The 55,090-nt window shown below is 74.0% G+C and carries 53 protein-coding genes and 3 pseudogenes (1 of these 56 cut by a window edge); 36 read left to right on the top strand and 20 right to left on the bottom strand.

Features of this window, described 5'->3' with window-relative positions; all coding sequences use genetic code 11:
• Positions 1-193: 193 nt before the first annotated feature.
• Positions 194-397, top strand: a complete 204-nt coding sequence (locus M1O15_RS27220; RefSeq protein ID WP_248636847.1) for a cold-shock protein — start codon at positions 194-196, stop codon at positions 395-397.
• On the opposite strand, the gene M1O15_RS27225 is transcribed toward M1O15_RS27220, so the two are convergent.
• Positions 348-1,667: a cation:proton antiporter gene (locus tag M1O15_RS27225; protein WP_248636848.1), complete on the bottom strand. Its 1,320-nt coding sequence runs from the start codon at positions 1,665-1,667 to the stop codon at positions 348-350. The two genes, M1O15_RS27220 and M1O15_RS27225, sit on opposite strands and share 50 nt — an antisense overlap.
• Positions 1,668-1,927: 260 nt before the next feature.
• Here M1O15_RS27225 and M1O15_RS27230 point away from each other — a divergent pair, with 260 nt between their 5' ends.
• Positions 1,928-2,380: a VOC family protein gene (locus M1O15_RS27230; RefSeq protein ID WP_248636849.1), complete on the top strand. Its 453-nt coding sequence runs from the start codon at positions 1,928-1,930 to the stop codon at positions 2,378-2,380.
• A 113-nt stretch (positions 2,381-2,493) separates the two neighbouring features.
• On the opposite strand, the gene M1O15_RS27235 is transcribed toward M1O15_RS27230, so the two are convergent.
• Both M1O15_RS27235 and M1O15_RS27240 read right to left on the bottom strand, forming a co-directional pair.
• Positions 2,494-3,192 (bottom strand): helix-turn-helix domain-containing protein, encoded by a 699-nt coding sequence (locus tag M1O15_RS27235; RefSeq protein ID WP_248636906.1) that lies wholly within the window; start codon positions 3,190-3,192, stop codon positions 2,494-2,496.
• A 177-nt stretch (positions 3,193-3,369) separates the two neighbouring features.
• Positions 3,370-4,548, bottom strand: a complete 1,179-nt coding sequence (locus M1O15_RS27240; RefSeq protein WP_248636850.1) for a YihY/virulence factor BrkB family protein — start codon at positions 4,546-4,548, stop codon at positions 3,370-3,372.
• 17 nt (positions 4,549-4,565) lie between these two features.
• Between M1O15_RS27240 and M1O15_RS27245 the strand changes: the two genes are divergently transcribed.
• The 16 genes from M1O15_RS27245 (at position 4,566) to M1O15_RS27315 (ending at position 20,112) form a co-directional block, all read left to right on the top strand.
• Positions 4,566-6,209 (top strand): acyl-CoA dehydrogenase family protein, encoded by a 1,644-nt coding sequence (locus M1O15_RS27245; protein WP_248636851.1) that lies wholly within the window; start codon positions 4,566-4,568, stop codon positions 6,207-6,209.
• Between the two features lie 321 nt (positions 6,210-6,530).
• Positions 6,531-7,877 carry a GAF domain-containing protein gene (locus M1O15_RS27250; RefSeq protein WP_248636907.1) on the top strand — a complete coding sequence of 449 codons (1,347 nt, stop codon included), beginning with the start codon at positions 6,531-6,533 and terminating at the stop codon, positions 7,875-7,877.
• Between the two features lie 22 nt (positions 7,878-7,899).
• Positions 7,900-8,460, top strand: a complete 561-nt coding sequence (locus M1O15_RS27255) for a GNAT family N-acetyltransferase (protein WP_248636852.1) — start codon at positions 7,900-7,902, stop codon at positions 8,458-8,460.
• 156 nt (positions 8,461-8,616) lie between these two features.
• The gene (locus M1O15_RS31935) at positions 8,617-8,700 is read left to right on the top strand and encodes a putative leader peptide (RefSeq protein WP_361274330.1); all 84 of its coding nucleotides are present in this window, start codon (positions 8,617-8,619) and stop codon (positions 8,698-8,700) included.
• A 127-nt stretch (positions 8,701-8,827) separates the two neighbouring features.
• On the top strand, positions 8,828-10,525 hold the full coding sequence (locus M1O15_RS27260; RefSeq protein WP_248636853.1) for a nitrite/sulfite reductase: 1,698 nt from the start codon (positions 8,828-8,830) through the stop codon (positions 10,523-10,525).
• Positions 10,526-10,556: 31 nt separating this feature from the next.
• The gene (locus M1O15_RS27265; RefSeq protein WP_248636854.1) at positions 10,557-10,778 is read left to right on the top strand and encodes a hypothetical protein; all 222 of its coding nucleotides are present in this window, start codon (positions 10,557-10,559) and stop codon (positions 10,776-10,778) included.
• Entirely contained in the window at positions 10,775-11,476 is a 702-nt protein-coding gene (locus M1O15_RS27270) for a phosphoadenylyl-sulfate reductase (RefSeq protein WP_248636855.1), read from the top strand. Before M1O15_RS27265 ends, M1O15_RS27270 begins: the two co-directional genes overlap by 4 nt.
• A gap of 65 nt (positions 11,477-11,541) precedes the next feature.
• Complete coding sequence (gene cysC / locus M1O15_RS27275) at positions 11,542-12,075, top strand: adenylyl-sulfate kinase (RefSeq protein ID WP_308282410.1); 534 nt, start codon at positions 11,542-11,544, stop codon at positions 12,073-12,075.
• Positions 12,072-13,016: a sulfate adenylyltransferase subunit CysD gene (gene cysD, locus M1O15_RS27280; protein ID WP_248636856.1), complete on the top strand. Its 945-nt coding sequence runs from the start codon at positions 12,072-12,074 to the stop codon at positions 13,014-13,016. The genes cysC and cysD overlap by 4 nt, the downstream gene beginning before the upstream one ends.
• Before the next feature lie 2 nt (positions 13,017-13,018).
• A complete protein-coding gene (locus tag M1O15_RS27285) occupies positions 13,019-14,380 on the top strand; it encodes a sulfate adenylyltransferase subunit 1 (RefSeq protein ID WP_248636857.1) in 1,362 nt (453 codons plus the stop codon).
• Positions 14,381-14,659: 279 nt separating this feature from the next.
• Positions 14,660-15,772 (top strand): ABC transporter substrate-binding protein, encoded by a 1,113-nt coding sequence (locus tag M1O15_RS27290; protein WP_248636858.1) that lies wholly within the window; start codon positions 14,660-14,662, stop codon positions 15,770-15,772.
• Positions 15,773-15,814: 42 nt separating this feature from the next.
• Positions 15,815-16,609: an ABC transporter ATP-binding protein gene (locus M1O15_RS27295; protein ID WP_248636859.1), complete on the top strand. Its 795-nt coding sequence runs from the start codon at positions 15,815-15,817 to the stop codon at positions 16,607-16,609.
• Complete coding sequence (locus tag M1O15_RS27300; protein ID WP_248636860.1) at positions 16,596-17,513, top strand: ABC transporter permease; 918 nt, start codon at positions 16,596-16,598, stop codon at positions 17,511-17,513. Before M1O15_RS27295 ends, M1O15_RS27300 begins: the two co-directional genes overlap by 14 nt.
• A gap of 9 nt (positions 17,514-17,522) precedes the next feature.
• Positions 17,523-18,272, top strand: coding sequence for a sirohydrochlorin chelatase (locus M1O15_RS27305; RefSeq protein ID WP_248636861.1), 750 nt, complete (start codon positions 17,523-17,525; stop codon positions 18,270-18,272).
• 67 nt (positions 18,273-18,339) lie between these two features.
• Entirely contained in the window at positions 18,340-19,011 is a 672-nt protein-coding gene (locus M1O15_RS27310; RefSeq protein WP_248636862.1) for a HEAT repeat domain-containing protein, read from the top strand.
• Between the two features lie 3 nt (positions 19,012-19,014).
• Positions 19,015-20,112, top strand: coding sequence for a HEAT repeat domain-containing protein (locus M1O15_RS27315; protein WP_248636863.1), 1,098 nt, complete (start codon positions 19,015-19,017; stop codon positions 20,110-20,112).
• Here the strand turns inward: M1O15_RS27315 and M1O15_RS27320 are convergent.
• The 3 genes and pseudogenes from M1O15_RS27320 to mgt form a co-directional block, all read right to left on the bottom strand.
• Positions 20,057-20,929, bottom strand: a complete 873-nt coding sequence (locus tag M1O15_RS27320; RefSeq protein WP_372499596.1) for an alpha/beta fold hydrolase — start codon at positions 20,927-20,929, stop codon at positions 20,057-20,059. The genes M1O15_RS27315 and M1O15_RS27320 overlap by 56 nt on opposite strands.
• Before the next feature lie 48 nt (positions 20,930-20,977).
• The gene (locus tag M1O15_RS27325; protein ID WP_248636865.1) at positions 20,978-21,532 is read right to left on the bottom strand and encodes a DUF1697 domain-containing protein; all 555 of its coding nucleotides are present in this window, start codon (positions 21,530-21,532) and stop codon (positions 20,978-20,980) included.
• A gap of 143 nt (positions 21,533-21,675) precedes the next feature.
• Positions 21,676-22,912: pseudogene (gene mgt / locus M1O15_RS27330) on the bottom strand (macrolide-inactivating glycosyltransferase).
• 76 nt (positions 22,913-22,988) lie between these two features.
• On the opposite strand from mgt, the gene M1O15_RS27335 reads away from it, so the two are divergent.
• Entirely contained in the window at positions 22,989-23,858 is an 870-nt protein-coding gene (locus M1O15_RS27335) for an aminoglycoside phosphotransferase family protein (protein WP_248636867.1), read from the top strand.
• A gap of 77 nt (positions 23,859-23,935) precedes the next feature.
• Positions 23,936-24,775, top strand: a complete 840-nt coding sequence (locus M1O15_RS27340; RefSeq protein WP_248636868.1) for an alpha/beta fold hydrolase — start codon at positions 23,936-23,938, stop codon at positions 24,773-24,775.
• Positions 24,776-24,824: 49 nt separating this feature from the next.
• On the opposite strand, the gene M1O15_RS27345 is transcribed toward M1O15_RS27340, so the two are convergent.
• Together M1O15_RS27345 and M1O15_RS27350 are read right to left on the bottom strand one after the other, a co-directional pair.
• Entirely contained in the window at positions 24,825-25,547 is a 723-nt protein-coding gene (locus tag M1O15_RS27345; RefSeq protein ID WP_248636869.1) for a 3'-5' exonuclease, read from the bottom strand.
• 240 nt (positions 25,548-25,787) lie between these two features.
• Positions 25,788-27,056, bottom strand: coding sequence for a DUF5919 domain-containing protein (locus M1O15_RS27350; RefSeq protein ID WP_248636870.1), 1,269 nt, complete (start codon positions 27,054-27,056; stop codon positions 25,788-25,790).
• 548 nt (positions 27,057-27,604) lie between these two features.
• Between M1O15_RS27350 and glgX the strand changes: the two genes are divergently transcribed.
• Together glgX and treY are read left to right on the top strand one after the other, a co-directional pair.
• Positions 27,605-29,806, top strand: a complete 2,202-nt coding sequence (glgX, locus tag M1O15_RS27355; protein ID WP_248636871.1) for a glycogen debranching protein GlgX — start codon at positions 27,605-27,607, stop codon at positions 29,804-29,806.
• Positions 29,807-29,973: 167 nt separating this feature from the next.
• Positions 29,974-32,310 (top strand): malto-oligosyltrehalose synthase, encoded by a 2,337-nt coding sequence (gene treY, locus M1O15_RS27360; protein ID WP_248636872.1) that lies wholly within the window; start codon positions 29,974-29,976, stop codon positions 32,308-32,310.
• Positions 32,311-32,325: 15 nt separating this feature from the next.
• Here the strand turns inward: treY and M1O15_RS27365 are convergent, their stop codons facing one another.
• Positions 32,326-32,874 carry a DUF1707 and FHA domain-containing protein gene (locus M1O15_RS27365; RefSeq protein ID WP_248636873.1) on the bottom strand — a complete coding sequence of 183 codons (549 nt, stop codon included), beginning with the start codon at positions 32,872-32,874 and terminating at the stop codon, positions 32,326-32,328.
• Between the two features lie 191 nt (positions 32,875-33,065).
• On the opposite strand from M1O15_RS27365, the gene treZ reads away from it, so the two are divergent.
• The gene (treZ, locus tag M1O15_RS27370) at positions 33,066-34,817 is read left to right on the top strand and encodes a malto-oligosyltrehalose trehalohydrolase (RefSeq protein WP_248636909.1); all 1,752 of its coding nucleotides are present in this window, start codon (positions 33,066-33,068) and stop codon (positions 34,815-34,817) included.
• Between the two features lie 113 nt (positions 34,818-34,930).
• Here the strand turns inward: treZ and M1O15_RS27375 are convergent, their stop codons facing one another.
• Positions 34,931-35,578, bottom strand: coding sequence for a nucleoside/nucleotide kinase family protein (locus tag M1O15_RS27375; RefSeq protein ID WP_248636874.1), 648 nt, complete (start codon positions 35,576-35,578; stop codon positions 34,931-34,933).
• 64 nt (positions 35,579-35,642) lie between these two features.
• Between M1O15_RS27375 and M1O15_RS27380 the strand changes: the two genes are divergently transcribed.
• Positions 35,643-36,041 (top strand): VOC family protein, encoded by a 399-nt coding sequence (locus tag M1O15_RS27380; RefSeq protein WP_248636875.1) that lies wholly within the window; start codon positions 35,643-35,645, stop codon positions 36,039-36,041.
• Positions 36,042-36,052: 11 nt separating this feature from the next.
• On the opposite strand, the gene M1O15_RS27385 is transcribed toward M1O15_RS27380, so the two are convergent.
• Complete coding sequence (locus M1O15_RS27385; RefSeq protein ID WP_248636876.1) at positions 36,053-36,751, bottom strand: SDR family NAD(P)-dependent oxidoreductase; 699 nt, start codon at positions 36,749-36,751, stop codon at positions 36,053-36,055.
• 196 nt (positions 36,752-36,947) lie between these two features.
• Between M1O15_RS27385 and M1O15_RS27390 the strand changes: the two genes are divergently transcribed.
• Complete coding sequence (locus M1O15_RS27390; RefSeq protein ID WP_248636877.1) at positions 36,948-37,757, top strand: LysR family transcriptional regulator; 810 nt, start codon at positions 36,948-36,950, stop codon at positions 37,755-37,757.
• Between the two features lie 31 nt (positions 37,758-37,788).
• Here M1O15_RS27390 and M1O15_RS27395 read toward each other — a convergent pair whose 3' ends face one another.
• From M1O15_RS27395 to M1O15_RS27420, 6 genes and pseudogenes are all read right to left on the bottom strand, one after another.
• Positions 37,789-38,271, bottom strand: a complete 483-nt coding sequence (locus M1O15_RS27395) for a PIN domain-containing protein (protein ID WP_248636878.1) — start codon at positions 38,269-38,271, stop codon at positions 37,789-37,791.
• Positions 38,268-38,594, bottom strand: coding sequence for a hypothetical protein (locus tag M1O15_RS27400; RefSeq protein ID WP_248636879.1), 327 nt, complete (start codon positions 38,592-38,594; stop codon positions 38,268-38,270). Before M1O15_RS27400 ends, M1O15_RS27395 begins: the two co-directional genes overlap by 4 nt.
• A gap of 134 nt (positions 38,595-38,728) precedes the next feature.
• On the bottom strand, positions 38,729-39,136 hold the full coding sequence (gene msrB, locus M1O15_RS27405) for a peptide-methionine (R)-S-oxide reductase MsrB (protein ID WP_248636880.1): 408 nt from the start codon (positions 39,134-39,136) through the stop codon (positions 38,729-38,731).
• 52 nt (positions 39,137-39,188) lie between these two features.
• Positions 39,189-40,589: a UDP-N-acetylmuramate--L-alanine ligase gene (gene murC, locus M1O15_RS27410; RefSeq protein WP_248636881.1), complete on the bottom strand. Its 1,401-nt coding sequence runs from the start codon at positions 40,587-40,589 to the stop codon at positions 39,189-39,191.
• A 174-nt stretch (positions 40,590-40,763) separates the two neighbouring features.
• Positions 40,764-41,231 (bottom strand): annotated as a pseudogene (locus M1O15_RS27415) (indole-3-glycerol phosphate synthase); the annotation flags it as partial.
• A 225-nt stretch (positions 41,232-41,456) separates the two neighbouring features.
• Positions 41,457-42,272: a pyrimidine reductase family protein gene (locus M1O15_RS27420; RefSeq protein WP_248636883.1), complete on the bottom strand. Its 816-nt coding sequence runs from the start codon at positions 42,270-42,272 to the stop codon at positions 41,457-41,459.
• A 236-nt stretch (positions 42,273-42,508) separates the two neighbouring features.
• Here M1O15_RS27420 and zapE point away from each other — a divergent pair, with 236 nt between their 5' ends.
• The 6 genes from zapE (at position 42,509) to M1O15_RS27450 (ending at position 48,333) form a co-directional block, all read left to right on the top strand.
• Positions 42,509-43,576 (top strand): cell division protein ZapE, encoded by a 1,068-nt coding sequence (zapE, locus tag M1O15_RS27425; RefSeq protein WP_248636884.1) that lies wholly within the window; start codon positions 42,509-42,511, stop codon positions 43,574-43,576.
• Positions 43,577-43,612: 36 nt separating this feature from the next.
• Entirely contained in the window at positions 43,613-44,038 is a 426-nt protein-coding gene (locus M1O15_RS27430; protein WP_248636885.1) for an OsmC family protein, read from the top strand.
• Between the two features lie 150 nt (positions 44,039-44,188).
• A complete protein-coding gene (locus tag M1O15_RS27435; RefSeq protein ID WP_248636886.1) occupies positions 44,189-45,622 on the top strand; it encodes an alkaline phosphatase PhoX in 1,434 nt (477 codons plus the stop codon).
• Positions 45,623-45,810: 188 nt separating this feature from the next.
• A complete protein-coding gene (locus M1O15_RS27440) occupies positions 45,811-46,095 on the top strand; it encodes a polyprenyl synthetase (RefSeq protein ID WP_248636910.1) in 285 nt (94 codons plus the stop codon).
• On the top strand, positions 46,085-47,140 hold the full coding sequence (locus tag M1O15_RS27445) for a polyprenyl synthetase family protein (protein ID WP_248636887.1): 1,056 nt from the start codon (positions 46,085-46,087) through the stop codon (positions 47,138-47,140). Before M1O15_RS27440 ends, M1O15_RS27445 begins: the two co-directional genes overlap by 11 nt.
• Before the next feature lie 35 nt (positions 47,141-47,175).
• Positions 47,176-48,333 (top strand): oxygenase MpaB family protein, encoded by a 1,158-nt coding sequence (locus M1O15_RS27450; RefSeq protein WP_248636888.1) that lies wholly within the window; start codon positions 47,176-47,178, stop codon positions 48,331-48,333.
• Between the two features lie 22 nt (positions 48,334-48,355).
• Here M1O15_RS27450 and M1O15_RS27455 read toward each other — a convergent pair whose 3' ends face one another.
• Positions 48,356-49,576, bottom strand: a complete 1,221-nt coding sequence (locus M1O15_RS27455; protein WP_248636889.1) for a cytochrome P450 — start codon at positions 49,574-49,576, stop codon at positions 48,356-48,358.
• Between the two features lie 175 nt (positions 49,577-49,751).
• Here M1O15_RS27455 and M1O15_RS27460 point away from each other — a divergent pair, with 175 nt between their 5' ends.
• Positions 49,752-50,618, top strand: coding sequence for a polysaccharide deacetylase family protein (locus tag M1O15_RS27460; protein WP_248636890.1), 867 nt, complete (start codon positions 49,752-49,754; stop codon positions 50,616-50,618).
• A gap of 25 nt (positions 50,619-50,643) precedes the next feature.
• On the opposite strand, the gene M1O15_RS27465 is transcribed toward M1O15_RS27460, so the two are convergent.
• Positions 50,644-51,312, bottom strand: a complete 669-nt coding sequence (locus M1O15_RS27465; RefSeq protein WP_248636891.1) for an AIM24 family protein — start codon at positions 51,310-51,312, stop codon at positions 50,644-50,646.
• Between the two features lie 70 nt (positions 51,313-51,382).
• On the opposite strand from M1O15_RS27465, the gene M1O15_RS27470 reads away from it, so the two are divergent.
• On the top strand, positions 51,383-52,069 hold the full coding sequence (locus tag M1O15_RS27470; RefSeq protein ID WP_248636892.1) for a peptidyl-tRNA hydrolase: 687 nt from the start codon (positions 51,383-51,385) through the stop codon (positions 52,067-52,069).
• Between the two features lie 6 nt (positions 52,070-52,075).
• Here the strand turns inward: M1O15_RS27470 and M1O15_RS27475 are convergent.
• Positions 52,076-52,285: pseudogene (locus M1O15_RS27475) on the bottom strand (hypothetical protein); the annotation flags it as partial.
• A 203-nt stretch (positions 52,286-52,488) separates the two neighbouring features.
• Here M1O15_RS27475 and M1O15_RS27480 point away from each other — a divergent pair.
• From M1O15_RS27480 to M1O15_RS27490, 3 genes are all read left to right on the top strand, one after another.
• Positions 52,489-53,262, top strand: coding sequence for a DUF4142 domain-containing protein (locus M1O15_RS27480; protein ID WP_248636893.1), 774 nt, complete (start codon positions 52,489-52,491; stop codon positions 53,260-53,262).
• Positions 53,263-53,423: 161 nt separating this feature from the next.
• A complete protein-coding gene (locus M1O15_RS27485; RefSeq protein ID WP_248636894.1) occupies positions 53,424-54,761 on the top strand; it encodes an MbnB/TglH/ChrH family RiPP precursor modification enzyme in 1,338 nt (445 codons plus the stop codon).
• Positions 54,758-55,090 carry the beginning of a TIGR04222 domain-containing membrane protein gene (locus M1O15_RS27490; protein WP_248636895.1) on the top strand. It continues 675 nt past the right edge of the window, so only the first 333 of its 1,008 coding nucleotides appear in the window; the start codon lies at positions 54,758-54,760; its stop codon lies beyond the right edge, outside the window. The genes M1O15_RS27485 and M1O15_RS27490 overlap by 4 nt, the downstream gene beginning before the upstream one ends.

Below are 55,090 nucleotides of genomic sequence, written 5' to 3' on the forward strand. Positions count from 1 at the left end.
CCGCCGCGGTTTTTCGTGCCGGGAACCCTCCGCCGGCCGGGTCCCACGGCGACCTCACAGCACCGGATGCGTCCCGGCAGCGTGTCGAAGGCGGGCGGCAGGGTAGCGTGATGACCAGCCTCCGACCTTGTCGGAGCGCTCACTGTCTCATTCCGCCGAGTCCGTGTACTCGGCGCTAGCGAAGGAACATCGCATGGCCAGCGGCACCGTCAAGTGGTTCAACGCGGAGAAGGGCTTCGGATTCATCGAGCAGGCGGGCGGCGGCCCGGACGTCTTCGCCCACTACAGCAACATCTCCGGCAACGGATACCGCGAGCTGCAGGAGGGTGAGACCGTCACGTTCGACATCACCCAGGGGCAGAAGGGCCCGCAGGCGGAGAACATCGTCCGCGGCTGAACCACGGGTCGTATCGAGGGCCTCGACCGTTTCGGTCGGGGCCCTCGGTGTGTCCCCGCCCGCGGACCCGGAACCGGCGGCCACGCACCCCGCCGCCGAAGCCGCCACGCAACCGGCCGCGCCACCGGCCGTGGCGTGCCGTCCCACTGCCGGCCCAGCGGGCGGTCAGCGGGCCGAGGAGGACGAGCAGCAGGACATAGGCGGTGGCCAGCGGGCCGATCCGGGGTTCGGTGGCGGCGGCCAGACCGGCGATGACCACGGAGAACTCGCCCCGGGCGACCAGAGCCCCGCCCGCGCGCAGCCGGCCGCGCCGTCCGATGCCCGCCCGCCGTGCCGCGTACCAGCCGGTGGCGATCTTGGTGGCGGTGGTGACAGCGGCCAGCAGCAGCGCGGGCAGCAGCACCGGCGGGATGGCCGCCGGGTCGGTGGACAGCCCGAAGAAGACGAAGAACACCGCGGCGAACAGGTCCCGGAGCGGGCTGAGCAGCCGCCGCACCCCTTCGGCGACCTCCCCGGAGAGCGCGATGCCGACGAGGAACGCGCCGACCGCGGCCGACACCTGGAGCCGCTGGGCGATCCCGGCGACCAGCACGGTCAGACCGACCACCACGAGCAGCAGCATCTCCGGGTCGTCGGAGGAGACGGCCCGGCTGATGAGGCGGCTGTGGCGGAGTGCCGCGTACAGCACGGCGCCGACCGTGCCGAGGGCGATGGCGAGCGCCACCCCGCCGCCGGCCAGCCCGACCCCGGCGAGCAGCGCGGTGAGCAGCGGCAGATAGAGGGCCATCGAGAGGTCCTCGATGACCAGCACGCCGAGGATGACGGGCGTCTCCCGGTTGCCGAGGCGCCCGAGGTCGGTGAGGACCTTGGCGATCACGCCGGAGGACGAGATCCAGGTGACGCCGGCCAGGGCGACCGCGCCGACCGGCCCCCAGCCCAGCAGCAGCGCGGCGACGGCGCCGGGGGTGGCGTTGAGGACCAGGTCGACCAGGCCGGAGGGGTACTGGGTGCGCAGACTGGTGACCAGGTCGGAGGCGCTGTACTCCAGGCCGAGCATGAGCAGCAGCAGGATCACGCCGATCTCGGCCCCGGCGGCGACGAAGCCCTCACTGGCGTAGAGCGGCATCAGCCCGCCCTGTCCGAAGGCCAGTCCGGCGAGCAGGTAGAGCGGGATCGGGGAGAGCCCGACCCGGCCGGCGAGCCGGCCGATGAGGCCGAGGGTGAGGATGACCGCGCCGAGTTCCACCAGCAGGGCGGTGGTGTCGTGCACCTCAGCCACCCCCTGGTACGGCGGGGCGTGCGGGGGTGGGCCGGGGCGCGGGCGGTGGGGTGCGGCGCGTCGCCATGGTCGGCCCTCCGCGTACGGCCCGGGCAGACGGGGCGCACGGCCCCCGGGCGGTGGGGGTGGTCGTCCTCCCATTACACCGTGGTCCGCGCGGGGCCGCCCGCCCATGCCCGCCGGCGGGGCCGGGGCCGCCCGCGTCCGATTCGTTCAAGACCCGTGCCCGGGGCGGCTCCTACGGTGGGGCCATGACCAGTTCAGCGATGACCGGAAATCCTCGTACGACCGCACCGGTGCTCGACGCCGTCGGGATCGTCACCTCCGACATGGCGGCCTCCCTGGCCTTCTACCGTCGGCTGGGGCTGGACATCCCGGCCGGGGCGGAGGAGGCGCCGCATGTCGAGGTGGTGCTGCCCGGCGGGATACGGGTGCTGTGGGACACCGAGGAGGTGATCGGCTCCTTCGACCCGGGCCGGCAGCGCCCCCGGGGCGGCGACCGGATCGGCCTCGCCTTCCGCTGCGCGACACCGGCGGCGGTGGACGCGGTGTACGAGGAGCTGCTGGCCGCCGGCAGCGGCGGCCACCTCGCCCCCTGGGACGCCGTCTGGGGCCAGCGCTACGCGGTGGTGCTCGACCCGGACGGGATGGGCGTGTCCCTCTTCGCCGACCGCGACCCCGCCGCCGGGGAACCGGGAAGCTGAACGGGCGTACGGGCAGGGACGGGACGGGGGCGGGAGCCGGAGGGCGTACGCGACGGGAGACGGAAGCCGGGTCGTACGGCCCGCTCGCTTCCCCGCCCCACACGGGCGGACCGTCACCCTCCGGTCGCGGTCGCCGTGTACGCGGTGAGGGTCGTCCCGGCCAGGGCACGGACCTCGCGGGCCAGATGGGCCTGGTCGGCGCAGCCGGCGGTGAGGGCGGCCTCGGCGTAGGGGGTGCCGGCGCGGACCAGGGCGAGGGCGCGTTGCAGCCGGAGCACCCGGGCGAGGGTCTTGGGGCCGTAGCCGAAGGCGTCCAGGCAGCGGCGGTGCAGCCGGCGGGCGCCGAGCCCGGCGGTGGCGGCGGTGTCCGCGACGGTACGGCCCTGGGCGAGGGCCCGGGCGACGGCGCGGGTCAGCGGGTCGGGGCGGGGCGCGTCCGCGGCGAGCCCCAGGGCCAGCGCCTCCAGGGCGGTGGACGGGTCGGGGGCGTCGGCGATCCGCTCGGCGAGCCGCCGGACCCGGCCGCCGGGCCAGAGGGCGGCCAGCTCCACCCGCTGGTCGCGCAGGGTGTGCGCGGGGACGCCGAGCAGGGCCGGTGCGTCGCCCGGGGCGAAGCGGACGCCGGTCCAGGCGCCGCCATCGGCCTCCCCGGCGGCGTGGGGGCCGGTGTCGGGGCCGGCCACCAGCAGCCGTCCGTCGTGGAACAGCAGGTCCATGCAGCCGTCGGGCAGCACCGCGCCACCGGACGGACCGGCCGGGGTGTGCGCCCAGACGACGGCGCCGTCCAGACGAGCGGGACGCTCCTCGTACACCACGCGATCCAGGCTACGGCGTACGCCGGGGCCGCCCCGTGGCAGCGGTACGGGCCCGGCCGCCGCCTGTCGCCACCGCGTACGCCCGCGCCGCCCGCGCCGGGCCGCGGCGGCCGGGTACGGCCCCGGCCGCCGCACACGGCCCGTCGCCGGAAGCAGGCGGATGCCCCCGTACCGCTACGGCGTGTCGCCGTGTTCGCCGCGGCGGGGGCCGCCCTCCTCGTCGGCCTCGCGTTCGCGTTCGCGCTGGTAGTGCAGCCGGGCGCGGACGTCCTCGGGGGGCAGGAAGCGGGACCAGCGTTCGGGGAACTCGGAGGGCATGTCGGGGTCGTCCTCGTCCAGGGTCTCGGCCGCGGCCTTGGCCCGGGCGACCAGCTCTATGGCGGCCTCGGCGGCGCGGAGCCGCTCGGTCTCGGCGCGGGCGGCGGCGGTGGTGGCGGCCGGCCAGACCCGGTCGATGGCCGCGTTGACCGCGGCGCCGACCAGCACGGCGAAGGCGGAGATCCCTATCCAGAGCAGGACGGCGATGGGCGCGGCGAGGGAGCCGTAGATGGTGGGGCCCTCGACCTGGCTGGTGAGGTAGATCCGCAGCCCGGCGCTGCCCAGCACCCACATGGCGAGCGCCACCAGCGCGCCGGGGACGTCCTCGATCCACGGTGAGCGCACCGGCACGGACACGTGGTAGAGCGTGGTGAGGAAGGCGACCGACAGCAGGATGACCACCGGCCAGTACAGGACGCTGACCACCTCCTGACCGTACGGCACCCACTCCACCAGCTGGTCGGGGCCGACCACCGCCAGCGGCAGCACCACCGCGCCGATCACCATGGCGACGATGTAGAGCAGGAAGGCGAGCAGCCGGGTGGCGACGATGCCGCGGTGCCCGTCCAGCCCGTACATCACCGTGATGGTGTCGATGAAGACGTTGACCGCCCGGGAGCCGGACCACAGGGCGATGGCGAAGCCGATGGAGATGACATCGGGCCGGCCGCCCTGGGTGACGTCCTCAAGCAGCGGGCGGGCGATGTCGTTGACGCCCCGGTCGGAGAGCACGGTGCCGACCGCCCGGAGGATGTTCTCCTCGATGGAGGCGACGGTGGTGGTGTTGGTCCAGTCGTCCACATAGCCGAGCAGCCCGAGCAGCCCGAGCATCAGCGGCGGCAGCGAGAGCAGGGTGAAGAACGCGGCCTCGGCCGCGAGCCCCAGAATGCGGTACTCGACGCACGAGTTGACGGTGTCCTTGAGGAGAAGCCAGGCAAGGGTCCGTTTCGAGACGTTGCGGTAGAGGGCCCGGGCCCGGTGGAGCCTGCCCGTGGGCTTGCCCGCCCCCGGGGGTGTTTCGTTCGCTGCCTGCACCTCCTTACCGTATCCGCATGGCGACCACCACCCACACAGTGACCAACCAGGCCCCGCCCCTGGTGGGGTACGACGTCTTCCGCTCCGACCGCGTGCTCGCCGAGGCGGTGGAGCGCCACCTCGATCCGGGGCTGCTGGACGAGGCGCTCGGTGAGCTGTCCACCCTGGGGACCAGCGCCGGTTCGGCGCAGGCGCAGGAGTGGGGCGCGCAGGCCAACGCGTACCCGCCGGTGCTCCGGACACACGACCGCTACGGCAACCGGATCGACGAGGTCGACTTCCATCCGGCCTGGCACCGGCTGCTGGGCCACGCGGTGACCAACGGGCTGACCGACGCCTGGGGCCGGCCCGGCGGCCATGTGCGGCGGGCGGCCGGTTTCCTGGTGTGGACGCAGGCCGAGCCGGGGCACGGCTGTCCGCTGTCGATGACCCACGCGGCCGTTCCGGCGCTGCGCGCGGATCCGGAGCTGGCGGCCTTCTGGGAGCCGAAGCTGACCTCGCAGGTGTACCAGGGCGAGGAGCTTGCCGCCCCGGCCGCGAAGACCGGGGTGCTGTTCGGGATGGGGATGACGGAGAAGCAGGGCGGCAGCGACGTCCGGGCCAACACCACCGAGGCCGTCCCGCTCGCCGCCGACGGGGAGTACGCGCTGACCGGGCACAAGTGGTTCTGCTCGGCGCCGATGTCGGACGCCTTCCTGGTGCTGGCGCGGGCGCCGGGCGGGCTGAGCTGCTTCCTGGTGCCCCGGGTGCTGGACGACGGGACCCGGAACACCTTCCGCATCCAGCGGCTCAAGGACAAGCTGGGCAACCGCTCGAACGCCTCCGGCGAGGTGGAGTTCGACGGGACCTGGGCGCGCCGGGTGGGTGAGGAGGGGCGCGGGGTGCGGACCATCATCGAGATGGTGGCGGCGACCCGGCTGGACTGCGTGCTGGGCTCGGCGGCGCTGATGCGGCAGGCGGTGGCGCAGGCGGTGCACCACGCCGCGTACCGCTCGGCCTTCGGCGGCCCGCTGATCGGCAAGCCGCTGATGCGCAACGTCCTGGCCGATCTGGCGCTGGAGTCGGAGGCGGCGACCGTGCTGGCGCTGCGCCTCGCGGCGGCGTACGACGCGGATACGGACGGGGAGCGGGCGCTGCTGCGGCTGGCGGTGCCGGCGGCGAAGTACTGGGTGACCAAGCGGGCCGTCCCGGTGGCCGCGGAGGCGCTGGAATGCCTGGGCGGCAACGGCTATGTGGAGGAGTCGGGGATGCCCCGGCTGCTGCGCGAGGCGCCGCTGAACTCCATCTGGGAGGGCTCGGGCAATGTCCAGGCGCTGGATGTGCTGCGGGCGCTGGGCCGGGAGCCGGCCGCGATGGACGCCTACCTCCGGGAGGTGGGCGCGGCGCGCGGCGCGGACCACCGGCTGGACGGGGCGGTCAAGGACCTGCTCACCGAACTGGCCGACCTGGAGGGCGCGGAGGGCCGGGCGCGGCGGCTGGTGGAGCGGATGGCGCTGGTGCTCCAGGGTTCGCTGCTGGTGCGGTACGCGCCGTCCGCGGTGGCGGACGCGTTCTGCGGCTCGCGGCTGGGCGGTGACTGGGGCGCGGCCTTCGGCACCCTGCCGCACACCCTGGACCTGGCGGCGGTGGTGGAGCGCGCCCGCCCGGAGCTGCCCGCCTGAGAGGACAGCGGACGCGGGGCGGGGCGCGGGCCGGTGTCCAGTAGCGGCCCGCGCCCCGGCGGACGGGCGGGGTGGTGCTGCGCCGACACGGCACCAACCCGCCGCCGTACCGGCGAGCCGGCACGTCTCCACTCTGGTACGCGGGCGGGCCCGGGCGCGAGGGTTGCAAGGGGTTGCAGGGGTGGCGCGCGGGTGGCGCGCGGGTGGTGGGCGGGCACCCTGACGGGGAGGAGAATGGCCGGTGTGCTCCACCGCGCCGACGCGGGCGGACACGGCAGCCGGGAGGGGACCGTGAGCAAGGCCGGGCGGGCCGTCGTCGACATGTCGTCACTCGCCGCGATGGACGCGCGGGAGGCGGCGCTGCTGCTGAAGGGGGTGCGCGACGCCGAACTGGGCGGGCGGGCCGCCCCGTTGGCGCCGCGTGCGGAGATCCGCGACTCCTGGCGGCGGCTGCTGCGCACCGGGCTGGACCCGGACCGGGACCACCGGACGGGGCTGCTGACGGCCCAGGAGCTGGAGCGGCGCCGGACCGCCTCCCCGCTGCGGGGGCTGCTGCCGCTGCTGCGCCAGGAGCTGGGGGCGGCCGGCGGGACCGGGCTGCGGCACATCATGGTGGTGGCGGACGCCGAGGGCCGGGTGCTGTGGCGGGAGGGGCATCCGGCGGTGCTGCGGATGGCGGACGGGCACGGCTTCGCGCCGGGGGCGGACTGGGCGGAGGACACCGTCGGGACGAACGGGGTGGGCACCGCGCTGGTGACCGGGCGGCCGGTGCAGGTGCACTCGGCGGAGCACTTCGTCTCCACCCACCATGCCTGGACCTGCGCGGGCGCCCCGGTGACCGACCCCCGGGACGGGCGGCTGCTGGGGGCGGTGGACGTCAGCGGCCCGCTGGCCACCCTCCATCCGGCGACGCTGATGCTGGTCGGCTCGGTGGCCCGGCTGGCCGAGGCGGAACTGCGCAACCGGCACTTCGGGGCGCTGGCCCGGCTGCGGGCGGTGGCGGCTCCGGTGCTGTGCCGGGTGGGCGGCCGGGCGCTGGCGGTGGACGGGCACGGGTGGACGGCGGGGCTGACCGGTCTGGCGCCGGTGGACCGGCTGGCGCTGCCGCCCTCGTTCGGCGCGGGCCGGGTGCGGCTGGCGCCGCTGGGGCTGTGCGAGGTGGAGCCGCTGCCGGGCGGCTGGCTGGTACGGGTGGTGGAGGAGGACGAGCGGACGGCGGCGGCGACCCGGGTGGTGCTGGACCTCGGCGGTCCGGGCCGGGCGCGGGTGGAGGTGTCCGGGGCGGCCGGGGGCTGGGCGCAGGAGCTGAGCCCGCGCCACGCGGAGCTGCTGCATGTGCTGGCGCGGCACCCGGGCGGGCGGACGGCGGCGGAGCTGGCCGGCGATGTGTTCGGCGACCCGTCCCGTACGGTCACGGTGCGGGCGGAGATGTCCCGGGTCCGGCGCACCCTGGGCGGGCTGCTGGACCACCGCCCGTACCGCTTCCGCGCGGAGGTGGAGGTGACGGTGGTCCCGCCCCGGGGTCGAGCACCGCAACCGGCCGCCGCGGCCCCCTCCCCGGCCCCGGGTGCGCCGACCCCGTCCCCCGCCCATGCACCGTCCGCCCCGGCCCCGGTCCCGTCCCCCGCCCGCGGGCCGTCACCGTCCCCCGCGCGTCTCACGCGCTGAGCGGCGTGGTTCGCTTGTCGGTATGAGCCTCACCGTCACCACCTGGTCCCTGGAGCAGACCTCCCCCGACGACCTGCGCCCGGCGGCCGGACCGCCCGAGGGCGTCACCGTCGTCCGGGCCGAGGTGCCCTCGCCCGAGTTCAGCCGGTATCTGTACGCGGCGGTCGGCGGGGACCTGCAATGGACCGACCGGCTGCCGTTGAGCCGGGAGCGGTGGCGGGAGCTGGTGGAGCGTCCGGGGACCGAGACCTGGGTGGCGTACGAGCACGGCACCCCGGCCGGGTACGTGGAGCTGGCCGCGCAGGACGACGGCGCGGTGGAGATCGTCTACTTCGGGCTGCTGCCGCAGTTCCGGGGCCGGCGGATCGGTGGGTATCTGCTGTCGTACGGCACCGCGCGGGCCTGGGACCTGGCGGAGCGCTGGCCGGGCCGGGCCCCGGTGAAGCGGGTGTGGCTGCACACCTGCTCGCTGGACGGCGAACACGCCATGGCCAACTACCGGCGGCGGGGCTTCCGGCTCTTCGACACCACGGTGGAGCAGGAGTCCGAGCGCCCCGACCCCGCCCTCTGGCCGGCCGGCTGACCTCTTCCCCCCTTCGCCTTCACCGACGCGCGGGCGGGCGCGCCGCCGAGCCCCCCAGTCCGTGACCCAGACCACACCGTCCCCATGATGAGACGATGATGTCCAGATCGTGGACAATGGTGGACTGGGTCCAAAGTCCCGTGCCACGCTTCCGTCATGCCTACCGCTGGAACCGCCTTGACGAGTCGACGCCATGTCGACCTCGGCCGCATGTCCAGCGCCATCTGTCCGGTGAGCTGAGCTCCCCAGCACCTCCGCGTTCCGCAATCCTTCTGCACCCCCCGCGCACCGCCGCGCCCTCACGCCGTCCCGCGTGCGCGTGTGCAGGTCAGAGCCGCCCTCCTGCAGTCCCGAAGGACGTATCGCCATGGCCGCCACCCCAGAGAAGCCCGCTTCCGCCACGGCCCGCCGCAAGGCCGGACGCCACCGCGGCGAAGGCCAGTGGGCCGTTGGCCACTTCACGCCCCTCAACGGCAACGAGCAGTTCAAGAAGGACGACGACGGTCTCAATGTGCGGACACGTATTGAGACGATCTATTCCAAGGCCGGTTTCTCCTCCATCGACCCCAACGACCTGCGCGGCCGGATGCGCTGGTGGGGGCTGTACACCCAGCGCAAGCCCGGGATCGACGGCGGCAAGACCGCGATCCTGGAGCCGGAGGAGCTGGACGACGAGTTCTTCATGCTCCGGGTGCGCATCGACGGCGGCCGGCTGACCACCGCCCAGCTGAGGGTGATCGGTGAGATCTCCCAGGAGTTCGCGCGCGGCACCGCCGACATCACCGACCGGCAGAACATCCAGTACCACTGGATCCGGATCGAGGACATGCCGGAGATCTGGCGCCGCCTGGAGGAGGTTGGCCTGTCGACCACCGAGGCCTGCGGCGACACCCCGCGGGTGGTGCTCGGCTCCCCGGTCGCCGGGATCGCCGAGGACGAGATCATCGACGGCACCCCCGCCATCGACGAGATCTACCGCCGGATCGTGGGCAACCCGGACTTCTCCAACCTGCCCCGCAAGTTCAAGTCGGCGATCTCCGGCTCCCCGCTGCTCGATGTGGCGCACGAGATCAACGACATCGCCTTCGTCGGGGTCGAGCACCCCGAGCACGGCCCCGGCTTCGACCTCTGGGTCGGCGGCGGGCTGTCCACCAACCCCAGGATCGGGGTGCGGCTGGGTGCCTGGGTGCCGCTGGAGGAGGTGCCGGACGTCTACGAGGGCGTCATCTCGATCTTCCGCGACTACGGCTACCGCCGGCTGCGCAACCGCGCCCGGCTGAAGTTCCTGGTCGCCGACTGGGGCGCGGAGAGGTTCCGCACCGTGCTGGAGGACGAGTACCTCAAGCGCCCGCTGCTCGACGGCCCGGCGCCCGAGCAGCCCGTGCGGCGCTGGCGCGACCACGTCGGGGTGCACCGGCAACGGGACGGCCGCTACTACGTGGGCTTCGCCCCCCGGGTCGGCCGTGTCGACGGTGCCACGCTCACCAAGATCGCCGAGGTGGCCGAGGCGCACGGCTCGGGCCGGCTGCGCACCACCGTCGAGCAGAAGATGATCGTGCTGGACGTCGAGCAGGACCAAGTCGAGTCGCTGGCCTCGGCGCTGGAGTCGCTGGACCTCACCGTCCGGCCCTCCTCGTTCCGGCGCGGCACCATGGCCTGCACCGGGATCGAGTTCTGCAAGCTGGCCATCGTGGAGACCAAGGCCCGCGGCGCCTCGCTCATCGACGAACTGGAGCGCCGCATCCCGGAGTTCGACGAGCCGATCACCATCAACATCAACGGCTGCCCCAACGCCTGCGCCCGTATCCAGGTGGCGGACATCGGTCTCAAGGGCCAGCTGGTCATGGACGAGCAGGGCAACCAGGTGGAGGGCTACCAGGTGCATCTGGGCGGCGCGCTCGGCCTGGAGGCCGGCTTCGGCCGCAAGGTCCGCGGGCTGAAGGTCACCGCAGCCGAGCTGCCGGACTACGTCGAGCGGGTGCTGCGCCGCTTCCAGGAGCAGCGCGAGGACGGCGAGCGGTTCGCCGTCTGGGCGGCCCGGGCCTCCGAGGAGGCGCTGTCATGACCCGCCTTACGAGCGGCCGGAGGGCCGGGCGATGAGTGAGCGCGCGGCGCCGTTCTACTGCCCGTACTGCGGCGACGAGGATCTGCGGCCCAGCGAGGAGGGGCACGGCGCCTGGGAGTGCGCGTCCTGCAACCGGGCCTTCCGGCTGAAGTTCCTGGGACTGCTGACCCGGGGGCTGGCCCGCGGCGGGAACGGGCGGTCGGACGCATCCGATGACCAGGCCCAGGCACATCCAGGCGAGGAGGGGGCATGACCGCGGTGCGCACCGAAGAGGAGCTGTCCCGGCTCGCCGAGCGGGCGGGCCGGGAGCTGGAGGAGGCGTCGGCGCTGGAGGTCCTCACCTGGGCGGCCGAGACCTTCGGCCCGCGGTTCTGTGTGACCTCCTCCATGGAGGACGCGGTCGTCTCCCACCTCGCCTCCCGGGCGATGCCCGGCGTGGACGTGGTCTTCCTGGACACCGGCTACCACTTCGAGGAGACCATCGGCACCCGGGACGCGGTGGACGCCGTCATGGACGTCAACGTCATCACGCTGACCCCGCGGCGGAGCGTCGCCGAGCAGGACGCCGAGCACGGCCCGCGGCTGCACGAGCGGAACCCCGACCTGTGCTGCGCGCTGCGGAAGGTCGAGCCGCTGGAGCGGGGCCTTTCCGGCTACGACGCCTGGGCGACCGGGCTGCGCCGCGACGAGTCCCCGACCCGGGCGAACACCCCGGTGGTCGGCTGGGACCCCCGCCGCCGCAAGGTGAAGGTGGCCCCGATCGCCCGCTGGACGCAGGCCGATGTGGACGCCTACGTCAGTGAGCACGGGGTGCTGACCAACCCGCTGCTGATGGACGGCTACGCCTCGGTGGGCTGCGCCCCCTGCACCCGCCGGGTCCTGGAGGGCGAGGACGCCCGGGCCGGCCGCTGGGCGGGCCGGACCAAGACCGAGTGCGGACTGCACCTCTGACCCCGCGTCCGCGCCCCCGGACCAGCCCACCACATCAGACCACTCAAGCCATCCAGGAGTACGACGTGACCGGAGCCACCGTCTGGCTCACGGGTCTGCCGAGCGCCGGCAAGACCACCATCGCCCATGAGCTGGCCGCCCGGCTGCGCGCCGAGGGGCGCCGGGTGGAGGTGCTGGACGGCGACGAGGTCCGGGAGTTCCTTTCGGCGGGTCTCGGCTTCTCCCGCGAGGACCGGCACACCAACGTCCAGCGGATCGGCTTCGTGGCCGAGCTGCTGGCCTCGCACGGGGTGCACGTACTGGTGCCGGTGATCGCCCCGTACGCCGACAGCCGCGAGGCGGTCCGCAAGCGCCACGGCGCGGAGGGCACCCCGTATCTGGAGGTGCACATCGCCACCCCGGTGGAGGTCTGCTCGGTACGGGACGTCAAGGGGCTGTACGCCAAGCAGGCCGCGGGTGAGATCTCCGGGCTGACCGGGGTGGACGACCCCTACGAGGAGCCGGAGCGGCCCGACCTGCGGATCGAGTCGCAGCACCAGACCGTCGCCGAGTCGGCCGAGGCCGTGTACGCGCTGCTGAGCGAGAGGGGACTGGCATGACCACCGAGACCACCACCCGGGGTGGAACCGGCGGGGCCGACAGCCCGTTCGCGCTGTCGCACCTGGACGCCCTGGAGTCCGAGGCGGTGCACATCTTCCGCGAGGTGGCGGGCGAGTTCGAGCGGCCGGTGATCCTGTTCTCCGGCGGCAAGGACTCCATCGTGATGCTGCACCTGGCGCTGAAGGCCTTCGCGCCCGCGCCGGTGCCCTTCGCCCTGCTGCACGTGGACACCGGGCACAACTTCCCCGAGGTCATCGACTACCGCGACCGCGCGGTGGCCCGGCACGGGCTGCGCCTCCATGTGGCCTCCGTGCAGGAGTACATCGACCGCGGGGAGCTGCGGGAGCGGCCCGACGGCACCCGCAACCCGCTGCAGACCGTGCCGCTGACCGAGGCCATCCGCACCCACCGCTTCGACGCGGTCTTCGGCGGCGGCCGCCGCGACGAGGAGAAGGCCCGCGCCAAGGAGCGCGTCTTCTCGCTGCGCGACGAGTTCTCCCAGTGGGACCCGCGCCGTCAGCGCCCCGAGCTGTGGAACCTCTACAACGGGCGGCACGCCCCCGGCGAGCACGTCCGGGTCTTCCCGCTCTCCAACTGGACCGAGCTGGACGTCTGGCAGTACATCCAGCGCGAGGGCATCGAGCTGCCGGAGATCTACTTCGCCCATGAGCGGGAGGTGTTCGCCCGCGGCGGGATGTGGCTGACCGCCGGCGAGTGGGGCGGCCCCAAGGAGAGCGAGCCGGTGCAGACCCGGCTGATCCGCTACCGCACGGTCGGCGACATGTCCTGCACCGGGGCCGTCGACTCCGACGCCACCACGCTCGACGCGGTGATCGCCGAGATCGCCGCCTCCCGGCTCACCGAGCGGGGCGCCACCCGCGCCGACGACAAGCTCTCCGAGGCCGCGATGGAAGACCGCAAGCGCGAAGGGTACTTCTAGCCATGACCAGCACCCCCACCGACGCCTCCGCCGGGCCGGCCGGGATATCGGCCACCACCCTGCTGCGCTTCGCCACCGCCGGTTCCGTGGACGACGGCAAGTCCACCCTGGTCGGCCGTCTGCTGCACGACTCCAAGTCGGTCCTCACCGACCAGCTGGAGGCGGTCGAGCGGGTCTCCCTGGGCCGCGGCCAGGAGGCGCCCGACCTGGCGCTGCTCACCGACGGGCTGCGCGCCGAGCGCGAGCAGGGCATCACCATCGATGTGGCGTACCGCTACTTCGCCACGCCCCGGCGGCGGTTCATCCTCGCCGACACCCCCGGCCATGTGCAGTACACCCGCAACATGGTGACCGGCGCCTCCACCGCCGAGCTGGCCGTCGTGCTGGTCGACGCCCGCAACGGGGTGGTGGAGCAGACCCGGCGGCACGCCGCCATCGCCGCCCTGCTGCGCGTCCCGCATGTCGTCCTCGCGGTCAACAAGATGGACCTGGCCGACTACGCCGAGCCCGTCTTCGCCGCGATCGCTGAGGAGTTCACCGCGTATGCCACCGCGCTGGGCGTCCCGGAGGTCACCGCCATCCCGATCTCGGCGCTGGCCGGCGACAACGTGGTGGAGCCCTCGGCCCATATGGACTGGTACGGCGGCCCCACCGTCCTGGAGCACCTGGAGACCGTCCCGGTCAGCCATGACCTCACCGGCTGCCCGGCCCGCTTCCCGGTCCAGTACGTGATCCGCCCGCAGAGCGCCGAGCACCCCGACTACCGCGGCTACGCCGGCCAGATCGCCTCCGGCGCGCTGCGCGTCGGCGAGCCGGTCACCGTCCTGCCTTCCGGGAAGACCTCGGTGATCGAGGGGATCGACGCGCTGGGCGAGCCGGTGGACATCGCCTGGGCGCCCCAGTCGGTCACCCTCCGCCTGGCGGACGACATCGACATCTCGCGCGGCGATCTGATCGCCCCGACCGCGGCGGCCCCGGCCACCACCCAGGACGTGGTGGCGACCGTCTGCCATGTGGCCGACCAGCCCCTCACCGTCGGCCGGCGGGTGCTGCTCAAGCACACCACCCGTACCGTCAAGGCCGTCGTCAAGGAGATCCCGTCCCGGCTGACCCTGGACGACCTCTCCCAGCACCCCTCGCCGGGCACCCTGGCCGCCAACGACATCGGCCGGGTGGTGGTGCGCACCGCCGAGCCGCTGCCGCTCGACGCCTACGCCGACTCCCGCCGTACCGGATCGTTCCTGCTCATCGACCCGGCCGACGGCACCACGCTCTCCGCGGGCATGGCCGGCGACGCCTTCGCCGCGGCCCCCGCCGATGAACCGGCCGAGGCCCCCGAGGACGACGACGGCTGGGACTTCTGACACCCCTGACGACTCGTCTCCCTCACTGGAACGGAACTCCATGACCGACATCTACGCCACCTTCGCCAAGGAGGGCGGCCGGGTGGGCAGCGGCCGACTCGGCAGCGGGCAGGGCGGGGTGGCGCGATGTGCGCGATGACGTACGCGCACCGCTCGCGCGCCCACGCCCCCCACGCAGCCGTGCCTCCCCCACGACGAAGACCCACCGACCACCCGGCCACCACCCTTCCGGACCATCGGAGTACGTGAGCCCCGGGCCAACGAGAGAGAAGACCTCCCGTGCCTGCTTCCGTCCGCACCACCACCCTGCGCCGCGGCGCCGCCGCCGCTGCCGCCCTGCCCATGCTGATCGGGGCGCTCGCGTCCTGCGGCTACGGCTCCGAGTCCTCCGACGACACCAAGAAGGTGTCCGCGAAGGGCGAGAAGCTCTCCGCCGACACGGTGCGGCTGGGCCACTTCCCCAACCTGACGCACGCCACCGCGCTGGTCGGCGACCAGGAGGGCATCTTCCAGAAGGAGCTGGGCGGCACCCAGCTGAAGACGGTCCCGTTCAACGCCGGGCCCTCGGAGATCGAGGCGCTCAACGCCGGCTCCATCGACATCGGCTTCATCGGCCCCTCGCCGTCCATCAACGGCTACACCAAGTCCGGCGGCAAGAACCTCCGCATCATCTCCGGCTCGGCGTCCGGCGGCGTCAAGCTGGTGGTCAACCCGGACAAGATCAAGTCCCTGAAGGACGTCAAGGGCAAGCGGATCGCGACCCCGCAGCTCGGCAACACCCAGGACGTGGCGTTCCTGCACTGGGCCTCCGAGCAGGGCTGGAAGGTGGACGCGCAGAGCGGCAAGGGTGACGTCTCGGTGGTCCGCACCGACAACAAGGTGACCCCCGACGCGTACAAGTCCGGCTCCATCGACGGCGCCTGGGTGCCCGAGCCGACCGCCTCCAAGCTGGTCAGCGAGGGCGCCAAGGAACTGCTGAACGAGTCCGACATCTGGCCGGACAAGAAGTTCGTCATCACCAACATCATCGTGTCGCAGAAGTTCCTCACGGAGCACCCGGACGTGGTCGAGGCGGTGCTGCGCGGTTCGGTGAAGACCAACGCCTGGATCAACGCCAACCAGGACAAGGCCAAGGCGTCCGCGAACGCCAAGCTGAAGGAGCTGTCCGGCAAGCCGCTCGGCGCCGAGGTCATCGACGGCGCCTGGCCGTCCATCCAATTCACCGACGACCCGCTGGCGGCCACCCTGCAGGCGCAGGCGGACCACGCGGTGAACGCCGGGCTGCTGGAGAAGCCGGAGCTCAAGGGCATCTACGACCTGAAGCCGCTGAACAAGATCCTCAAGGCCGAGGGCAAGCCCGAGGTCGACGACGCCGGTCTCGGCGCCGAGTAACAGCACCCCGCGTTCCCAGGACTCTCTCAGGAGGTGACGACCATGGCCACCACGCTCACCAAGGCCGAGGACCGTGCCGCGGACACCGCGTCGCACGCCGCCCGGCTCCGGCATGTGTCCAAGTCCTTCGCCACCCCGGCGGGACGGCAGCTCGTGCTGGACGACATCTCACTGGATGTCGCCCCGGGCGAGTTCGTCACCCTCCTGGGGGCGTCGGGCTGCGGCAAGTCCACCCTGCTCAACCTGGTCGCCGGGCTGGACAAGCCCAGCGCCGGGGCGATCGACACCCCCGGCGGCCGGCCGGCGCTGATGTTCCAGGAGCACGCGCTGTTCCCCTGGCTGACGGCCGGCAGGAACATCGAACTGGCGCTGCGGCTGCGCGGAGTGGAGCGCTCCGCCCGCCGCCCGGAGGCCGAGCGGCTGCTGGAGCTGGTGCGCCTCGGCGGCGCGTACGGCAAGCGGGTGCACGAGCTGTCCGGCGGTATGCGGCAGCGCGTGGCGCTGGCCCGGGCACTGGCCCAGGACAGCGAACTGCTGCTGATGGACGAGCCGTTCGCGGCACTGGACGCCATCACCCGCGACGTGCTGCACGACGAGCTGACCCGCATCTGGCGGGAGACCAGCGTCTCGGTGCTGTTCGTGACCCACAACGTCCGCGAGGCGGTACGGCTGGCCCAGCGGGTGGTGCTGCTCTCCTCCCGGCCCGGGCGGATCGCCCGGGAGTGGACCGTGGACATCGAGCAGCCGCGCCGTATCGAGGACGCGGACGTGGCCGAGCTGTCCGTCGAGATCACCGAAGAACTGCGTGGGGAGATCCGCCGCCATGGCCGGCACTGAGACGAAGGCCGTCACCAAGACGGCCAAGACGCCCCGTCCGGCCAAGGGCGACGACCTGGCCGGTCTGGAGGCGGGCCTGGACGCGCTGGACGCGGTGCAGGTCACCCGTACCCCGGTGCGCGAGGTGCTGCTGCGCAAGGTGCTGCCGCCGGTGGTGGCGGTGGCGCTGGTCCTGGCGGTGTGGCAGCTGCTGGTGTCCGCGCAGGTCACCGACGCGTACAAGCTGCCGCCGCCGGCCGCGGTCTGGGACAGCCTGCGGAAGATGTGGCTGGAGGGGACCCTGCTGGAGGTCCTGTGGACCAGTGTGTCCCGGGCCCTGCTGGGCTTCCTGATGGCGCTGGCGATCGGCACCCCGCTGGGGCTGCTGGTGGCCCGGGTGCGGGTGGTGCGGGCCGCGATCGGCCCGATCCTCTCCGGGCTCCAGTCCCTGCCCTCGGTGGCCTGGGTGCCCCCGGCGGTGCTCTGGCTGGGCCTCAACGACTCGATGATGTTCGCGGTGATCCTGCTGGGCGCGGTGCCGTCGATCGCCAACGGGCTGGTCGCGGGCATCGACCAGGTGCCCCCGCTGTTCCTCCGCGCCGGCCGCACCCTCGGCGCCACCGGCCTGCGCGGCGCCCGGTTCGTGATCATGCCCGCCGCCCTCCCCGGCTATCTGGCCGGGCTGAAGCAGGGCTGGGCGTTCTCCTGGCGGTCGCTGATGGCGGCGGAGATCATCGCCTCCTCGCCCGACCTGGGCCTGGGGCTGGGCCAGCTGCTGGAGAACGGCCGCAACAACATCGACATGCCGGGCATCTTCCTGGCCATCATCCTGATCCTGGTGGTCGGTGTCGCCATCGACCTGCTGATCTTCAGCCCGCTGGAGCGCGCCGTACTGCGCTCCCGCGGCCTGTTGGTCAAGAGCTGAGTGGTCCCCATGCACCTCCTGTCCCCTTCCCCCGTCCTGCTGGTCATCGCGCACGGCAGCCGCGACCCGCGGCACGCCGCGACGGTCCGCGCCCTGGTGGACCGAGCCGCCGCGCTGCGCCCCGGCCTGCGCACCGAGACGGCGTTCCTGGACTTCAACGTCCCCTCGGTGGGCGCCGTGCTGGAGCGGCTGGCCGCCGAGGGGGTACGGGGCGTGGTGGCGCTCCCGCTGCTCCTCACCCGCGCCTTCCACGCCAAGTCCGACGTCCCGGCCGTACTGTGCCAGGCCCCGCCCTCCCTGCGCATCCGCCAGGCGCCGGTGCTCGGCCCCTCCCCGCTCCTCCTCTCCGCGCTGGAGCGGCGGCTGTACGAGGCGGGGCTGACCCCCGCCGACAAGCGCTCGACCGGGGTCGTGCTGGCCTCGGCGGGCTCCAGTGACCCGGAGGCGATCGCGGTGATCGCAGATGTGGCGCGGGAGCTGCGGCGTACCGGTTGGTGCGCTGTGCGGCCCGCGTTCGCCTCCGCATCCCCTCCCCGCACCGAGGACGCGGTACGCGCGCTGCGCGAGACCGGGGTCTCCCGGGTGGCCGTCGCCCCCTACGTCCTGGCCCCGGGGCGCCTCCCTGACCGGATAGCGGCCGGCGCGGCGGACGCCGACATCCTCGCCGACGTCCTCGGCCCGGCCCCCGAGGTGGCCCGGCTGCTCCTCACCCGCTACGACGAGGCCCGCGCCGGCGCGGGCGTCCTGGTGGCCGCGTAGGCCTGTCCGCCGCCACTTGACCTTGACACGGTGACAAGGCCTTCACTGCCGTCAAGGAGGTGGTCACATGACCATGGTGGACAAGGACGACCAGACGGCGCGCGCCCTACGAGGGCTGGCCCACGGGGACACATCGGTACGGCTGCGGGCCGCGCTCGCCGTCGGCACCGCCCCGGCCCCGGAGGCGGTGGGGGCGCTGATCGAGCGGTGCGCGATCGAACCGGACTTCTCCGTACGCGAGATGCTGACCTGGGCGCTCACCCGCCACCCGGCGGCGCTGACCCTCCCGCCGCTCCTCGCCGAGGTCCGCTCGGAGCGCACCCAGGCCCGGAGCCAGGCCCTGCACACCCTCTCCAAGATCGGCGACCCCCGAGCCTGGCCGGCGATCACCCCGGACCTGCTCGCCGACCCCGACGACGAGGTGGCCCGGTCCGCCTGGCGAGCCGCAGTCGTCCTCGTACCCGAGGACGAGAAGCACCGCCTGGCCACATCATTCACCACCCAGCTCGGCCGCGGCGGCCACGAGACGCGACTGAGCCTCAGCCGGGCCCTGACCGCCCTCGGCGAAGCGATGCTGTCGCCCCTGAGCGGCGCGGCGAGCGATCCCGACCCCGAGGTCCGCGCCCACGCGCTGGCCACCGAGCGGCTGTGGCAGGATCCGGACGCAGGGTTCGCGTCCGCGATCGAGGAGGCCAAGCGCCTGGTAGCCCTCGGCGGCGCAGGACGGGAGGGGCGGTAGACGGTGCTGATCGGCGAGGTCGCCCAGCGGTCCGGAGTCAGCGCCCGCATGCTCCGGCACTACGAGTCGCTGGGCCTGGTGTGCCCCTCGGGCCGCACCGGCTCCGGCTACCGGGAGTACACCGACGAGGACATCCGGCGGATCTTCCACATCGAGAGCCTCCGCTCCCTGGGTCTGTCCCTGCGCGAGGCTGGGCGCGCGCTGGACGACCCGGCCTTCGCCCCCACCCAGCTCGTCACCGACCTCATCCGCCAGACCCGGGACCGTATCGCCGCGCAGACAGACCTCCTCACCCGGCTGACCCGCATCAGTGCCGCGGAACCGTCCGACTGGGAGGACGTCCTCCACACCGTCGCCCTCCTCCAGGCGCTCGGCTCCCCCAGCGCCAGAGCCCGGCAACGCGCCGCCCTGTCGGCGGCGAAGGACACCCCCATCCCACCGGAGGCACTGGCAGAGGCCATCCTGACCGAGTCGGACCCGGTCGTCGCCGGAGCCCTGCGCTGGGCCCTGGCCCACTCCGGCGGCCCCGCCCCCGCACTCCTGGCCCACGGCCTCGCATCCCCCTCGCCCGAGGTCCGGCAGCGCGCCGTCCAGTCCCTCGCCGAACTCCCGGACGGCACCTCGACCGCCCTGCTGCGCACCGCCCTCCCCCACCCCGACCCGGTCGTCCGCGCCCACGCGGCCCTGGCGCTCGGAGCCCGCGGGGTGGCCGACGCGGTCCCGGCCCTCGTCGACCTCATCGTGGAGGGCCGCAACGACACCGACGCGGCCGACGCCTTGAGCGCCCTCGCCGCCGACCCCGCCGCGACCGACGCCATCGCCACCGCCCTGGTCGACCGCCTCGCCCAGGGCACCCCCGCCCCCACCGCCCGCCGCCGACTGGCCCAAGCCCTCGCGGACATCCCCGGAGGCACCGCGTCCGACGCCCTGGCCGAACTCTCCCAGGACGAGGACCGCGCCGTAGCCCTGACCGCGACCTACGTCCTCCGGCTCCGCGAGTCCACCGGTGAGCGGACCGAGTCCACCGGTGAGCGGACCGCGCCCCCTACCCGGCGGCCCCGTCAGCCGCCCGCTCCAGAAACCCATCCACCGTCCGGCTGAACCACCCCTGGTCGTCCAGCCACAGATAGTGCCCGCCGCCCGGCTGCACCACCGCCGTGCCGTGCGGCAGCAGCGCGGCGATCTCCCGGGCGACCTCCGGCCGGGGCCCGCTGTCCAGCTCCCCGGCCAGCACCAGAACGGGCGCGTCCAGCGCCCCGAGGGCCACACGCCCCGCCTCCGGCTCGAAAGCCCCCGGCGCGGCATACCCGGCCCCGGCCTCCTCGTTCGTCTCTCCGGCATCCCCGGCCGCGTGCGCCCGCGCGGCCGCGTCCCAGCGGCCGTAGAAGAAGGGCATGGCGGCGTCGAAGTCCTCCTCGCCCGCCTGCCCCGCCCAGATCCGGTCGTACGCCTCCCGCCCCTCCGCGTACCAGGGCTCCCCCTTCCGCAGATCCGCCGCCTCGCCCCTGTCCCGGACGGTGAACTCCACGCCCAGCACCCGGGCCCGGGAGGTGACCAGCACCAGCGCCCGCACCCGCTCCGGGTACCGGGCGGCGTAGGCCAGCGCGAGGTCCCCGCCCGCCGAGTGCGCCAGCAGGTCCACCCGCTCCAGCCCCAGGGCGACCCGCAGCGCCTCCACGTCGTCCACCTGCCGGTCGCAGCGGTACGAGCCGGGGTCCTTCGGCACCGCCGACTCCCCCGTCCCCCTCAAGTCCAACCGCACCAGCCGCCGATACCGGTCCAGCCCGCCCAGATCCCCCAGATACGCCGACGCCCGCATCGGCCCTCCGGGCAGGCAGATCAGCGGTTCACCGGTGCCGGTGCCGTGCCAGGCGAGCAGGGTCCCATCGGGTGCGCGAAAGCGGTTCACACCCGCCATGATCATCTTCCCCGTCCACCCCGGGCAAGCCCCCGCCGCCCGGCCGGCTCACCCTCCCCCGGTCAACTCCGCCAGCTTGACGACCGTGTTCCAGTTGCGGGTGGTGGCGGTGAGGCCCCTGAGGAGGGCGGGGCGGGCGAGGGCTTCGGCGAGCTTGGAGCGGCCGAGGCCGTCGGGGGCGTAGAGGTAGAGGGCGCGGTCGCCGAGGCGGAAGTCCTCGGGGGCGAAGGCGGCGGTGTCCAGGGCGGCGAAGCGCGCCGGGGCGACCGGGTCGGAGAAGTAGGTGACATGGAGCTGGCGGGGCTCCAGTCCGGCGGCCGGGAAGGGGCAGTCGTCGGCGATGGCGCGGAGGTACGGAGCGGAGCGCACCAGGCAGTCGGCGCGGAAGCCGAACCGCTCCTGGACGGCCTCCTCGATCCGGGTGGCGAGGGCGTCCTCCCCTTCGGCGGAGGCGGAGGTGAAGACGGCGTTGCCGCTCTGGAGGTAGGTGGACACCTCGGTGTGGCCGAGCGTGGTCAGCAGGGCGCGCAGGTCGGCCATGGGGAGCTTCTTGTGGCCGCCGACGTTGATACCGCGCAGCAGCAGGGCGTATCTGGTGGTCATGGACGCCACCGTAGTGGGCGGCCGCCGTGCCCCATGGGGGACGGCGCGGCGGCCGCCGGGCGGCCCCGGGCGGGGCGCCGTCCCACACCCTGCTTGATTGACGCGTCTCCATCAAGTACGCCTGCCGGTGAGCCGAAGTGCGCTCAGTGCCGGGGCAGTTCGGCCTCCACCAGGTCGGCCGCGCGCGGGGTGCCGCCCTCCTCGGACATCTCCCGGCGGATGGCCTCGGCGCGGCGGGCGGTCTCGGGGTCGGCGACCAGCTCCAGCACCGCGGTGCGCAGCGCCTCGGCCGTGGCCTGCTCGGTGTCGAGGCGGCGGGCCACACCGAGGGAGACCAGCATGTCGGCGTTCCCGAACTGGTCGGCGGCCTGCGGGACGGCGACCATGGGGGTGCCGGTGGTCAGGCCCTCCTGGCTGCCGCCCATGCCCGCGTGGGTGATGAAGGCGTCGGCCTGGCGCAGCACGGCGAGCTGGGGCACCCAGGTGCGCACCTCGATGTTGCCGGGCACGGCGCCCAGTTCGGCGGGGTCGACGTGCTTGCCGATCTGGAGCACCACATGCCAGCCGGGCAGACCGCCGAAGGCCTCGACGCAGGCGCGGTAGAAGGCGGGCTGCTTGGTGAAGGCGGAGCCGAGCGAGACCAGCAGCACCTTCTCGGCGCCGTCCGGCCGCTGCCAGCCGCCCTGGTCGGCCCGCTCGCCCTGGCAGGCGCCGACGAACCGGTAGACGGACTGGTCCACCCGGTCGGCGTTCGGCTGGAGCGCCCGGGGGATGAGGACGACCGCCTTGCGGGGGCGGCCGATGAACCGGGCCGGGTCGGCGTCGATGCCGTGCTCCGCGAGCCAGCCCTGGTAGCGCTCGTAGTACGCCTTGCCGCGTTCGCTCTGCCTGAGCTCGGCGTACATCGGGTCGCCGACCTCCTCCTCGTAGCCCTCCCAGGGGGCCATGTGCGGCCAGAGGGAGAGGGCGGGCACGCCCCAGCGGTGGGCGAGGACGGGTGCGGCGGCGCAGGCGGTGTCGTGCAGGACGAGGTCCGGCCGGTCGCCCTCGAAGGCGTCGGCGAGCTGCGGCAGCGCCTGGATGGCGTCGGCGAGGAACGGTTCCAGGTTCTCGACGAGTTCGGTGCCCCAGGCGTCGGGGTCGTCGTCGGTCGGCAGCGTGGAGGTGTACGGGACGGGCCGGGCGCCGGTGGCGGCGACCTGCTCGGCGAAGGAGGCCGGGACGGCGAAGCTGACCCGGTGGCCGCGGTCGACCAGTTCCCGGATCACATCGAGGTGCGGGTTCACATGGCCGTGGGCGGCGATGGAGAACATGGCGATATGGGCGCGCGGGGTGGTGGTCATGGCGACGACCCTACGCGAGACGATACGTATCGTGCAACTGATGTGCGGGTCGCTCGGACGGGGCCGGCGGGCGAGTGGAAGACTGGCGGTCGGTGAAAGGGAGGCGGTCGGGGATGGACGAGGCACGGGCACGGGAGGTGCTGGCCGCGGCGGGGCTGGCGGGCCGGGGCGGTGGCGCGGAGCTGCTGGCGCTCGGCGAGAACGCCGTCTTCCGCACCGGCGCGGACGGCGGGCTGGTGGTCAAGGTCGGCCGGGAGGCCGCGCTGCTGGAGCGGGCCGGACGGGAGGTGGCGATCGCCGCCTGGCTCGCCGAGGCGGGGGTGCCCGCGGTACGGGCGGCCGAGCAGGAGCCGCGGCTGGTGGAGGGGCACCCGGTCACCGTCTGGCACCGGCTGCCCGAGGCCGTACGCCCGGCCGAGCCCCGCGACCTCGCCCCGCTGCTGCGGCGGGTGCACGCCCTGCCCGAGCCGCCGTTCGCCCTGCCGCCGCGGGAACTGCTCGGCGGCGTCGAGCGCTGGCTGCGGCTGGCGGGCGACGCGGTCGACCCGGCCGACGCGGAGTATCTGCGCGCCCGGCGCGACGGGTTCGCGGCGGCCGCCGCCGCTCTCGTCCCCCAGCTGCCGCCCGGCCCGATCCACGGTGACGCGCTGACCCGCAATGTGCACATCGGGCCGGACGGGCCGGTCCTGGTGGACCTGGAGACCTTCTCCTTGGACCTGCGCGAGCACGACCTCGTCGTCCTCGCCCTGTCCCGGGACCGCTACGGACTCGACCCGGCCGCCTATGACGCCTTCACCGAGGCGTACGGCTGGGACGTCCGCGCATGGGACGGCTGCGCGGTGCTGCGGGGCGCCCGGGAGACCGCCAGCTGCGCCTGGGTCTCCCAGCACGCCCCGGGCAACCCCAAGGCGCTGGCCGAGTTCCGCCGGCGGGTGGCCTCGCTTCGGGACGGCGACCCGGAGGTCCGCTGGTACCCCTTCTGAACCCCCGCCCCAGGGACGTAGGTTGAGTCGTTGACGTTCCCCGGCCGGCATGGCCCTCTCGACCACTGGAGAACCGTATGCGCGTGGAGCTGTCCGACGTTTCGCTGGAGGTCCAGGACAACGGCACCGGTCACGAACCGGTGCTGCTGTTGCACGGCTTTCCCGACACCCACGACCTCTGGCGGCACCAGGTCAAGGCGCTGGACGCGGCCGGCCACCGGGTGATCGCCCCCGATCTGCGCGGCTTCGGCGACTCGGGCCGGCCCGAGGACCCCACGGCCTACCACCCGCTCCACTCGGCCGGCGACCTGGTCCAGCTGCTGGACCGGCTGGACGTCGGCTCCGTCCATCTGGTCGGCCATGACTGGGGGTCGGCCGTCGCCCAGGCGCTGGTCGCCGTCGAGCCGGACCGGGTGGCCAGCCTGAGCCTGCTGTCGGTGGGGCACGGCGGTGCGCTGCTGTCGGCCGGCTGGGAGCAGCGCCGCCGCTCCTGGTACATCCAGCTGTTCCAACTGGCCGGGATCGCGGAGGACTTCGTCTCCCGGGACGACTTCGCCGTGCTGCGGGAGATGCTGGCCGGGCACCCGGACGCGGACGAGGCGGCGGCCCGGCTGCGCGAGCATGAGGCGCTCACCGCGGCGCTGGGCATCTACCGGGCGGGGCTGCCCCCGGAGGTGATGTTCGGCCCGGTGCCGGACGGGCCGAGGCTGCGCGGCCCGGTGCTGGGGGTGTGGAGTGATGGCGACCCCTTCCTCACCGAGCGGTCGATGACCGGGACGGAGGCGTTCGTGGACGGTGACTTCCGCTACGAGCGGGTGGAGGGCGTCGGCCACTGGCTCCCGCTGGAGGCCCCGGAGCGGGTGAACGAACTGCTGCTCGCCTTCTTCCGGGAGCACGGCTCGGGCGCCGGGGTCTGACAGGCGGGCCCGGGGGCGGCCCTGAGGGGCGCCGGGGCCTGACGGCCCCTCACCCCGCCACGGGTGCCGGTTCGCGCAGCGGCCACACCGGGTCGATGACGGCGTCCGGGCTGCCCTTGCGGCGCAGGAACCGCTGGAAGTCCGCCGCCCACTCGGCGTACCAGCGCACCTGCCGCTCGTGCAGCTCGACCGGGGTGAGCGCGGCCACCGCCGGGTGCCGCCCGGCTATGGCGCGGGCCACCAGGACGGCCGCCAGCGCGTCCGCGGCCGCCTGGTGGGCGGCGTCCAGCGCCACCCCGTACTCGGCGCAGACCGCCTCCAGGTTCCGCTTGCCGCGGCGGTAGCGGTCCACCGCCCGATCGATGGTGTACGGGTCGACCACCGGGCCGATCGGTGCGCCGCCCAGCCGCTCGGCCATCCCGGGCAGCCCGTGCCGGTGCAGTTCGGCGGCGAGCAGCGAGAGGTCGAACGCCGCGTTGTACGCCACCACGGGCACCCCGCGCAGCCAGTACCCGGCCAGCAGGGCGGCGAGCTCGTCCACCACCTCCCGGGCGGGTCGGCCCTCCGCGGCGGCCCGCTCGGTGCTGATGCCGTGGATCGCCGAGGCCTGGGCGGGGATCAGCACTCCCGGGTCGGCCAGCCATTCCCGGCGGCCGACCACCTCCCCGGCCCGCACCTCGACGAGGGCGGCGGTGACGATCCGCGCCTCACTCGGCTCCGTACCGGTCGTCTCCAGGTCGAAGCCGACCAGCGTCTCACCGTGCCAGCTCATGGTCCCCCCTCGTGTGGTGGTGCGGCGCACGCCGGTCGGCGCGCTTCCCCGTGACGCGCCCATGGCGCGCCCTCACCCGCGGCGGCGCACCGTGCGGTGCGCTCCCCAGGTGCTCTTCACCCTGCCACGCCCCACTGACAACGCCCCGGAGAGCGCTCCCGACGGGGCGTCAGGGGACGTCAGGGGCGTCTACCCTGGCGGGCCCGTCCGATTCGGGCCGAGGGGCGCCCGGCCACGGTGTCAGGAGACCGGGCGGGAGTCGGTCCACACCGACTCGAACTCCTCGCGGTAGGTGTCGAAGAGGCCGGGCTCGGGTTCGCTGTTGCCGCGCACCACGGTCCGCCGGCCGCCGCGCAGGACCAGGACCGGGGCCTCCATGCCGCGGGCGCGGCGCAGATAGGACTGGACGACGCCGACGCCGTCCGGGCCGTCCCCGTCCACCAGGTAGGCGGTGAAGCGCGGGGTCTCGTCGAAGACCTGGATCTGGAAGGCGCCCGGGTCGCGCAGCCGGGCGCGGACCCGCCGCATATGGAGGATGTTCATCTCCACCGAACGGCTCAGCTCCCCCTTCTTCAGGCCCAGTTCGCGCTCGCGGCGCTTGACGGCGCTGCTCGCCGGGTTGAGGAAGAGCAGCCGGGTGCGGCAGCCGGACTCGGCCAGGTGCACCAGCCGCCGCCCGGAGAAGTTCTGCACCAGCAGATTGAGGCCTATCCCGATGGCGTCCAGCCGCCGCGCCCCGCCGAACAGGTCCTCGGCGGGCATCAGCCGCTGGAGGCGCACCCGGTCGGCGTGGACGGAGACCACGTCCGCGTAGCGGTCGCCGACGAGGTCCTCCACGGCGTCCACCGGCAGCCGGTGCGCGGAGGGCGCCCCGGCGCCGCCGCCGAGGATCTCCAGCAGCCGGGCGGAGGCCCGTTCGGCCTGGTCGAGCACCGGCCGGGAGAGCGCCCGGTTGCGGGAGACCACGTTGCGGGTGACCTCCAGCTCGTCGAGGGCGAGCTCCACCTCGCGGCGGTCGTCGATGTACGGCTCGAAGCAGGGCCAGTGCTGCACCATCAGCTCGCGCAGCTGGGGCAGGGTGAGGAAGCTGAGGACGTTGTCGTCGGCCGGGTCCAGCAGGTACCCCTTGCGGCGGGAGACCTCGCGGACGGCGACGGCGCGCTGCACCCACTCCTGGCCGGCGGGCCCGGCCGCGGCCACCACCCAGTCGTCGCCGTGCACCGGCGCGTAGATCGGGCGGAGCACCGCGGCCACCACCGCCCGCAACCGCTGTTCGATCAGATTCAGCCAGATGTAGGCACGTCCGGCGCGCTGGGCCCGGGTGCGCACCTCGCTCCAGTCCTCGGTGCCCCAGTCCAGCTCGGCACCGATCTCCATCGGCCGGGCCAGCGGCACCGCGCCGGGCGGGACGTCCTCCGGGACGCCGACGGTCTCCGTGGGGTCCCCCTGCGGGGCCGGTTCACTCCGGCCCGACTCCCCCGGGGGCAGCTCCAGCCCTCCCGAGCTCACCCGCACACCGCCTTCTGCTCCCGCGCACCCGTCCGACAACGATCAAGGAAGGGTACTCCGGTCGGGGGAGGAGCCGCAGCCCGTTGCCCGGCACTCCTGGCCAACCGCCGTGCCTTCCGGGCCACTTCCCCGGCGGCGATCCGGCCCGAACGGGGGCATTCCGTATGGTGGGCACGGTGGGACCGGGGTGGTCGCGGCCCTCCGCCGGCTCCCCGGGCCCAGGGGCGGGGGCCGCCGTACGCCGATGACGCGTGGGGGCGACATCCGGTGCGCGAGGTTGACCCGGCGGCGGGACGGCACCGCACCCCGGGCGCCCGGCGCCACCCGAACGGCGGGATGTCTTTCGGCCACCCGACCAGGGCTTCTCCCGGTCACCCGGTAGCACCGGCGGATGTCCTCGGTGGTTCGGCCGGTTTCGGGGAACATTCTGGCTCAAGGTTCGAAGACTCCAAGGCTCCACAGGCTCAACCAAGCCCCACAGGCTCCAAGAAGCTCCATGAAGCTCCAGTGACACCCATCAGCCGGATCAGAAGTGGAAGAGTCGATCTATGCAGGTCTGGCCGGGACAGGCGTATCCGCTCGGTGCCACCTACGACGGCGCCGGAACCAACTTCGCGGTCTTCTCCGAGGCCGCCGACCGAATCGAGCTGTGTCTGCTCCATGACGACGGCTCCGAGACCGCGGTGGAACTGCGCGAGACGGACGCCTTCGTCCGCCATGCGTACCTCCCCGGTGTGATGCCGGGCCAGCGCTACGGGTTCCGGGTCCACGGACCGTACGCGCCGGAGCGCGGACAGCGCTGCAACTCCGCGAAGCTGCTGCTCGACCCCTACGCGCGGGCCATCGCCGGTGCCATCGACTGGGGCGAGGCGGTGTACGGCTACCACTTCGGCAAGCCGGACTCCCGCAACGACCTGGACTCGGCGCCGCACACCATGGCCTCGGTGGTGGTCAACCCCTACTTCGACTGGGGCGACGACCGCCGGCCGCGCCACGACTACCACCGGACGGTGATCTACGAAGCGCATGTGAAGGGCCTGACCATGCTCCACCCGGCGCTGCCGGACGAGCTGCGCGGCACCTACGCGGGGCTCGCCCACCCCGCTGTGATCGAGCACCTGACGGAGCTGGGGGTGACCGCGCTGGAGCTGATGCCGGTGCACCAGTTCGTCAACGACCACCGGCTCGCCGACGCCGGGCTGGCCAACTACTGGGGCTACAACACCATCGGCTTCTTCGCCCCGCACAACGCGTACGCCTCCTGGGGCGACCGGGGCCAGCAGGTGCTGGAGTTCAAGTCGGCGGTGCGCGCCCTGCACCAGGCCGGCATCGAGGTCATCCTCGACGTGGTCTACAACCACACCGCCGAGGGCAACCACCTGGGCCCGACGCTCTCCTTCCGGGGGCTGGACAACCCCTCGTACTACCGGCTCACCGACAACCCCCGGTACTACATGGACACCACCGGCACCGGCAACTCGCTGCTGATGCGGTCCCCGCACGTGCTCCAGCTGATCATGGACTCGCTGCGGTACTGGGTCACCGAGATGCATGTGGACGGCTTCCGCTTCGACCTGGCGGCCACCCTGGCCCGCCAGTTCCACGAGGTGGACCGGCTGTCCTCGTTCTTCGACCTGGTCCAGCAGGACCCGGTGGTCAGCCAGGTGAAGCTGATCGCCGAGCCCTGGGACGTGGGCGAGGGCGGCTACCAGGTGGGCAACTTCCCGCCGCTGTGGACCGAGTGGAACGGCAAGTACCGCGACACGGTCCGCGACCTGTGGCGGGGCGAGCCGCGCACCCTGGCGGAGTTCGCCTCCCGGCTCACCGGGTCCTCCGACCTCTACCAGGACGACGGCCGCCGCCCGCTCGCCTCGGTCAACTTCGTCACCTGCCACGACGGCTTCACCCTGCGCGACCTGGTCTCGTACAACGAGAAGCACAACGACGAGAACGGCGAGGGCAACCGGGACGGCGAGAGCCACAACCGGTCGTGGAACTGCGGGGCCGAGGGCGGCAGCGAGGACGAGGAGATCAGGCGGCTGCGGGCGCGCCAGATGCGCAACTTCATCGCCACCCTGATGCTGTCCCAGGGCGTGCCGATGATCAGCCACGGCGACGAGTTCGGGCGCACCCAGCGCGGCAACAACAACGCCTACTGCCAGGACAACGAGATCGCCTGGGTCCGCTGGCCTGACCCGGACGGCTCGGAGGAGTCCGAGGAGAGCGACGCGTCAGGGGCGGCGGAGTCGGCGGACGGGGCGGCCGAGGACCGGGCCTGGTCGGACGACGAAGCGCGATCGCTGATGGAGTTCACCCGTTCGATGGTGTGGCTGCGCCGGGACCACGCGGTCTTCCGCCGCCGCCGGTTCTTCCACGGGCGGCCGGTGGAGGGCACCCACGACGAGCTGTCGGACATCAACTGGTTCACCCCCGAGGGTGAGGAGATGACCTCCCAGGACTGGCAGGCCGCGCACGCCAAGGCGATGTCGGTCTTCCTCAACGGCAGCGCCATCTCGGAGCCGGGCCCGCGCGGTGAGCGGATCGCCGACGACTCCTTCCTGCTGATGGTGAACGCCGCCGCGGAGGACATCGAGTTCGTGGTGCCCGTCAACCACGGGCGCCAGTGGCAGGTGGTGGTGGACACCTCGGAGGAGGACGGGGTGGAGCCGGGGCAGGGCGTCAAGCTCGCCGCCGGCGACCGGCTGACGCTGATCGGCCGCAGTCTGGCGGTGCTGCGCCGCCCGGCGTGAGAGCACCGGAGGGACCATCCCGCGGCCCGGCGGCCACCACACCGCCGGGCCGCGGCCTGTGCACCCAGGGAGCCGATCCGGCCAGAGCACCTACGCCGACCGGGTGATGCGGCGTGAATACGACCGTACGAGGGGCGGGACCCCCCGATCGGGGTACCCGCCACCGCATGACGCCCATAGCCACCTACCGGCTCCAGATACAGCCGGAGTACCCGTTCTCCGCCGCCGCGGACGCGGTGCCCGCGCTCGCCTCGCTCGGGGTCTCGCATCTGCATCTGTCGCCGGTGCTGGAGGCGGTGCCCGGCTCCACCCACGGCTACGACGTCACCGACCACAGCCGGATACGGGAGGAGCTGGGCGGCGAGGAGGGACTGCGGGCGCTGGCCGCCACCGCCCGGGCGCACGGCCTCGGCCTGGTGCTGGACCTGGTCCCCAACCACATGGCCGCCTCCCCGGTCCACAACCACGCGCTGCGCTCGGTGCTGCGGGACGGGCCGGACTCCCCGTACGCCCGCTGGTTCGACATCGACTGGGCGGCGGGCGGCGGGCGGCTGCTGCTGCCGGTGCTGGGCGCCCCGGTGGGCGAGGAGCTGGCCGGGATGCGGGTGGCGGACGGGGTGCTGCACGCGGGCGGGCAGCACTTCCCGCTCCGCCCCGGCACCGAGGAGCTGCCGCTGCCCGAGCTGCTGGACGCCCAGCACTACCGGCTCGCCTGGTGGCGGCTGGCCCGCACCGAGCTGAACTACCGGCGCTTCTTCACCATCTCCGACCTGATCGGGGTGCGGGTGGAGGACCCCGAGGTGTTCGCCGCCACCCACGCCAAGATCCTGGAGCTGGTACGGGACGGGGTGGTGCAGGGCCTGCGGATCGACCACCCGGACGGGCTCGCCGAGCCGGAGGCGTATCTGCGCGAGCTGAAGCGGGCGGCGGGCGAGGACTGCTGGATCGTGGTGGAGAAGATCCTCACCGGCCAGGAGCCGCTGCCGTCCTCCTGGCCGGTGGCGGGGACCACCGGGTACGACGCGCTGCGCCGGATCGACGGGGTCTTCACCGACCCGGCCGGCGCCGAGGAGCTGACCGGGTACTACCGCCGCTTCGCCGCCCCGGCCGCCGACGAGGGCGGCGACTGGGAGGCCACCGCCCGCCGGGCCGCGTACGAGGTGGTGGAGCGGGAGCTGGCGGCCGAGGTGGCGTTCCTGACCCGCACCGCGGCCCTGGTCTGCGCGGGCGACCCGGCCAGGCGCGACCACGCCCCCTGGGCGCTGGAGCGGGCGATCCGCGAACTGCTGGTCCGGGTCCCGGTCTACCGCCCCTACGGCCCCGGCGCCGAGGACGTCCTCACCGAGCGGGCCGCCGAGGAGGCCAAGACCGCCTTCACGGTGCCCGAGGAGGCCGCGGCGGTGGAGACCGTACGGGAGCTGGCGCTCGGCCGGCTCGGCGAGGGGCCCGCCCAGGCGGCCTTCCTCACTCGCTTCGCCCAGACCTCCTCCGCCCTGCGCGCCAAGTCGGTGGAGGACAAGGCGTTCTACCGCTACACCCCGCTGATCTCGGCCAACGAGGTGGGCGGCGAGCCGGGCGAACCGGCCGTCTCCCCCGAGGCGTTCCACGCCTACTGCGCCCGGCTGGACCGCGACTGGCCGGCCACCGGTACCGTGCTGTCCACCCATGACACCAAGCGGAGCGCCGACGTCCGGGCCCGGATCGCGGTGCTCTCGGAGTGCCCGCAGCGGTGGGCGAAGCTGCTGGACGACGTGGGCCAGGCCCCCTCCCCCGACCCGCAGACGGCCTGGTCGGCCTGGCAGACCGCGCTCGGGCTCGGCTCCCCGTACACCGACCGGCTGGCCCCGGCGGTGCTGAAGGCGGTACGGGAGGCCGCGCTGCGCACCACCTGGACCGAGGCCGACCCGGCCTACGAGCAGGCGGTGCTGGACTTCGTGGAGGTCGGCCCCGGCGGGCCGCCGCTCTACACGGTCTCCCTGCTGGCCCGCGAACTCGACCCATACGTCCGGGCCAACACCCTGGGCGCGACGCTGCTCCAGCTGACTATGCCAGGCGTTCCGGACCTGTACCAGGGCACCGAGCGGGAGTACCTGGCGCTGGTGGACCCGGACAACCGGCGGCCGTACGCGCCCGGGCCGGACGACGAGAAGACGGCGCTGACCCGGGCGGCGCTGCGGCTGCGGCGGGAGCTGCCGGAGGTGTTCGGCCGCCCCGGCACGTACACCCCGCTGGCGGCGAGCGGCCCCGCGGCCGGCCACTGCCTGGCGTACGCCCGTGGCACCGGCGGGCGGGCCGAGACGGTCACGGCGGTGACCCGGCTGTCGCTGCGGCTGGCCGAGGGCGGCGGCTGGGCGGGCACCACGCTGGTGCTGCCGGAGGGCCGCTGGTACGACGCGGTGGACGGGGGAAGGGAGTTCACCGGGGGCGCGGCCGCCCCGGTGGACCTGGCGGAGCTGTTCGCCACCCGCCCGGTGGCCCTGCTGCGCCGCCACCCGGACGCGTGAGGGGCCGGCGGCGGGTCAGCGGCCGGCGGCCAGGGTGAACGGCATCTCGCCGAAGGAGACCATGTCACCGGCCCGGACCACGGTCGGGCCGGTGACCCGCTGGCCGTTGACGGTGGTGCCGTTGGTGGAGCCGAGGTCGCGCAGCACCCACAGTCCGTCCTGGAGGGTCAGTTCGGCGTGGTGCCGGGAGACCGAACCATGGCTGAGCCGCAGCCCGTTGGACGGGTCCCGGCCTATCCGCAGCGGGTACGGACCCGGCGGCAGCCGCAGCGCGGGCAGCCTCTGCGCCCGCCAGGCCCGGCGCAGCCGGACGGTGAACGACGACACCCGCTCCACACCGCCGAACAGCAGCCTGCTGAACCGGCCTTCGGAGCGCAGGTCGGCGGTGAGGGCGGCCAGCTCCTCGGGGTGGCGGGCGGCGAGCGCGAGCTCCATCCGGCGCAGGAAGGTGTCATGGGACAGCCTGCCCTGCGCGGCGCCCTCCCGGAGCACCCCCAGCGCACGGTCCCGCTCGGCGTCGGACAGCCGGGCGGGGAAGGTGTGGGACTCGGAAGGGGAGGTCACCACCCGATTGTCGGCGCGGCGGCGCTCGGGTGTCCAGCCGCGTACGGAGCTGTGACGTGCGCGGGACGGCCCGCGCGGGCCCAAAGGTGCCGCGTCCGCATCCCGTTCGGCCAAGTGCCGTGCTTCCCGTACCCGATCTTGCCAGGATGACAGGACCACAGGACACGACCACCGACGACGAGGGGATCGCCATGCTGTTCCAGGTGTGGGCGCCGCAGGCGGAGGAACGGGTCGAGCTGCACCTGGAGGGCGCGCCGCGCCCCATGGAGCGGGACCCGGAGCGGGACGGCTGGTGGACGGCCGAGGCGGAGGCGGGCCACGGAGACCGCTACGGGTACGCGCTGGACGGCGGCCCGGTGCTGCCGGACCCGCGCTCGGCGCGGCAGCCGGACGGGCCGGACGGGCTGAGCGCGGTGGTCGAGCACTCCGCGTACGACTGGCGCCATCCGGCCGGCGGCCCGGCGGGCGGGCTGCGCGGCGCGGTCGTCTACGAGCTGCATGTGGGCACGTACACCGCCGAGGGCACCCTGGACGCGGCGGCGGGCCGGCTGGACCACCTGGCTGCGCTGGGCGTCACCCATGTGGAGCTGATGCCGCTCTGCCCGTTCCCCGGCCGGCACGGCTGGGGGTACGAGGGGGTGTCGCTCTGGGCGGTCCATGAGCCGTACGGCGGTCCCGAGGCGCTGAAGCGCTTTGTCGACACGGCCCATGGCCTCGGCCTCGGGGTGGTCCTGGACGTGGTCCACAACCACCTCGGCCCCTCCGGCAACTACCTCCCCGTCTTTGGCCCGTACTTCACCGAGACCCACCACACCCCCTGGGGCTCGGCGGTCAACCTGGACGCGCCCGGCTCGGACGAGGTGCGGGCCTATCTGCTGGGCAGCGCGCTGGCGTGGCTGCGGGAGTACCGGATCGACGGGCTGCGGCTGGACGCGGTGCACGCGCTGGCCGACGACCGGGCGCTGACCTTTTTGGAGGAGCTGGCCGCGGCGGTGGACGCGCTCGGCGCCGAGCAGGGCCGGGAGCCGTTCCTGATCGCCGAGTCCGACCTGTGCGACCCGCGCACCACCGCGCCGCGCGCCGAGGGCGGACTGGGGCTGCACGCCCAGTGGAACGACGACTTCCACCACGCCCTGCACACCGCGCTCACCGGTGAGTCGCAGGGCTACTACGGGGACTTCGCCCGGGCCCCGCTGGCCGGGCTGGCCAAGACGCTCGGCCATGTCTTCTTCCACGACGGGACGTACTCCACCTTCCGGGGCCGGGTCCACGGCCGCCCGGTGGACCGGGTCCGCACCTCGGCGCACCGCTTCCTCGGCTACGCCCAGACCCATGACCAGGTCGGCAACCGGGCCACCGGCGACCGGCTCTCGGCCACCTGCTCCCCCGGGCTGCTGGCCTGCGCCGCCGCGCTGGTGCTGACCTCCCCCTTCACCCCCATGCTCTTCATGGGCGAGGAGTGGGGGGCGTCCACCCCCTGGCAGTTCTTCACCGACCACACCGACCCGGAGCTGGCCGAGGCGGTGCGCACCGGGCGGCGGCGGGAGTTCGCCGAGCACGGCTGGGCGGCCGAGGACGTGCCCGACCCCCAGGACCCGGCCACCCGGGACCGCTCCTGCCTGGACTGGGCCGAGCGGGAGCGCGACCCGCACGCCCGGCTGCTGGCCTGGTACCGGGAGCTGATCGCCCTGCGCGCCGACCAGCCCGACCTGACCGACCCGGACCTGGCGTCGGTGCGGACCGCCTACGACGAGGACGCCCGCTGGCTGGCCCTGCGCCGGGGCGACATCCGGGTCGCGGTCAACCTGGCGAAGGAGCCGGTACGCATCCCGCTGGGCGAGGGCGGCCGGGTGCTGGCCGCCTGGGAGCCGGTGGAGCCCCCGGACGCCGACGGCCTGCTGACCCTGCCGGCGCAGTCCTGCGTGGTGCTCACGGACGAGTGAGGCGTCGACGGACGGGTACGGGGTCGGTCCGCCGGCGGGCTGGTGCAGGGCCGGTATCAGGAGGCCCGTCCGTCGGCGGACCTGCTCGGCTGACCTGCCCGGCGCCCGACCGGTCAACGGACCGGTACGACGAGGTCGGCGCGGTCGCGGCCGGTGGCGACTAGGCGGGCGTTGGCCTCGTCGGACTCGCGGACCCAGCGCTCGGCGTACCCCGGCTCCTTGCCGTAACGGATGTGCCGGGCCACCAGCCGCTCCACCCGGGTCCGCTCGTCCGCCGCCTCCAGGTACCAGACCTCGTCCAGCAGCGGTCGCACCCCGGCCCAGGGCCCCCGGTCCTCCAGCAGGTAGTTGCCCTCGGTGATCACCAGCGGTACGCCGGGAGGCACCGCGATCGATCCGGCGACCGGCTCCTCCAGGGCGCGGTCGAAGGCCGGAGCGTAGACGGTGGCACCGGATTCAGGGGTACGCAGCCGGGCGAGCAGCGCGGCATACCCGGCGGCGTCGAAGGTGTCCGGCGCCCCCTTCCGCCCGGCCCTGCCCAGCCGCTCCAGCTCGGCCTGGGCCAGATGGAAGCCGTCCATCGGGACCAGCACGGCGAGCCCGCCCAGCCGCTCCACCAACTGTGCCGCCAGGGTCGACTTGCCGACACCGGGCGGCCCGGTGAGGCCCAGCAGCCCGCGCCGCCCGGGTGCGGCGAGCCCGCGGGCCCGTGCGGTGAGCGCCGCCATCCGGTTCTCGTCGATCAGCTCGAAGGCGTCCATGGGCGGCAGTGTGGCAGTCGAGCCCGAGCGGCGGGGCCCCAGGTCATACGTCTAACCTTCCCCCATGTCCTTCATCGCCCTGGTCACCCTCGTCGTCCGCGACTACGACGAGGCCATCGACTTCTACACCCGTGCCCTCGGCTTCGAGCTGGTCGAGGACACCGACCGGGGCGGCGGCACCCGCTGGGTGGTGGTCCGGCCCGGGGGCGCGGAGGCGGCGGGTACGGGGCTGCTGCTGGCGCGGGCCAAGAACGCCGAGGAGGCGGCGAGCGTGGGCGCCCAGACCGGCGGCCGGGTCGGCTTCTTCCTGCACACCGGGGACTTCGCCGCCGACCACGCCCGGATGACCGCTGCGGGGGTGCGCTTCCTGGAGGAGCCGCGCCATGAGCCGTACGGCACGGTGGCGGTCTTCCAGGACCTGTACGGCAACCGCTGGGACCTGCTCCAGCCGGCCGGGGACTGAGCCGACCGCCCCTACCAGGGCACGACCTGCCCCTGGTGGTCCACGAAGTGGAGGCCGGGCTTGCCCCGGTGGTCCTCGATGGTCTCGGCCACCCCGGGGATGCTCTCCTCCACGCTGAGCTCGGCGTAGGGGCCGCCCAGCTCGGTGCGCACCCAGCCGGGGTCGACCAGCAGCAGGGTGCGGGGGTCATCGGCGTGGCGGGCGGCGTGGCTGCGCATCAGCTGGTTCAGCGCGGACTTGCTCGCCCGGTACAGGTCCTGGCCACCGCGAGTGTTGAGGGTGAGGCTGCCCTGGCTGGAGGACATCACGCCGATCGTGCCGTTCGGCGCGACCAGCGGGTGCAGCCACTCCACCACCCGCATCGGGCTGAGCGCGTTGGTGACCATGACCTCGGTGAACATCTCGGTGGGGACCTCGCCGATGGGCAGGTCGCCCCGGGTGACGGCGGCGCTGACGAAGAGCAGGTCCAGGGTGCGTCCGGCCAGCCGGTCCCGGAGGGCGGTGATCTGCTCGGGGTCGGTCATCTCCAGCGACTCGACGGTCAGCCGTCCCCCGGAGGTGTCGGCGAGGTCGTGCAGCCCGGTGCGGGCGCTGCCGCGGACGGTGCCGATGACGTCGAAGTCCCGGCGCAGGTACTCGGCGGCGAGCGCGAGCCCCAGGGTCCGGGAGGCCCCGACGATCAGGGCGGTCCTGCGGGGGGCGGCGGTCATGGGGGCTCCTCTCTCGGGCCGGGGCGGACTCACGGGACGTCAACGCGAGGAGATGGGCGTCGCGGACGTCGACCGCGCCCGGACCCGGCCGGCGGTGCGGCCCACCGGAAGCGGCGGGCGGCGATCATGGTTCGAGTCTCCGGGTCGGCCGACCGGGCGTCCAATACCCTTTCGACCGCGTTGATACCGTGCGGGCATGGATCTGGACCTGCGCAAGCTCCGGTACTTCAGCGCGGTGGCCGAGCACCGCCACTTCGGCCGGGCGGCGCAGGCGCTGTTCATCGCGCAGCCGGTGCTCAGCCGCCAGATCCGGGCGTTCGAGCAGGAGTTGGGCTGTGCGCTGTTCGTCCGGAGCACCCGCAGCGTCGAGTTGACCCCGGCGGGGCGGCAACTGCACGAGGAGGCGCGGCGGATCGCCACGGTGGTGGACACGGCGCTGGGACGGGTACGGGAGGCCGCGCGAGGCGAGCAGCGGCTGGTGGTGGCCTTCTCCCCCGGGCTGCATGTGTCGGAGGCGATCCGCGCGTTCACCGCGCGCCACCCGGAGGTGGCGATCGACGTCCTGCCGATGCGCTGGTGGGAGCGGGACACCCCGCTACGGGACGGCCGCGCCCAGGTCGGCTATCTGCGGTGCCCCTTCGACGAGGCGGGGCTGCGCACCGTACCGATCGGCGAGGAGACCAAGCTCGCCTGCCTCCCGGCGACCCATCCGCTGGCCGGGCGGGAGTCCCTGGTCCTGGCCGACCTGGACGGTGAGCGGATGCTGGACGCCCGGACGCACCACATGTCCTCGCTGGAGGTGAAGTTCGAGCTGATCGCCTCCGGCCAGGGCGTCTCGCTCGTCCCGAAGAGCGTCGCCGCCTCCTACTCCCGCCCCGACCTGGTCTACCTCCCGGTCACCGACCTCCCGCCGGTCCCCAACCGCCTGGCCGCCCCGCAGGACGAGGCGACCGGGCTGGTGGCGGACTTCCTCGACCTGGCCACGGAAGTGCTGCGCCAGGCGTGAACCGCCCGGCACCACTCCGGCTCCGGGCGGTTCAGACGGGCACGACCCGGACGTCCGCCGCTTCGAGCGCGTCGAGGTAGGCGGTGATGTCGTCCGGGTCGCTGGTGAAGACGACCGCCTTCCCGTGCTTCGCAGCGGCCAGCGCCACCCAGGCGTCCACCGCGTCCGGCCGTTTCCTGGAGGGCAACGCGGCTTTCCCGAGCGCGGCGCCGACACGGCGCCAGTCCGCCAGATCCGGAGGTGTCGCGCAGGCCAGGCACTCCAGCGAGCGCTGGGCCGTGCGCATCGGCGGCGGCGAGTTCCGCGCCTGTGGAACGGTGCAGTCGCGGAGGATCGCGGACAGCGCGTACACCAGAGCCGCATGAGGGCGCCATGTCTGGGCCAGCACGGGGCCGAGCACCAGGGCCCGGTGTGGTGTGTCCCGAAGTCCCTCGTGCAGGCGGAGTGCCTTTGCCTTGCGGTCGGCGAGCGCAATCAGCATCCCGGTGTCGTATACCGCCACGCGCGCGGTCATGCCGCCTCTCCCGGACGGGACCCCGACTGGTCCTCGCCGTACACCAACGCAAGGGCCGCTTCGACCTCCAGCCGCTCCTGCTCGGTCAGTTCCCCAACATGCTCCAAGGCCCCCGGCGGCATCGCCTCGGCCTCGGCCTGGGCCTCGGCGATAAGGGCGTCCACTCCGGCGAACTGAGCCTCTACGGCCTCGGTCTCCGCCATCTGACGACCGGCGGCCAGCACAAGGTAGGCGGACACGTCCAAGCCGGCCCTCTCGGCGTGCCGCCTGATGCGGTCGGCCTGGTCCTTCTCCACGCTGATGCTGATCCTGGTCTTGGCCATGAGGACAGTGTATGACGCGTATTACGCAACAGGGGGCGCGGCCGTGAGTCGGTCGCGCCCCTCGTCGGGGCCGGCCCCTCCGGCCCGGCCCTTCACCCTCATACGTGTGAACCCCGGGCCCCCGGCCCGGCGGCTCAGCCCTCGGCCGGCTCCAGCCGCAGGGAGACGGAGTTGATGCAGTACCGCTGGTCGGTGGGGGTGGGGTAGCCCTCGCCCTCGAAGACATGGCCGAGGTGGGAGCCGCAGCGGGCGCAGCGGACCTCGGTGCGGACCATGCCGTGCGAGCTGTCCTGGATCAGCTCGACCGCGTCGGTGTCCTTCGGGTCGTAGAAGGACGGCCAGCCGCAGTGCGAGGCGAACTTGGTCCCGGAGGTGAACAGCTCCGCGCCGCAGGCCCGGCAGGAGTAGACGCCCTGGGTCTCGGTGTCGGTGTACTCACCGGTGAAGGGGCGCTCGGTGCCGGCCTGGCGCAGCACCTGGTACTCCTCCGGGGAGAGCTCCGCGCGCCACTGCTCGTCCGTCTTCTCCACGTCGTAGCCCATGTGCTCCCTGCTCCTCGTTCCGCTCGTGCCGGTGGGTGCCGTCGCGGGCCCGTCAGGCGCCTTCGGCGAGGCGGGCCAGGATCAGCGGGCCGAGGTCGGTGACGTCCCCGGCGCCCATGGTGAGAACGAAGTCACCGGGCTTGGCCATTCCCGCGACGATCCCGGGCACGGCGGCCTTGTCGGGGGCGTCGGTGACGTCCGCGCCGGCGGCCCGGGCGGCGTCGGTGATCAGGGCGCTGGTGACACCGGGCAGCGGGTCCTCGCGGGCCGGGTAGATGTCCAGCACCGCGGAGGCGTCGGCGAGGGCGAGGGCCTGGCCCATCTCGGTGCCCAGCTCCTGGGTGCGGGAGAACAGGTGCGGCTGGAAGACCACCAGCAGCCGGGCGTCGCCGACCGCACCGCGCATGGCCTCCAGGTCGGCGGTCATCTCGGTGGGGTGGTGCGCGTAGGAGTCGATGACCTGCACCCCGGCGGCCTCGCCCTTGAGCTGGAGGCGGCGGCCGACGCCGGTGTAGGCGGTGAGGGCCTTGGCCAGGGCGGCCGGGTCGATGCCCGCCCGGGCGCCCGCGGCGAGCGCGGCGGCGGCGTTGTGCGCGTAGTGCCGGCCGGGCACGGAGACGGTGAAGGTGTGCTCGGTGCCGTCGAGGACCACGGTGACCTCGCTGGTCATCCCGCGCGGCACGATGGCGGTGATCCGGGCGTCCGCGCCCTCGCCCTCGCCGACCCGGACGACGGTGAGGTCGCCGCGGGCGGCCTGCACCCGGCGGGCCAGCTCCCGGGCGCCCTCGTGCTCGCCGACGACCAGGGCGCCACCGGGGCGGATCTTGGCGGCGAAGGCCTCGAAGGACTCGTAGATCTCGTCCATGGAGGCGTAGTTGGCGTGGTGGTCGAGCTCCACGTTGAGCACGATGGCGACCGCCGGGTCGTACTTCTGGAAGCTGCGGTCGCTCTCGTCGGCCTCGGCGACGAAGACCTCCCCCTCGCCGTGCCGGGCGTTGGTGCCGGGTCCGGCGAGGTCGCCGCCGATGGCGTACGAGGGGTCGAGGCCCAGCTCGGTGAGGGCGACGGCCAGCATGGAGGTGGTGGTCGTCTTGCCGTGGGTGCCGGCCACGGCGATCGCCCGCAGCCCGGCCATCAGCGCGGCGAGCGCGTCGGAGCGGTGCACCACGGGGACGCCCAGCTCGGCGGCGCGGACCAGCTCGGGGTTGTCGGCGCGGATGGCGCTGGAGACCACGACGGCGGTGGTGTCCTCGGCGACGTTCCCGGCGCCGTGGCCGATGTGCACGGTGGCGCCGAGCGCCCGCAGCGACGCGGCGGTCTGGGACTCGCGCGCGTCGCTGCCGGCGACCCGGGCGCCCCGCTGGGCGAGGATCTTCGCGATGCCCGACATTCCGGCGCCGCCGATGCCGATGAAGTGCGGGCGTTCCATGGCGGCAGGGATGGCGGGTGCCATGCGTGTCTCTCCCCGGGGTGCGGTGGTGGTACGTGCGGGGGCCAGCCTATGCCGTACCCGCCCCCTCGTCGTCCCGCCCGCCCCGGGGCCGCCGCCCGTCGGCTAGGCCGGGCCGCCGCCCGCGGGCGTGCCGCCGGTTCCGCCGTCGGGGCCGTCCGCGTCCCGTACGTCCGCGTCCGAGTGGGCGAACAGCTTGAGGACCGGGACGCCCACCTTGTGCCGGGCCCGGGAGGCCCAGTCCCGGTGGAAGAACTCCTCCACGTAGTGCGGGGCGGTCAGCACGATCACCTCGTCCGCCCCGGACTCGTCCACCACCGCCTTGAGCTTGTCCAGCGGGTGGTCCTCGACCACCTGGCCGACGGCCTCGCAGCCGACCGCGCGCAGCGCGAGGAGGGAGTGCTCAAGACCGGCCTCGGCGGGCAGTCTGGCCGCTCTGCCCTCGGGCTCCTCGCCCTCCCTGACGGCTTCCTTCAGCTCCCCCATCGCCACGTCGTCGATGGCGCGCAGCAGCACGACCGCCTGGTCGCCGCGCGGCTGCATCAGGACGATGAAGGACATCCGCTCGTCCCCGTGCAGGCCGGTGACGAACTCCACGTCGACGGCGGACAGGGGCTTCTCGATCATCAGCACGCTTGTGAACACTTCCAAGCCCTTCTGTCGTGTGCCGAAACCATCCTTCCCCGTGCTCGCACGGGGTCTGCGAGAGTTAGTGTGCCCATCGGCGGTCCAGCGGAACGGTCAATTCCGGTTATGGCGATCGCCTGGTGACCACTTGGCGATCAGCCTGTGACAGTTCCCGGGCGTCCCCGGGGCGCCTTCCCCCGTCCCCGGTGATCCAGACCTGCGCCGGGAGCGCGGGCCCGCGCCTCAGTCCCGCCGCGCGCCGCCGTCTCCGCGGTCGCGGCGGTAGCGGCTGAACAGGAAGCCGTCCTCCTCCAGCAGTGAGGCGAGGGCGAACCGCTCCGGCACCGCGCCCCCCGGGCCGCCCGCGATCCGCTGGGCGCCGCCCGCGGTCATCAGCGGCGACACCGTCAGGCAGAGCTCGTCCAGCGCCCCGGCCGCCACCAGCAGCCCCAGCAGCCGGGGGCCGCCCTCGGTGAGCTGGCGGCGCAGCCCCCGGTCGGCCAGCTCGCGCACCAGCCGGTCCGGCTCGGCGCCGGCGCCCGGCCCCGCGACCACCACCTCGGCGCCGGCCTCCCGGGCGGCGGCCATCCGGTCGGCCGAGGCGCCCGCCCCGGTGAGCACCAGGGTGGGGACCAGCGGGGCGGTGAACAGCGGGGCCGAGAAGTCCAGGTCCAGGGAGGCGGAGACCACCGCGATGGCGGGCGCGGGCGCCTGCCCGGCGGCGGCCCGGCGTGCGGCGAACGCCTCCCGGGCGCGGGCCGGGCGGTAACCCTCCTGGCGTACCGTTTCCGCACCGACCACCACCACGTCCGCCAGGGCCCGCAGGGTGCCGAAGATCCGCATGTCGGCGGCCGAGGAGATGGGCTGCGAGCGGCCCTCGTGCTGGGCGGCGCCGTCCAGCGTCGACACCATGTTGGCGCGCAGCCAGGACCCGCCGGACGCCCCCGCGGAGAGGTCCTCCGGATAGGCGTAGGCGTCGGCCAGCTCGTCCAGGCTCCACTCACGCGGGGCCAGGTCGGCGGGGGTCGTCGAGTCGGTCACAGGGCTCAGGCGTCGCATGCCACGGAGTCTGGCACGACGAGGGACGACGCCGACGGGGGCCGCCGGGGGCTGGGAGCCGGCAGGCCCGCCCCGCCCGTACACGTGAGGCGGCCATCCCGGCCGTACCCCCGGCACGGCCACCCGGCCGGGAGGGGCCACCCCCGCCCGTACCCCCGGCACCACCCCCCCTCGCCCCCGCTCCGGCCCCCAGGGGGAGGTCCGGCCGGAGGGCTTCCCGGGCGGCCCGTAGAGTGGTGAGGGTGTCCAGTGCCATAACCGAAGCGGCCCCGCTGTCCCTGTGCGCCCGTGAGCCGCGTGTCCCCGCCGACCGGCTGGTGGCCGAGATGGTGCCGCCGCCGCGTTTCGACGGGGTCCGCTTCGACACCTACATCCCCGACCCGAACCAGCCCAGCCAGACCGAGGCCGTACGGGTCCTCAGCGGCTTCGCGGCCGGGCTCGGGGAGGAGGCGGGCGGCGGCAAGCGGCGCTGGTTCGGCCGGAAGCCGGCCGCGCCGGCGGGGCCGCGCGGGGTGTACCTGGACGGCGGGTACGGCGTCGGCAAGACGCATCTGCTCGCCTCGCTCTGGCACGCCACCCCCGCCGAACCGGACCGCAAGGCGTTCGGCACCTTCGTGGAGCTGACCAACCTGGTCGGCGCGCTCGGCTTCCAGCAGACGGTGGCCACCCTCAGCGGGCACCGGCTGCTGTGCATCGACGAGTTCGAGCTGGACGACCCGGGCGACACCGTGCTGGTCTCCTCGCTGCTGAGCCGGCTGGTGGAGGCGGGCGTGGCGCTGGCCGCCACCTCCAACACGCTGCCCGGCAAGCTCGGCGAGGGCCGGTTCGCCGCCGCCGACTTCCTGCGCGAGATCCAAGGCCTGTCGGCGCACTTCCGCCCGCTGCGCATCGACGGCGAGGACTACCGGCACCGCGGGCTGCCCGAGGCCCCCGCCCCGTACAGCGACGAGCAGGTCACCGCCGCCGCGCACGCCGCCCCGGGCGCCTCGCTGGACGCCTTCCCCGCCCTGCTGGACCATCTGGCGCGGGTGCACCCCAGCCGGTACGGGGCGCTGACCGACGAGCTCTCCGCGGTCTGCCTGACCGGGGTGGCCCCGGTGCCCGACCAGGCCACGGCGCTGCGGCTGGTGGTGCTGGCCGACCGGCTGTACGACCGGGAGGTGCCGGTGGTGGCCTCCGGGGTGCCGTTCGACCGGCTCTTCGGCGAGGAGATGCTGAACGGCGGGTACCGCAAGAAGTACTTCCGGGCGATCTCCCGGCTCACCGCGCTGGCGCGGGAAGCGAAGGGGCTGGTGGCGCAGTAGCTTTGGGGGCCGTACACCGATCGGAAAGGATCAGTCATGGCCACCACGCGCACCGCCCACACGGTCTGGGAGGGCGAGCTCCTCAAGGGCTCCGGCACCGTCACCTTCGACTCCTCGGGCATCGGTTCCCAGCCGGTCTCCTGGCCCTCCCGCGCCGAGCAGGCGAACGGCAGGACCAGCCCGGAGGAGCTGATCGCGGCCGCGCACTCCAGCTGCTTCTCGATGGCCCTCTCGCACGGCCTGACCGGCGCCGGGAACCCGCCCACCCGTCTGGAGACCAAGGCCGACGTCACCTTCCAGCCGGGTGAGGGCATCACCGGCATCCATCTGACCGTGCGCGGCGAGGTGCCCGGTCTGGACGCCGAGTCCTTCGCCACGGCCGCCGAGGACGCCAAGAAGAACTGCCCGGTCAGCCAGGCCCTGTCCGGCACCACGATCACCCTCACCGCCGAGCTGGCCTGAGTCCGGGCCCCGTGGCGGGCCGCACCGCCGTCCCGGGGATCCCGCGAGGCGCCGTGGCCCGCATGGTTCACGCACCAGCACGGTGCGTGGTACACACATGCGGGTCACGTCACCGCTCCTGTCAGCTCACCGCCAGCAGGGAGTCGCCTCATGTCCGCACCACGGGAGTCCACCGCAGGGCAGTCCACCGCAGGGCAGTCCACCGCACGGTCGTCCGTACCACCGCCGTCCGCGACACGACGTCAGGTCCTGGCCGCCGGCGGCGCCACGGCCGCCGGGATCACCTTCACCGGCGCCCTCACCGAACTCTTCGCCGGGACCGCCGCCGCCCGCGGCCACACCGGCTACGGGCCCCTGGTCCCCGACCCGGACAAGCTGCTGGACCTGCCGAAAGGTTTCCGCTACCGGGTGCTGTCCCGGGAGGGCGACCGGCTGCGCTCCGGCGAGGGCCGGGTGCCGAGCAACCACGACGGGATGGCCGCCTTCGCCGGCCGCCGCGGCCGGGTCCATCTGGTCCGCAACCACGAGAACCGCTACGACGGCCGCATCCCGGTGCCCACCGTGCGCGGCCTCACCTACGACCCGGAGGGCAAGGGCGGCTGCACCGCGATCGAGCTCGACGCCCGGGGCCGGGTGGTCGGCGAGCGGGTCGCGGTGGCCGGCACCGCGGTCAACTGCGCGGGCGGCCGCACCCCCTGGGGCACCTGGCTGACCTGCGAGGAGACCGAGGACCGGGCCGGCACCCACGGCTACACCAAGGACCACGGCTTCGTCTTCGAGGTGCATCCCGGCGACCCGCTGCGCACCGGCGCGGTGCCGCTGACCGCGATGGGCCGCTTCCAGCACGAGGCCGTCGCGGTCGATCCGCGCAGCGGGGTGGTGTACGAGACCGAGGACGCCTTCGACCGGCCCTTCGGGCTGTTCTACCGCTTCCTGCCGAACCGCCCCCTGGGCGGCACCGGTTCGCTGCGCGCCGGCGGCCGGCTGGAGGCGATGCGCGTCCCGGGCGTGCCGGACCTCTCCGCCGTACGCGAGACCGGGGCGGTCTTCGACCGGATCGAGTGGATCGAGGTGCCCGACCCGCTGGCCCGCGACACCCCCGTCCGCTTCCAGGACTTCGGCAGCGGCGGGATCACCCACGCCCAGAAGCTGGAGGGCTGCTACTGGGGCGACCGCTCGGTGTACTTCGTCTCCAGCTACGCCCGCGCCCGGGAGGGCTCCGCCGCCGACCACTTCGGGCAGGTGTGGCGGTACGAGCCGGACCGGCGCCGGCTCACCCTGGTGATCGTCTTCGGCCCGGACACCGACGTACGACTGCCCGGCGAGTCCCCGGACAACATCTGCCTGGCCCCCGGCGGCGGGCTGATGGTCTGCGAGGACGGGAGCGGCGCCCAGCATGTCTTCGGCGTCACCCGGCGCGGTGAGGTGTACGCGATGGCGCGCGGCGCCCACAACATCGGCACCCCCGAGGACCCCGAGTGGGGCGAGTTCGCCGGGGTGACCTTCTCCCCGGACGGCGACACCATGTACGTCAACTGCTACACCCCCGGCACCACCTTCGCCGTCACCGGCCCGTTCGCCTGAGCCCCCCGGAGAAATCCGCACACCCGTACTACGCATCATCCGTCAGCGGTATCCGCCGTTCGGGCGAACCGCAGGGCGGGGAGCCTGTCTCCGGCGGCGCGCGACCGGGCGCCGCCGGAGAGCTGCGGGTGTGGGGAGCGGGCGTGGTGGAAGCGACGGGAAGGCCCACCGGGGCGGACGACCGGGGAATGCCCCACCGGGCCGGATCGGACCAGCGGGCCGGACTGGACCAGCGGGCGCTGCTGCTGGTGGCCGGGGCGGCCGATCTGGCGGTGAGCACGCTGGGGGCCGCCCTGGGCACGGTGCGGGGGCTGCTGCGGCGGTCGGACGCGGCCGAGCTGGCGGCGGACGCCGAGCACGATCTGGTGGCCCGGGGCCGGCTGGTGCTGGACCGGTACGCGGCGGTGCCCCCGGCCCATCTGGAGGTGCTGGCCCAGCGGGCCCGGGCCCGGCGGGGCGTCGATGGCGGCTGAGCGGTGGGAGCCGGCCGCGTTCAAGGAGCGGGTCGACACGGTCCTGCGCGCCTTCGTGGCCGAGGAGGCCGACCGGCTCACCGCGATCGACCCGGCCCTCGCCCCGGTGGCCGGGCAGTTGGAGAGCGCCGTGGCCGAGGGCAAGCGGCTGCGGGCGGCGTTCTGCTACTGGGGCTGGCGCGCGGTGGGCCAGCCGGACAGCGAGGCGCTGGTACGGGCGGCCGCCGCGATGGAGCTGGTGCACGCCGCCGCGGTGGTGCACGACGACCTGATCGACGACAGCCCGCTGCGGCACGGGCGGCCCACCGCCCAGGTCGCGCTGCGGTCCGCGGTCCGGCGCCGCCCCCGGGCGGTGAGCGCGGCCCGTTCGCTGGCGATGCTCGTCGGGGACCTGCTGATGTCGCTGGCCGGGCAGCTGTTCACCACCAGCGGGCTGCCCTCGGCGTATCTGGGGCGGGCCCGGCCGCTGTGGGCGGCGCTGGCCCGGGAGCTGGTGGCGGGCGAGTGCCTGGAGATCCTGCACACCGGGGGCGTCCCGGACACCGCCGCCTCGCTGAAGGTGGTCCGCTACAAGACCGCCAAGTACACCGTGGAGCAGCCGCTGCTGATCGGCGGGGCGCTGGCCGGGGCGGGCGGGCGGCTGCGCGAGGGCTACACCGCGTACGGGCTGCCGCTCGGCGAGGCCTTCCAGCTGCGGGACGACCTGCTCGGGCTGTTCGGGGAGCCGGCCCGCACCGGCAAGGCCAACGCCGACGACCTGCGGGCCCGGCGGCCCACCGCGCTGCTGGCGGAGGCCTGGCGGGCCGCCGGGGACCGGGAGCGGGCCGAGCTGGACGCCCTGCTGGGGCGGCGCGACCTGGACGCGGAGGGGGTGCGGGCGGTGTGCGGGCTGCTGCGCCGGCTGAAGGCGCCCGACCGGGTCGAGGCGATGATCGCCGAGCGGGTCTCGGAGGCCCTGGACGCCCTGGACGGGCTGGCCCTGCCGCCGCCGGCCGCCGCCGCGCTCACCGCCCTGGCCCACTCCGCCGCCACCCGGCTGTCCTGACGACCGCCCCCGTATCCGTGAGGGAAGAGGAGCCGATGACCCTGACCGAGGCCTCGATGGACGCCCTGCGCGGCCGAGGCGACGAACTGGCCGACGCCACCGTCGCCACCCTCTTCGCCCGGGGCGAGGTGGGGAAGTTCAACACCCTGATGCGGTACGTCTCCACGGCCGGGGCGCCGCTGCCGGACGGGCTGCCCGAGGTGGCGCGGGAGTATCTGCACACCACCGCCGCGCCGCCGGACTGGGTGGACTGGGGCGAGATGGAGCGGGCCCGGCTGTTCTTCACCGACAACAACGTGCACATCTCCACCGCGCTGTCCTTCGCCGCCATGCCCGCCTGCTATCTGGTGCCGCATGTGGCGCGGCTGCTGTCGGCCACCCATGGGCTGAGCTACCCCTCCAAGCGGATGGCGGAGACCGGCCAGTTCACCGTGTACCTGATGCAGCCCGGCGCCTTCGAGGCGGGCAGCCGCTTCATCCCGGCGGCGCAGAAGGTGCGGCTGCTGCACGCCGCCATCCGCCACCACCTGGTACGCGAGGGCCGCTGGGACACCGCGGCGCTGGGCACGCCGATCTGCCAGGAGGACATGATCGGCGGTCAGATGTTCTTCTCGATGCTGGTGCTGGACAGCCTGCACCGGCTCGGCATCCACATGTCCGAGGAGGGCGCCGACGCCTACTACTACGCCTGGCGGGTGGTGGGCGCGATGCTCGGCGTCGACCAGGACGCCGTGCCGAGGACCGTCACCGAGGCCCGCGCCTTCCTGGATCTGTACATGGTCCGGCACATGGGGCCCTCCGAGGAGGGGGCGCACCTCACCCGGCAGCTGGTCGAGCTGTACGAGGAGGTGGTGCCCGGCACGGTCTTCGACCCGGTGGTCTCCGCCCTCATCCGCTATCTGGTCGGGGACACCTGCGCCGACTGGCTGGAGGTGTCCCGTACGCCCTTCGACACGGCGGTACGGGCCGTTCCGCAGCTGCTCGGGGTGCTGGAGACCATCGAGGACCGCTCGCCGTTCGGCGCCTGGGCGCTGGACCGTCTCGGCCATCTGACCTCGGTCTTCGAGCTGTCCACACTCACCCGGGGCCGGGTGATGCACTACGCCGTTCCGGAGGCGCTGCGCAAGGAGTACGGGGTCTCCGGCGCGGTGCCCCGCACCCGCCGGTGGACCCCGCCCGCCGCCACGGTGTGACGGGAGCGGGGTCACGCGGGGTTCACCAGGCGACCGGGAGCGCCTCCGGCCCGCGGATGAGGGTGCGGCGGCGCCAGGGCACCTCCTCCGGCGGGACGGCGAGCCGCAGCGCCGGGAAGCGGTCGACCAGGGTGTCCACCAGCAGCTCGGTCTGCATCCGGGCGAGCATGGCGCCCGCGCAGTAGTGCGGGCCGTGCCCGAAGGAGACATGCGGGTTGGGCGCCCGGTCGAAGTCGATGCGCTCGGGGTCGGGGAAGACGTCCGGGTCGCGGTTGGCCGAGAGGTACGAGACGTAGACCGCCTCGCCCGCGTGGATCCGCACCCCGTGCAGCTCGACGTCCTCGCAGGCGATCCGGGCCAGCCCCACGGCGCTGCGGTGCGGGATGTAGCGGAGCAGCTCGTCGGTGAAGCGGGCGCGGTTCTCCGGTTCGGCGCGCATCCGCTCCAGCAGGGCGGGCCGGGTGAGCAGCAGGAAGAACATGTTGCCGACGTTGTTGGTGACCGCCTCGCCGCCGATCTGGAGCGGGCCGGCGACGCCGATGGCCTCCTCCTCGGTGAGGTCGCCGCGCCCCACGGCCGCGCCCAGCAGGGAGACCACGTCCTCCCCGGTGGCGCCGCGGCGGGCCCGGACCTCCTCGGCGAACCAGCCGTACATCCCCTCCTTGGCACGGGCGGTGGCCTCGGCGCCGGCGGCGGAGACGATCTGCCGGGTCCAGGCGGCCATCCGCTCCCGGTCGGCCTCCGGGATGCCCATGACCTCGCAGATGGTGGTGAGCGGGAAGGGTTCCAGGACACGGGCGGTGAGGTCGGCCGGCGAGCCGCCTTGGACCATCGCCTCCACCAGCTCGTCCAGCATCTCCTGGCAGCGGGCGCGCAGCCGCCCCACCCCGCGGGAGGTGAAGGCGGGGGCGACGGCCGTGCGCAGCCGGTTGTGGTCGGGCTGGTCGGCGAAGGCGAGTGAGCCCGGCTTGGGCTTGAAGTGCGGGGCGATCCGGGTGACCTGACCGGTGGCGACGGCGGCCCGGCTGAAGCGCGGGTCGTTGACGACGGCCTTGACGTCCTCGTAGCGGGTGAGCAGCCAGGCCCAACCCTCGCCGTGGGCGAGTTGGACGCGGGTGATCGGGCCCTCGCGCATCAGCTCGCCGAGCACCGGGTCGAAGTCGGTCCCGGTGAGGTCGAGCGAGGGCCAGTGCCGCACGGGCGGCGGACCCAGCAGGGGGCGGGTCGCGGTGTCCTCGGTCATGCGTGCCGTCTCTTTCGTCTGGGCGGGGATTCGTGTGGGCGGGGAGCGGGCTCCCGTTCACGATCGCCCGGACGGGGCGGGACCTCGCGCTGGACTACTCCGGACGGCAGCGGGAGGAGGCACGGGTGGCCGCCCGGCACGGCGGAGCTGGTCCGATGATCATATATTTCACTATGTGACGAGCTTCGTACGAAAAGTGACGTTCTGGGCGCTGGCCCCGCTACTCCCCCTCTGCCTGGCCGGTTGCGGTGACGCCGCGGCGCCGGGGCCCGCCGGACCTACCGCGGCCGCCCGGCCGAACAGCGCGCCCGCCGCCCCCGTTCCGGCCGCGCCGCCGGTCCTGGCGCCCGGCCCGGGCGGGCTGACCCCGGTGTTCACCCGCGGCAGCGCGGCCGGGGGCAAGACGGTCGCCCTCACCTTCGACGCCGATATGACAGCCGACCAGGGGCCCCGGGCGGCGAACGGCGAGCGGTTCGACAACCCGGAGCTGATCGCCACCCTGCGCCGCCTCAAGGTGGACGCGACCGTGTTCATGACCGGCCGCTGGGCCGAGGAGTACCCGGACCAGGCGAAGGCCATCGGCACCGACCCGCGCTTCGAGATCGCCAACCACTCCTACAGCCACCACGCCTTCACCGGCGACTGCTACGGGCTGCCCCGGGTGGACGGCGAGCGGATGGCGGCCGACGTACGGCGGGCCTTCGACGCGTTCAAGGCGGCCGGGGCGCGGAACACCGTGCCGTACTTCCGCTTCCCCGGCGGCTGCTACGACGACGCGGCGCTGCGCGCGCTGGGCCCGGCGAAGGTGACGGCCGTCCAGTGGGACGTGGTCAGCGGCGACGCCTTCGCCACGGACGCGGACGCGGTCGCCGAGCAGGTCCTGGACGGCGTGAAGCCCGGCTCGCTGGTGGTGATGCACTGCACCCGCAGCGCGGCCCCGGCCACCGAGCGGGCCATCCGCCGGATCGTGCCCGAACTCCGGGCGCGCGGCTACCGGTTCGTCAAGGTCTCCGAACTGATGGCCGGCGCCCGGCGCGGCTGACGCCGGGCACCGACCCCGTACAGGACTACTCCGGCTTGGGCACCAGCTCGCTCGGGCGGACCACGACGAAGCCCTCACCCTCCAGCTTGAGCTGCACCGCCTCACCGGAACCGCCGCGGATCATCGAGCCCACGGACTGCGAGCGGTGCAGCGAGGTGCCCAGCTGCGCGCTCCAGCCGACCACCGCGTCGGTGTCCACGTAGACCGGCTGGTTGTGCGAGACCGGGATGACGATCGGGTTGCCGTCGCAGACCAGCGCCAGCTTGCCGTGGCCGGTGAACACGCTGTTGAACAGCCCGCCGCCGGTCATCCCTGCGCCCTTCACGGTCTTGATCTCGTACGAGAGGGTGGCGTCGAAGCAGAGCACGTTGCGCCCGTTGACGGTCAGCGCGTCCCCGGGCTCGACGTCCACGATGAAGCAGTTCTGGGCCTCGTGCGCGAACCAGGCCTCGCCCTGTCCGCGCACCGCCATCAGCGCCAGGCCCTCCCCGGTGACGGCCCGCTTGAGCATCCCGCCCAGGCCCTGGCCCTTCCGCTCGAACTGGAGGTTGCCGCGGAAGGCGACCATCGATCCCTGCCGGGCGTGCATCTCCCCGTTGACGGTGTACTTGACGGACTTGGCGTTCTGCAGGGCCATCCCGGGGACGGCGGCCTGCTGCGCGAGGTTCTCGGCTGCGAAAAGGTCGCTCTTCATGCGGGCATGGTCGCCCGGAAGAGGCCGTTCCGCCAAGATCGCGGTCCCGGGCACCTGGCAGACTGGCCGGGTGAGCAGCACCGATGACCCCCGTGACGCCCTTCCGCAGTATGTGCTCCCGCTCGTCGTACGGCTGGAGCGGGACGCCCCGCCCGCCCGTACCGACGCCCTGGAGGCCGCCGCCCGCGCCGTACTGGTGATGCTGTCCGACGACCGCTCCCACGGCGAGGGCGAGTGGGCCGAGGCGATGGGCGCCTGGCAGGACGCCCGGATCCGCAAGGTGGTCCGCCGGGCCCGGGGCGCCGAGTGGCGCCGGGCCGCCGCCCTGCCCGGGCTCACGGTGACCGCCGGCACCGCCGAGGTACGGGTGTTCCCCCCGGTGCCGCTGGACGGCTGGCCCAAGGAGCTGGCCAAGCTCCAGGTCTCCGGCACCGAGCTGACCGACCCCGCCGACCCGCCCGCCCGCGCCCCGGAGCAGGCCCTGCTGTGGCTCAGCCCCGAGCTGTCGATGTCCACCGGCAAGGAGATGGCGCAGGTCGGCCATGGCGCCCAACTGCTCTGGTACGCCCTGCCGGAGCCGGACCGCAAGGCCTGGCGGGAGGCCGGCTTCCCGCTCACCGTCCACACCGCGAGCGCCGAGGACTGGAGCGGGCTCACTACCTCCGGCCTCCCGCTGGTCCGGGACGCCGGCTTCACCGAGATCGCCCCCGGCTCCTGCACCGTGGTCGCCGACCACCCGGCGGCCCGGCGCGTCTAGGGCCGCTCAGCGGAACTCGTGCACCAGCTCGATCGGCCCCACGATATGGGCGTTGAACTCGTCCAGCTCCCCGGCCGGCACCCACAGCTCCAGGATGGTCCGGCCGCCCGCCTGCCGGACCGGGTGGCGGCGCAGGAAGCCGGTGTCCACCGCGAAGCGGGTGACGAAGCCGGCGCCGTCGTGCCGGACGTTCCAGTCCCGGGCGATCACGACCGCGCCGAACCACTCCCCTGACCAGCGCTTTCACCCGCCCCCTCCGAGACGGTGTGAGCGAAGTCGCATCCCATAACCGGCATACCCGGCGCCCTCCTCGGCCGTCCGGCGGAACTGAACACTCCGCCCCCGGTATACGTACCTCCCAGCAATGCATCGGCGTCAGGCATCCGCGTCCTGCGTCCGGCTCGGGAGGCACCCACTTGTTGCGACGTATCAACGGCACGGCCCTCATCCTCGCGGCCCTGGTCGCCACCGTGGGGGCGCTGGCGTTCCCTGTCTGGTCCTACGCCGACCGGTCGGGCACCGGGCAGGCGAACCTCAACGCCTCGACCGTGGCCACCCAGTGGGGGCCGCTGTCGGCGCTGGACCGGGACTTCCTGGTGAAGGTGCGGCTCGCCGGGCTGTGGGAGCTCCCCGCCGGGCAGCAGGCCATCGAACGCGCCCCCAGCCAGGCCATCAAGGACGCCGGCGACCATCTGGTGGTCGGCCACACCGACCTGGACCAGCGGGTGCGGGACGTCAGCGCCAAGCTGGGCGTGGAGCTGCCCAACCAGCCCAACGAGCAGCAGCAGGGCTGGCTGCGGGAGCTGTCGGCGGCCCAGGGCCAGGAGTACGACCGGAAGTTCGCCAACCTGCTGCGCAACGCGCACGGCAAGGTCTTCGCGGTGGTGGCCGAGGTGCGCCACACCACCCGCAACATGCTGGTGCGCCAGCTCGCCTCGGACGCCAACCAGACGGTGCTGGACCACATCACGATGCTGGAGGCGACCGGCCTGGTCGACTTCGACGCGATAGCCAACGAGGCCGCCGGGGGCGCCACCGCCAGCCCCTCCGGCCCGCCGCCGCCCAACGGCAACCTGCCGCCCGCCCCCTCCCCGGCCCGGCCCAGCGGTGACGGGTCCTTCACCTCGCGCCCGTCCACCCAGCCCGGCGCCCCCACCGCCGTCAACACCAACCGGCCCGCAGCCGGGAACTGACCCATAACCCATCCCCTTGGCCCCCCAACCTCAAATGAAGCTCTGAACAGGGCCGGGTGCGGATTGACCGCCGCCGGGCGGGGCCATCACCCCTGCGACCGGAGTACCGGATGATCGGATCACCGGACGGACGACGAGTCCGGAGCGCGGAGGTGGGGGACATGACCGCAGGCATGGCGGCACTGGGAGTGGGGATCGGCTGGCGGCCGGAGATCGCGGAGGCGGTCGAGGGGCTGGCCGCCGGCGGCCCGGGCGGGGTCGACTGGGTGGAGGTGGTGGCGGAGAACGTCTGCCCCGGCCACCTCCACCCCTCGCTGGCCCGGCTGCGCGAGCGGGGCGTCACCGTCGTCCCGCACGGGGTCTCCCTCGGGCTCGGCGGAGCCGACCGCCCCGACCCCGGCCGGCTCGCCGACCTCGCCGCCCGGGCCGAGGCCCTGGGCGCGCCGCTGGTGACCGAGCACATCGCCTTCGTACGGGCCGGGGGGCCGCTCACCGGCTCACCGCGGCTGGAGGCGGGCCATCTGCTGCCGGTGCCGCGCACCCGGGAGGCCCTGGACGTGCTCTGCGAGAACGTGCGGATCGCCCAGGACAGCCTGCCGGTGCCGCTGGCGCTGGAGAACATCGCCGCCCTGTTCGGCTGGCCCGGCGAGGAGCTGACCGAGGGGCAGTTCCTGGCCGAGCTGGTGGAGCGGACCGGGGTGCGGCTGCTGATCGACGTGGCCAATCTGCACACCAACCACGTCAACCGGGGCGAGGACCCGGCCAAGGCGCTGGCCGAGCTGCCGGTGGAGGCCATCGCCTACGTCCATGTGGCCGGCGGGGTCGAGCGGGACGGCGTGTGGCACGACACCCATGCCCACCCGGTGCCCCGGGCCGTGCTGGACGTCCTCGCCGACCTCGCCTCCCGGGTGTCCCCGCCGGGGGTGCTGCTGGAGCGGGACGACGACTTCCCGCCCCCCGGTGAGCTGGCCTCCGAGGTCGCGGTGATCCGCGAGACGGTGGCCGCCGGCGGAGCCGGGCGGGCGCCTACCGATACGGGCACCGTCGCGGACGCGGGGCGGCCCCGGGTGGTCGCGGCCGGGCAGGGCGCCCGGGAGCGGCTCGCCCTCGCCCAGACCGCGCTGCTGTCCGGCCTGGTCGCCGGCGGGCCCGTGCCGCACGGTTTCGACGCGGCCCGGCTGCGGGTGCAGAGCCGGGCGCTGACGGCCAAGCGGGCCGGGGTGGTCGCCAAGGTGGCTCCCGAGCTGCCGGGCATCCTCGGCGACGGCTACCGGCCGGCGTTCGGCGGGTACGCGGCGGGCCGGCCGATGCGGGACGGCTACCGGCGGGACGCGCTGGACTTCGCCGAGCACCTGCTCAGCCGGAACCTGCCGGAGGACCCGGCAGCCCGGCGCGAGCTCACCCGCTGGTGGCGGGACCGGGCGGGCGCACGGCCGCCGGGCCGGACCACCCGGCTGCTGCGGGCCGCCCGTACCGCGCTGACGGGAGCCCGGGCATGAACATCCTCACCTTGCTGGTGTACGCGTTCGTCCTGGTCGCCTCGGTGGTGCTGGTCACCGCGGTGGTGCGGCGCGGGCGCGGCGTCCGGACGGCCGACCGGGCACCGCTGGACCGCTCGGAGGCGGCCTTCCTGGGCGGCGGTCCCGCGCGGACCGTGGACGCGGCGATCGCCGCCCTGCACGCGGACGGCCGGGTGGTGGTCGGCGGCCCGGGGATCATCACCGTGGTGCGCCCGGAGGCCCGGGACACGGTGGAGCGGGCGGTGCTGGACACCCTCGCCGCCGCGCCGAACGGCGCCCTGCACACCGTACGGCTGGCGGCCATGCGC

The sequence above is a fragment of the Streptomyces lichenis genome (genome assembly GCF_023218175.1).
Classification (GTDB): domain Bacteria; phylum Actinomycetota; class Actinomycetes; order Streptomycetales; family Streptomycetaceae; genus Streptomyces; species Streptomyces lichenis.

What these genes read in the sequence shown, in the direction of transcription:
- M1O15_RS27455 (WP_248636889.1), bottom strand. Translation starts at nt 49,576, where the DNA reads ATGACCGAGGACACCGCGACCCGCCCCCTGCTGGGTCCGCCGCCCGTG.
- M1O15_RS27300 (WP_248636860.1), top strand. Translation starts at nt 16,596, where the DNA reads ATGGCCGGCACTGAGACGAAGGCCGTCACCAAGACGGCCAAGACGCCC.
- M1O15_RS27230 (WP_248636849.1), top strand. Translation starts at nt 1,928, where the DNA reads ATGACCAGTTCAGCGATGACCGGAAATCCTCGTACGACCGCACCGGTG.
- treZ (WP_248636909.1), top strand. Translation starts at nt 33,066, where the DNA reads ATGCTGTTCCAGGTGTGGGCGCCGCAGGCGGAGGAACGGGTCGAGCTG.
- M1O15_RS27435 (WP_248636886.1), top strand. Translation starts at nt 44,189, where the DNA reads ATGTCCGCACCACGGGAGTCCACCGCAGGGCAGTCCACCGCAGGGCAG.
- M1O15_RS27260 (WP_248636853.1), top strand. Translation starts at nt 8,828, where the DNA reads ATGGCCGCCACCCCAGAGAAGCCCGCTTCCGCCACGGCCCGCCGCAAG.
- M1O15_RS27440 (WP_248636910.1), top strand. Translation starts at nt 45,811, where the DNA reads ATGCCCCACCGGGCCGGATCGGACCAGCGGGCCGGACTGGACCAGCGG.
- M1O15_RS27340 (WP_248636868.1), top strand. Translation starts at nt 23,936, where the DNA reads ATGCGCGTGGAGCTGTCCGACGTTTCGCTGGAGGTCCAGGACAACGGC.
- M1O15_RS27395 (WP_248636878.1), bottom strand. Translation starts at nt 38,271, where the DNA reads ATGACCGCGCGCGTGGCGGTATACGACACCGGGATGCTGATTGCGCTC.
- M1O15_RS27465 (WP_248636891.1), bottom strand. Translation starts at nt 51,312, where the DNA reads ATGAAGAGCGACCTTTTCGCAGCCGAGAACCTCGCGCAGCAGGCCGCC.
- M1O15_RS27265 (WP_248636854.1), top strand. Translation starts at nt 10,557, where the DNA reads ATGAGTGAGCGCGCGGCGCCGTTCTACTGCCCGTACTGCGGCGACGAG.
- cysD (WP_248636856.1), top strand. Translation starts at nt 12,072, where the DNA reads ATGACCACCGAGACCACCACCCGGGGTGGAACCGGCGGGGCCGACAGC.
- M1O15_RS27385 (WP_248636876.1), bottom strand. Translation starts at nt 36,751, where the DNA reads ATGACCGCCGCCCCCCGCAGGACCGCCCTGATCGTCGGGGCCTCCCGG.
- M1O15_RS27255 (WP_248636852.1), top strand. Translation starts at nt 7,900, where the DNA reads ATGAGCCTCACCGTCACCACCTGGTCCCTGGAGCAGACCTCCCCCGAC.
- M1O15_RS27270 (WP_248636855.1), top strand. Translation starts at nt 10,775, where the DNA reads ATGACCGCGGTGCGCACCGAAGAGGAGCTGTCCCGGCTCGCCGAGCGG.
- M1O15_RS27450 (WP_248636888.1), top strand. Translation starts at nt 47,176, where the DNA reads ATGACCCTGACCGAGGCCTCGATGGACGCCCTGCGCGGCCGAGGCGAC.
- M1O15_RS27345 (WP_248636869.1), bottom strand. Translation starts at nt 25,547, where the DNA reads ATGAGCTGGCACGGTGAGACGCTGGTCGGCTTCGACCTGGAGACGACC.
- M1O15_RS27285 (WP_248636857.1), top strand. Translation starts at nt 13,019, where the DNA reads ATGACCAGCACCCCCACCGACGCCTCCGCCGGGCCGGCCGGGATATCG.
- M1O15_RS27420 (WP_248636883.1), bottom strand. Translation starts at nt 42,272, where the DNA reads ATGCGACGCCTGAGCCCTGTGACCGACTCGACGACCCCCGCCGACCTG.
- M1O15_RS27380 (WP_248636875.1), top strand. Translation starts at nt 35,643, where the DNA reads ATGTCCTTCATCGCCCTGGTCACCCTCGTCGTCCGCGACTACGACGAG.
- M1O15_RS27485 (WP_248636894.1), top strand. Translation starts at nt 53,424, where the DNA reads ATGACCGCAGGCATGGCGGCACTGGGAGTGGGGATCGGCTGGCGGCCG.
- murC (WP_248636881.1), bottom strand. Translation starts at nt 40,589, where the DNA reads ATGGCACCCGCCATCCCTGCCGCCATGGAACGCCCGCACTTCATCGGC.
- M1O15_RS27295 (WP_248636859.1), top strand. Translation starts at nt 15,815, where the DNA reads ATGGCCACCACGCTCACCAAGGCCGAGGACCGTGCCGCGGACACCGCG.
- M1O15_RS27375 (WP_248636874.1), bottom strand. Translation starts at nt 35,578, where the DNA reads ATGGACGCCTTCGAGCTGATCGACGAGAACCGGATGGCGGCGCTCACC.
- M1O15_RS27445 (WP_248636887.1), top strand. Translation starts at nt 46,085, where the DNA reads ATGGCGGCTGAGCGGTGGGAGCCGGCCGCGTTCAAGGAGCGGGTCGAC.
- M1O15_RS27335 (WP_248636867.1), top strand. Translation starts at nt 22,989, where the DNA reads ATGGACGAGGCACGGGCACGGGAGGTGCTGGCCGCGGCGGGGCTGGCG.
- M1O15_RS27430 (WP_248636885.1), top strand. Translation starts at nt 43,613, where the DNA reads ATGGCCACCACGCGCACCGCCCACACGGTCTGGGAGGGCGAGCTCCTC.
- M1O15_RS27390 (WP_248636877.1), top strand. Translation starts at nt 36,948, where the DNA reads ATGGATCTGGACCTGCGCAAGCTCCGGTACTTCAGCGCGGTGGCCGAG.
- M1O15_RS27400 (WP_248636879.1), bottom strand. Translation starts at nt 38,594, where the DNA reads ATGGCCAAGACCAGGATCAGCATCAGCGTGGAGAAGGACCAGGCCGAC.
- M1O15_RS31935 (WP_361274330.1), top strand. Translation starts at nt 8,617, where the DNA reads ATGCCTACCGCTGGAACCGCCTTGACGAGTCGACGCCATGTCGACCTC.
- msrB (WP_248636880.1), bottom strand. Translation starts at nt 39,136, where the DNA reads ATGGGCTACGACGTGGAGAAGACGGACGAGCAGTGGCGCGCGGAGCTC.
- M1O15_RS27310 (WP_248636862.1), top strand. Translation starts at nt 18,340, where the DNA reads ATGACCATGGTGGACAAGGACGACCAGACGGCGCGCGCCCTACGAGGG.
- M1O15_RS27220 (WP_248636847.1), top strand. Translation starts at nt 194, where the DNA reads ATGGCCAGCGGCACCGTCAAGTGGTTCAACGCGGAGAAGGGCTTCGGA.
- M1O15_RS27305 (WP_248636861.1), top strand. Translation starts at nt 17,523, where the DNA reads ATGCACCTCCTGTCCCCTTCCCCCGTCCTGCTGGTCATCGCGCACGGC.
- glgX (WP_248636871.1), top strand. Translation starts at nt 27,605, where the DNA reads ATGCAGGTCTGGCCGGGACAGGCGTATCCGCTCGGTGCCACCTACGAC.
- treY (WP_248636872.1), top strand. Translation starts at nt 29,974, where the DNA reads ATGACGCCCATAGCCACCTACCGGCTCCAGATACAGCCGGAGTACCCG.
- M1O15_RS27325 (WP_248636865.1), bottom strand. Translation starts at nt 21,532, where the DNA reads ATGACCACCAGATACGCCCTGCTGCTGCGCGGTATCAACGTCGGCGGC.
- M1O15_RS27245 (WP_248636851.1), top strand. Translation starts at nt 4,566, where the DNA reads ATGGCGACCACCACCCACACAGTGACCAACCAGGCCCCGCCCCTGGTG.
- M1O15_RS27320 (WP_372499596.1), bottom strand. Translation starts at nt 20,929, where the DNA reads ATGGCGGGTGTGAACCGCTTTCGCGCACCCGATGGGACCCTGCTCGCC.
- M1O15_RS27250 (WP_248636907.1), top strand. Translation starts at nt 6,531, where the DNA reads ATGTCGTCACTCGCCGCGATGGACGCGCGGGAGGCGGCGCTGCTGCTG.